The 57,671-nt window shown below is 38.8% G+C and carries 57 protein-coding genes (1 of these 57 running past the window's edge); 52 read left to right on the forward strand and 5 right to left on the reverse strand.

The genetic code is table 11. The features are described from left to right. Positions 1-28: 28 nt before the first annotated feature. A complete protein-coding gene (gene lexA, locus FD16_RS05915) occupies positions 29-655 on the reverse strand; it encodes a transcriptional repressor LexA (protein ID WP_010622276.1) in 627 nt (208 codons plus the stop codon). Positions 656-821: 166 nt separating this feature from the next. Here lexA and FD16_RS05920 point away from each other — a divergent pair, with 166 nt between their 5' ends. Further along, the gene (locus FD16_RS05920; RefSeq protein ID WP_010622275.1) at positions 822-1,073 is read left to right on the forward strand and encodes a DUF896 domain-containing protein; all 252 of its coding nucleotides are present in this window, start codon (positions 822-824) and stop codon (positions 1,071-1,073) included. A gap of 89 nt (positions 1,074-1,162) precedes the next feature. Further along, the gene (locus FD16_RS05925; protein ID WP_010622274.1) at positions 1,163-1,387 is read left to right on the forward strand and encodes a YneF family protein; all 225 of its coding nucleotides are present in this window, start codon (positions 1,163-1,165) and stop codon (positions 1,385-1,387) included. Positions 1,388-1,413: 26 nt separating this feature from the next. Here the strand turns inward: FD16_RS05925 and FD16_RS05930 are convergent, their stop codons facing one another. Next, complete coding sequence (locus tag FD16_RS05930) at positions 1,414-2,043, reverse strand: lysophospholipid acyltransferase family protein (protein ID WP_056938538.1); 630 nt, start codon at positions 2,041-2,043, stop codon at positions 1,414-1,416. Positions 2,044-2,145: 102 nt separating this feature from the next. On the opposite strand from FD16_RS05930, the gene FD16_RS05935 reads away from it, so the two are divergent. From FD16_RS05935 to ribF, 20 genes are all read left to right on the forward strand, one after another. After that, positions 2,146-2,913 carry a tRNA1(Val) (adenine(37)-N6)-methyltransferase gene (locus FD16_RS05935; RefSeq protein ID WP_010622272.1) on the forward strand — a complete coding sequence of 256 codons (768 nt, stop codon included), beginning with the start codon at positions 2,146-2,148 and terminating at the stop codon, positions 2,911-2,913. Continuing rightward, a complete protein-coding gene (locus FD16_RS05940; RefSeq protein ID WP_010622271.1) occupies positions 2,897-3,187 on the forward strand; it encodes a GIY-YIG nuclease family protein in 291 nt (96 codons plus the stop codon). The genes FD16_RS05935 and FD16_RS05940 overlap by 17 nt, the downstream gene beginning before the upstream one ends. Before the next feature lie 76 nt (positions 3,188-3,263). Continuing rightward, positions 3,264-4,256, forward strand: a complete 993-nt coding sequence (locus FD16_RS05945) for a D-2-hydroxyacid dehydrogenase (RefSeq protein WP_010622270.1) — start codon at positions 3,264-3,266, stop codon at positions 4,254-4,256. Between the two features lie 159 nt (positions 4,257-4,415). Further along, complete coding sequence (gene rpsB / locus FD16_RS05950; RefSeq protein WP_010622269.1) at positions 4,416-5,207, forward strand: 30S ribosomal protein S2; 792 nt, start codon at positions 4,416-4,418, stop codon at positions 5,205-5,207. A 116-nt stretch (positions 5,208-5,323) separates the two neighbouring features. Beyond that, the gene (gene tsf / locus FD16_RS05955) at positions 5,324-6,202 is read left to right on the forward strand and encodes a translation elongation factor Ts (protein ID WP_010622268.1); all 879 of its coding nucleotides are present in this window, start codon (positions 5,324-5,326) and stop codon (positions 6,200-6,202) included. Positions 6,203-6,288: 86 nt separating this feature from the next. Next, positions 6,289-7,026, forward strand: a complete 738-nt coding sequence (gene pyrH / locus FD16_RS05960) for a UMP kinase (protein WP_010622267.1) — start codon at positions 6,289-6,291, stop codon at positions 7,024-7,026. Next, positions 7,013-7,576: a ribosome recycling factor gene (gene frr, locus FD16_RS05965; protein ID WP_010622266.1), complete on the forward strand. Its 564-nt coding sequence runs from the start codon at positions 7,013-7,015 to the stop codon at positions 7,574-7,576. The genes pyrH and frr overlap by 14 nt, the downstream gene beginning before the upstream one ends. A 153-nt stretch (positions 7,577-7,729) precedes the next feature. Continuing rightward, on the forward strand, positions 7,730-8,503 hold the full coding sequence (locus FD16_RS05970; protein WP_010622265.1) for an isoprenyl transferase: 774 nt from the start codon (positions 7,730-7,732) through the stop codon (positions 8,501-8,503). Positions 8,504-8,532: 29 nt separating this feature from the next. Then, complete coding sequence (locus FD16_RS05975; protein ID WP_010622264.1) at positions 8,533-9,318, forward strand: phosphatidate cytidylyltransferase; 786 nt, start codon at positions 8,533-8,535, stop codon at positions 9,316-9,318. A 23-nt stretch (positions 9,319-9,341) separates the two neighbouring features. Next, positions 9,342-10,616, forward strand: coding sequence for an RIP metalloprotease RseP (gene rseP / locus FD16_RS05980; RefSeq protein ID WP_010622263.1), 1,275 nt, complete (start codon positions 9,342-9,344; stop codon positions 10,614-10,616). A 19-nt stretch (positions 10,617-10,635) separates the two neighbouring features. Then, positions 10,636-12,357, forward strand: a complete 1,722-nt coding sequence (locus FD16_RS05985; RefSeq protein ID WP_010622262.1) for a proline--tRNA ligase — start codon at positions 10,636-10,638, stop codon at positions 12,355-12,357. 89 nt (positions 12,358-12,446) lie between these two features. Next, positions 12,447-16,751, forward strand: a complete 4,305-nt coding sequence (locus tag FD16_RS05990; RefSeq protein WP_010622261.1) for a PolC-type DNA polymerase III — start codon at positions 12,447-12,449, stop codon at positions 16,749-16,751. A gap of 133 nt (positions 16,752-16,884) precedes the next feature. Further along, positions 16,885-17,358, forward strand: a complete 474-nt coding sequence (rimP, locus tag FD16_RS05995; protein ID WP_029508378.1) for a ribosome maturation factor RimP — start codon at positions 16,885-16,887, stop codon at positions 17,356-17,358. Positions 17,359-17,378: 20 nt separating this feature from the next. Beyond that, the gene (gene nusA / locus FD16_RS06000) at positions 17,379-18,506 is read left to right on the forward strand and encodes a transcription termination factor NusA (RefSeq protein ID WP_010622259.1); all 1,128 of its coding nucleotides are present in this window, start codon (positions 17,379-17,381) and stop codon (positions 18,504-18,506) included. Positions 18,507-18,525: 19 nt separating this feature from the next. Continuing rightward, positions 18,526-18,825 carry an RNase P modulator RnpM gene (gene rnpM / locus FD16_RS06005; protein ID WP_010622258.1) on the forward strand — a complete coding sequence of 100 codons (300 nt, stop codon included), beginning with the start codon at positions 18,526-18,528 and terminating at the stop codon, positions 18,823-18,825. Further along, the gene (locus FD16_RS06010) at positions 18,815-19,120 is read left to right on the forward strand and encodes a L7Ae/L30e/S12e/Gadd45 family ribosomal protein (protein ID WP_010622257.1); all 306 of its coding nucleotides are present in this window, start codon (positions 18,815-18,817) and stop codon (positions 19,118-19,120) included. Before rnpM ends, FD16_RS06010 begins: the two co-directional genes overlap by 11 nt. Positions 19,121-19,135: 15 nt before the next feature. Continuing rightward, positions 19,136-21,700: a translation initiation factor IF-2 gene (gene infB, locus FD16_RS06015; RefSeq protein WP_010622256.1), complete on the forward strand. Its 2,565-nt coding sequence runs from the start codon at positions 19,136-19,138 to the stop codon at positions 21,698-21,700. 18 nt (positions 21,701-21,718) lie between these two features. Further along, positions 21,719-22,075: a 30S ribosome-binding factor RbfA gene (gene rbfA, locus FD16_RS06020; protein ID WP_010622255.1), complete on the forward strand. Its 357-nt coding sequence runs from the start codon at positions 21,719-21,721 to the stop codon at positions 22,073-22,075. A gap of 97 nt (positions 22,076-22,172) precedes the next feature. Further along, the gene (truB, locus tag FD16_RS06025) at positions 22,173-23,078 is read left to right on the forward strand and encodes a tRNA pseudouridine(55) synthase TruB (RefSeq protein ID WP_010622254.1); all 906 of its coding nucleotides are present in this window, start codon (positions 22,173-22,175) and stop codon (positions 23,076-23,078) included. A gap of 28 nt (positions 23,079-23,106) precedes the next feature. Then, complete coding sequence (gene ribF / locus FD16_RS06030; protein WP_010622253.1) at positions 23,107-24,048, forward strand: riboflavin biosynthesis protein RibF; 942 nt, start codon at positions 23,107-23,109, stop codon at positions 24,046-24,048. A 110-nt stretch (positions 24,049-24,158) separates the two neighbouring features. Here ribF and FD16_RS06035 read toward each other — a convergent pair whose 3' ends face one another. After that, positions 24,159-24,530 carry a hypothetical protein gene (locus tag FD16_RS06035; protein ID WP_010622252.1) on the reverse strand — a complete coding sequence of 124 codons (372 nt, stop codon included), beginning with the start codon at positions 24,528-24,530 and terminating at the stop codon, positions 24,159-24,161. A 113-nt stretch (positions 24,531-24,643) separates the two neighbouring features. On the opposite strand from FD16_RS06035, the gene hrcA reads away from it, so the two are divergent. The 13 genes from hrcA to FD16_RS06095 all read left to right on the forward strand — a co-directional run bounded on the left by hrcA (position 24,644) and on the right by FD16_RS06095 (position 38,182). Next, positions 24,644-25,687 (forward strand): heat-inducible transcriptional repressor HrcA, encoded by a 1,044-nt coding sequence (gene hrcA / locus FD16_RS06040; RefSeq protein ID WP_010622251.1) that lies wholly within the window; start codon positions 24,644-24,646, stop codon positions 25,685-25,687. A 12-nt stretch (positions 25,688-25,699) separates the two neighbouring features. Then, positions 25,700-26,296 carry a nucleotide exchange factor GrpE gene (grpE, locus tag FD16_RS06045; protein ID WP_010622250.1) on the forward strand — a complete coding sequence of 199 codons (597 nt, stop codon included), beginning with the start codon at positions 25,700-25,702 and terminating at the stop codon, positions 26,294-26,296. Positions 26,297-26,325: 29 nt separating this feature from the next. Next, the gene (gene dnaK, locus FD16_RS06050; RefSeq protein WP_010622249.1) at positions 26,326-28,197 is read left to right on the forward strand and encodes a molecular chaperone DnaK; all 1,872 of its coding nucleotides are present in this window, start codon (positions 26,326-26,328) and stop codon (positions 28,195-28,197) included. A 148-nt stretch (positions 28,198-28,345) separates the two neighbouring features. Continuing rightward, the gene (dnaJ, locus tag FD16_RS06055; RefSeq protein WP_010622248.1) at positions 28,346-29,485 is read left to right on the forward strand and encodes a molecular chaperone DnaJ; all 1,140 of its coding nucleotides are present in this window, start codon (positions 28,346-28,348) and stop codon (positions 29,483-29,485) included. Between the two features lie 130 nt (positions 29,486-29,615). Then, a complete protein-coding gene (lepA, locus tag FD16_RS06060; protein ID WP_010622247.1) occupies positions 29,616-31,454 on the forward strand; it encodes a translation elongation factor 4 in 1,839 nt (612 codons plus the stop codon). A 214-nt stretch (positions 31,455-31,668) separates the two neighbouring features. Continuing rightward, positions 31,669-31,842, forward strand: a complete 174-nt coding sequence (locus FD16_RS12755; RefSeq protein WP_155804356.1) for a hypothetical protein — start codon at positions 31,669-31,671, stop codon at positions 31,840-31,842. Between the two features lie 377 nt (positions 31,843-32,219). Beyond that, positions 32,220-32,588 carry a hypothetical protein gene (locus tag FD16_RS06065; RefSeq protein ID WP_235778165.1) on the forward strand — a complete coding sequence of 123 codons (369 nt, stop codon included), beginning with the start codon at positions 32,220-32,222 and terminating at the stop codon, positions 32,586-32,588. A 112-nt stretch (positions 32,589-32,700) separates the two neighbouring features. Beyond that, entirely contained in the window at positions 32,701-33,660 is a 960-nt protein-coding gene (gene prmA / locus FD16_RS06070) for a 50S ribosomal protein L11 methyltransferase (protein WP_010622245.1), read from the forward strand. Positions 33,661-33,668: 8 nt separating this feature from the next. Then, positions 33,669-34,418: a 16S rRNA (uracil(1498)-N(3))-methyltransferase gene (locus FD16_RS06075; RefSeq protein ID WP_010622244.1), complete on the forward strand. Its 750-nt coding sequence runs from the start codon at positions 33,669-33,671 to the stop codon at positions 34,416-34,418. 1 nt (position 34,419) lies between these two features. Further along, on the forward strand, positions 34,420-34,758 hold the full coding sequence (locus FD16_RS06080; RefSeq protein WP_010622243.1) for a hypothetical protein: 339 nt from the start codon (positions 34,420-34,422) through the stop codon (positions 34,756-34,758). An 80-nt stretch (positions 34,759-34,838) separates the two neighbouring features. Next, positions 34,839-37,082: a RelA/SpoT family protein gene (locus FD16_RS06085; RefSeq protein ID WP_056938539.1), complete on the forward strand. Its 2,244-nt coding sequence runs from the start codon at positions 34,839-34,841 to the stop codon at positions 37,080-37,082. A 22-nt stretch (positions 37,083-37,104) separates the two neighbouring features. Continuing rightward, the gene (gene dtd, locus FD16_RS06090) at positions 37,105-37,542 is read left to right on the forward strand and encodes a D-aminoacyl-tRNA deacylase (RefSeq protein ID WP_010622241.1); all 438 of its coding nucleotides are present in this window, start codon (positions 37,105-37,107) and stop codon (positions 37,540-37,542) included. A gap of 13 nt (positions 37,543-37,555) precedes the next feature. Continuing rightward, the gene (locus FD16_RS06095) at positions 37,556-38,182 is read left to right on the forward strand and encodes an HAD-IA family hydrolase (RefSeq protein WP_010622240.1); all 627 of its coding nucleotides are present in this window, start codon (positions 37,556-37,558) and stop codon (positions 38,180-38,182) included. Between the two features lie 225 nt (positions 38,183-38,407). Here FD16_RS06095 and FD16_RS06100 read toward each other — a convergent pair whose 3' ends face one another. After that, entirely contained in the window at positions 38,408-39,256 is an 849-nt protein-coding gene (locus tag FD16_RS06100) for a fructosamine kinase family protein (RefSeq protein ID WP_010622239.1), read from the reverse strand. Positions 39,257-39,277: 21 nt separating this feature from the next. Next, entirely contained in the window at positions 39,278-40,135 is an 858-nt protein-coding gene (locus FD16_RS06105; RefSeq protein ID WP_010622238.1) for an N-acetylmuramoyl-L-alanine amidase family protein, read from the reverse strand. Between the two features lie 428 nt (positions 40,136-40,563). Between FD16_RS06105 and hisS the strand changes: the two genes are divergently transcribed. The 17 genes from hisS to FD16_RS06190 form a co-directional block, all read left to right on the forward strand. Beyond that, positions 40,564-41,856, forward strand: coding sequence for a histidine--tRNA ligase (gene hisS, locus FD16_RS06110; protein ID WP_010622237.1), 1,293 nt, complete (start codon positions 40,564-40,566; stop codon positions 41,854-41,856). A 2-nt stretch (positions 41,857-41,858) separates the two neighbouring features. Further along, positions 41,859-43,634, forward strand: coding sequence for an aspartate--tRNA ligase (gene aspS / locus FD16_RS06115; protein WP_010622236.1), 1,776 nt, complete (start codon positions 41,859-41,861; stop codon positions 43,632-43,634). Positions 43,635-43,770: 136 nt separating this feature from the next. Next, entirely contained in the window at positions 43,771-44,646 is an 876-nt protein-coding gene (locus FD16_RS06120) for a YitT family protein (RefSeq protein ID WP_010622235.1), read from the forward strand. A 15-nt stretch (positions 44,647-44,661) separates the two neighbouring features. Continuing rightward, on the forward strand, positions 44,662-45,549 hold the full coding sequence (locus tag FD16_RS06125) for a deoxyribonuclease IV (protein ID WP_010622234.1): 888 nt from the start codon (positions 44,662-44,664) through the stop codon (positions 45,547-45,549). A 180-nt stretch (positions 45,550-45,729) separates the two neighbouring features. Next, positions 45,730-45,915, forward strand: a complete 186-nt coding sequence (rpsU, locus tag FD16_RS06130; RefSeq protein ID WP_010622233.1) for a 30S ribosomal protein S21 — start codon at positions 45,730-45,732, stop codon at positions 45,913-45,915. Between the two features lie 91 nt (positions 45,916-46,006). After that, entirely contained in the window at positions 46,007-46,450 is a 444-nt protein-coding gene (locus FD16_RS06135) for a GatB/YqeY domain-containing protein (RefSeq protein ID WP_010622232.1), read from the forward strand. Positions 46,451-46,533: 83 nt separating this feature from the next. Then, positions 46,534-47,514, forward strand: coding sequence for a PhoH family protein (locus tag FD16_RS06140; protein ID WP_010622231.1), 981 nt, complete (start codon positions 46,534-46,536; stop codon positions 47,512-47,514). Positions 47,515-47,522: 8 nt separating this feature from the next. Next, on the forward strand, positions 47,523-48,002 hold the full coding sequence (ybeY, locus tag FD16_RS06145) for an rRNA maturation RNase YbeY (protein WP_010622230.1): 480 nt from the start codon (positions 47,523-47,525) through the stop codon (positions 48,000-48,002). After that, positions 47,986-48,366, forward strand: a complete 381-nt coding sequence (locus tag FD16_RS06150; protein WP_010622229.1) for a diacylglycerol kinase family protein — start codon at positions 47,986-47,988, stop codon at positions 48,364-48,366. Before ybeY ends, FD16_RS06150 begins: the two co-directional genes overlap by 17 nt. 15 nt (positions 48,367-48,381) lie before the next feature. After that, complete coding sequence (era, locus tag FD16_RS06155) at positions 48,382-49,287, forward strand: GTPase Era (protein ID WP_010622228.1); 906 nt, start codon at positions 48,382-48,384, stop codon at positions 49,285-49,287. 23 nt (positions 49,288-49,310) lie between these two features. After that, complete coding sequence (recO, locus tag FD16_RS06160; protein WP_010622227.1) at positions 49,311-50,096, forward strand: DNA repair protein RecO; 786 nt, start codon at positions 49,311-49,313, stop codon at positions 50,094-50,096. A gap of 260 nt (positions 50,097-50,356) precedes the next feature. Next, the gene (gene glyQ / locus FD16_RS06165) at positions 50,357-51,283 is read left to right on the forward strand and encodes a glycine--tRNA ligase subunit alpha (RefSeq protein WP_010622226.1); all 927 of its coding nucleotides are present in this window, start codon (positions 50,357-50,359) and stop codon (positions 51,281-51,283) included. 1 nt (position 51,284) lies between these two features. Next, positions 51,285-53,363, forward strand: a complete 2,079-nt coding sequence (gene glyS / locus FD16_RS06170) for a glycine--tRNA ligase subunit beta (RefSeq protein ID WP_010622225.1) — start codon at positions 51,285-51,287, stop codon at positions 53,361-53,363. A 161-nt stretch (positions 53,364-53,524) separates the two neighbouring features. Next, on the forward strand, positions 53,525-55,369 hold the full coding sequence (gene dnaG, locus FD16_RS06175) for a DNA primase (protein WP_029508374.1): 1,845 nt from the start codon (positions 53,525-53,527) through the stop codon (positions 55,367-55,369). Positions 55,370-55,389: 20 nt separating this feature from the next. Beyond that, entirely contained in the window at positions 55,390-56,535 is a 1,146-nt protein-coding gene (rpoD, locus tag FD16_RS06180) for an RNA polymerase sigma factor RpoD (RefSeq protein ID WP_010622223.1), read from the forward strand. A gap of 99 nt (positions 56,536-56,634) precedes the next feature. Then, a complete protein-coding gene (locus tag FD16_RS06185; protein ID WP_010622222.1) occupies positions 56,635-57,330 on the forward strand; it encodes a tRNA (adenine(22)-N(1))-methyltransferase in 696 nt (231 codons plus the stop codon). Continuing rightward, positions 57,327-57,671, forward strand: partial view of a Nif3-like dinuclear metal center hexameric protein gene (locus FD16_RS06190; protein ID WP_010622221.1) — the 5' end (the start) only. 465 nt of this gene lie beyond the right edge of the window; only the first 345 of its 810 coding nucleotides appear in the window; it begins with the start codon at positions 57,327-57,329; its stop codon lies beyond the right edge, outside the window. The genes FD16_RS06185 and FD16_RS06190 overlap by 4 nt, the downstream gene beginning before the upstream one ends.

The raw sequence follows: 57,671 nt of genomic DNA on the forward strand, positions 1-57,671 counted from the left end.
AAACCACCCGTTTTACGGGTGGTTATGATTAAAAAATGTCATCTCTGAATAGGCCGACAACACGTCCTAGAATTGTTACTTGGTTAAGAATTATTGGAGCCATGGTGTCGTTCTCTGGTTGCAATCGATAATGATCAGATTCTTTAAAGAATCGCTTGCAAGTCGCTTCGTTATCCTCGTTCATAGCAATTACGATCTCGCCATTGTTCGCATTTGTTTGTTTTCTCACGATCACTTTATCACCGGTTAAAATACCAGCATTTATCATACTTTCACCACGAATTGTGAGCATGAATAAATCATCATTGTCATTAATTGTTGGCGGAATTGGAAAGAAGTCAGTTGCTTCTTCAACAGCCAAGATTGGTTCTCCGGCAGTAACTACACCAAGCAACGGTATCTGCTCTTGATGTTTAACTACACCCAACGCGTCAAGGCCTTCGGGTGTTATTTCAAGTGCTCGTGGTTTTGTCGGATCTTTTTGCAACAATCCTTTTTTAATTAGTCTGTTAATATGTCCATGAACTGTGGATGTTGATGATAGATCAACCGCGGCACATATTTCACGAACTGTTGGCGGGTAACCCTGATCTGTTACTCGTTCGTGAATAAAACGAAGAACCGCCATTTGCTTACTTTCTCCAGTTTTTGACATGTAGACACCCCATTGAATAGCTTTAATATCATTACAGTACCATACATTTGTCGAGATTTCAAACGTGTGTTCGCATTTCACTAAAAACTTGATCAATATACTTGAAGAGTACATGTGGAATGATTATGATTATAAAAGCCAAATGTATAAGATTTGAGGTGATTAGATGACTGAATCTCCAGAAGAAAAAGAATTAGTAGCAAGAATAAATGAGCTAGCCCATAAGGCTAAAAGTGTTGGGCTTACTGAAGAAGAAACTATTGAGAGAAAAAAACTTCGCAGTCAGTTTTTGGCAAATTTTCGGGCGTCATTTAAGAGTGATATTGAGATGATGCAGGTATTTGATAAAAGCGGAAAAGAAGTAACTCCCAAAAAAGTTAAAGATATCCAAAGAAAACGTGGATTACGTGATGATTAAATAAATTAGTGCATTATGTGAATTTTATCTTTTCATTGTGCCACTTTTTGTGTAACATTATATATTGAATTAGCAAAGGGGGATATAAATTGGCAACCGGCGTTTGGATTTTAATTGTTGTTATTGCATTGTTGATCGGTGCGGTAGCTGGATTTTTCATTGCTCGTAAATACATGGAAAATTATCTTAAAAATAACCCACCTATTAACGAAGACATGTTACGTACAATGATGTTGCAAATGGGTCAAAAACCTTCTGCAAAGAAATTGCACCAAATGATGCAAGCAATGCAAGCACAATCTTCTAAGAAATAAAAAAAAGACCGGATCATCCGGTCTTTTTATTTTTCTTTTTTTTCTGGGATCTCGTAATGAAATTCTGGATTAATTTGCTTATCTAACTTGTCAAAAGCTGATTTCATTTCTGATTCAACTACTGCTTGATTTTCATCAGAAAGTTTCATCTTTCTGTCAATGTTAATTGGTTCTCCGAAAGCAACAGTTGTTTGCTGGCGTGAAAATAGAGCTTTGAAAGACAATGGGCCTTGGTATACTGTGGGAATGATCGGAACGTTTGCCATTTTTGCAATTACCACTGCGCCACCCTTAAGGTCATCAGAATAACGAGAACCGCTGGGAAAAATGATTGTTGATAAATCTGAATTTCTTAATAGTCGGACGGGCTTTTTGATCACTGAAGGACCAGGATTGTCTCGGTCAACGGGATACCCATTGACATGGTTTAAAATGAATCTAATAATGGGATTCTTAAACAACTCTTTTTTTGCCATGAAGCTGAATTTTTTTGGTGAGGCAGCGAGAGCATAATAAACCGGGTCAAACCACGTTCGGTGAGGGCCAACTAAAATATAGTTACCCTTTGGTAAATTTTCTCTGTTTAAATAGTGCGGTTTACCATTAATGATAAACAACAATGCGCGAATTATTACGCGTAAAAAAGAATAAAGCATACATTATACTCCTACAATAGTTTTGGTGCTGTTGTAATTCACACAGTTAAGTATGCAAAAAAAAATGTCAACTTGCAAGCAACATTATCAGAGGTGAATAAAATGGATGAAGATCAATTCAAATATATTAAGGATGATGAAAGGATTGACCAGCTTTATAGCCAAAATGTGCAAATTATCCAGAGTCCATCCGTCTTTTCCTTTTCCTTAGACGCAGTTTTACTGGCTGATTTTGTCCGGCCAAATTTTAAAAAGGCAAACTTATGCGTAGATCTATGCGCTGGCAACGGTGCGGTTGGGCTTTTTTTAAATGATAAGATTGCTGGTAAAATTTACGAGGTCGAAATTCAGCCTAAATTGGCAGATATGGCAAGTAGAAGTATTGATCTTAATCATTTGACGGACAGATACGAAGTGTTACAGATGGATATTGCTGATGTTTACTCGAAAATCAAAAAAGATTCGGTCGACGTAGTTGTTTGTAATCCTCCTTATTTTGGCGATTTGCCAACCAGTAAAAAGAATCCAAATTCCTATTTAGCAATTGCTAGACATGAAATCAAAACTAATTTTGGCATTGTTGCTAGTAGAATGAGCGGACTTTTAAAAATGAATGGACATGGTTATTTAGTTCATCGTCCAGACAGATTGAGTGAGATATTATCAACCTTGTCGTTACATCGATTGGAACCAAAAAGAATCAGATTTATCCATCCTAAAAAAGAGAGGGATGCCAATATGGTCCTAATAGAAGTCATTAAAGATGGCAAGCCTGGTGGTTTGAAAATTATTCCTCCTTTAGTCGTGTCTGGTGACAATGATGAGTACGGATTGGAAGTAAGTGAGTTGCTGTATGGAAAACACAAATAAAGCTTATTATTTTTACGTGATTTATTGTGCGGACGATACTTTTTATGGTGGTTTTTCGACAAATGTTCTAAAACGATTTGAAAAGCATCAACAACGCGAGGGTGCTAAGTACACAAAGGTTAAAAAAAGGCATCCGTTGCATTTAATTTATTCTGAGCGATTTAATACCAAGTCAGAGGCGTTAAGTGCTGAATATCATTTTAAGCACCAAACGAGACATGCTAAGGAGCTTTTTTTGGCAAGTAAAGGTATTCATTGGCAAATTTTCACTTAACAATGAGAACGTTTTAAATGCTTATTGAAGTGTGTTTTGATACAATAATAGTATCTAAGTGGAGGTGCTTGCCAAAATGAAAATTATTGGTTACGGAATTCGTCAAGATGAACGACAATTTGTTGAACAATGGTCCAGTCAAAATGGTATCGGTGTCAAAATGACGGCTGAGTTGTTGACGGCTGAAACGGTTGATCAAGCGTCCGGGTATGATGGTATTGTGGCGTTTCAACAGCTAGCATATTCTGATGAACTTTTGGAAAAAATGGATCAGTTGGGTATTCATAATTTGTCGCTAAGAAACGTTGGTGTGGACAATATTAACCTGGAAAAAGCCACATCATTAGGTATCAAAGTTACTAACGTTCCTGTATACTCACCAGAAGCTATTGCTGAGTTTACTGTGACTCAATTGATGCAGTTGCTTCGTCGGTCGAAGGAGTATGCTCGTAAATTTAGTAACCATGATTTTCGGTGGGCTCCGCAAATTTCAAAGGAACTAAACCAGCAGACAGTAGGCGTGATTGGAACTGGGCATATTGGTAGAAGTGCAATTAAGATTTTTCAAGGATTTGGAGCGAAAGTTATTGCATATGATGCCTTTCATAATAAAGAGATCGAATCTCAGGGCTTGTATGTTGATTCTCTGAGTGATATTTATAAACAGGCGACTGTCATTACGTTGCATATACCGCTTTTTCCGGAAACGGAACATATGCTCGATCGTGAAGCATTTAACCAAATGAACGATGGAGTCTTTATTATTAATGCCGCACGTGGACCATTAATTGATGAATCAGCGTTGATTGAGGCACTTGATAGTGGCAAAGTTGGAGGAGCCGCCCTAGATGTGATGGAAGATGAAACGAAGGTATTTAATCAAGATCTAGGTAAACAGGAAATAAATTATCCAGCGTTTAATAACTTGTTTGAAAGGGATAATGTGTTAATTTCACCGCACACTGCTTTTTATACTGATGTTGCAGTTAAGAACATGGTGAATATTAGTTTGAATAACAACAAGCAGTTATTTGAAACAGGAACTGCCGATAATTTGGTTGAAAAGTAATATTTAATATAAAAAGGCTTGCGTTGTCCAAGCCTTTTTTGTATACTAATTAGCGGTGGTTAAGCCAATTCACACCCAGTTGGATGATGGTGAATGTGCTCGGGAGAGTTTCACCATCAGTTGAAGGTTGGGGAGGAAAAACATTTTGGAGGTATTTTCATGTCAGTTATTAGCATGAAGCAGTTGTTAGAAGCAGGTGTTCACTTTGGACACCAAACACGTCGTTGGAATCCTAAGATGAAGCCATACATCTTTACAGAACGTAATGGTATTTACATCATTGATTTACAAAAGACTGTTAAAATGATCGATTCAGCATACAACTTTGTTAAGGATGCTGCTGCAGATGATGGTGTTATCTTGTTTGTTGGTACAAAGAAGCAAGCACAGGACGCTATTGAAGAAGAAGCTACTCGTGCAGGTCAGTACTACGTTAACCATCGTTGGTTAGGTGGTACTTTGACTAACTGGGACACAATTCAAACACGTATTAAGCATCTTAAGGATTTAAAGAAGATGTCAGAAGACGGCAGTTTTGATGTTCTTCCTAAGAAAGAAGTAGCATTATTAACTAAGCAACGTGAGAAGCTTGAAAAGTTCTTGGGTGGTATTGAAGATATGCCTCGCATCCCAGATGTGATTTTTATCGTTGATCCTCACAAGGAACAGATTGCTGTTAAGGAAGCACAAAAGCTTAACATTCCTATCGTGGCCATGGTTGATACCAACACTGACCCAGATGATATTGATGTTATCATTCCTTCAAACGATGATGCTATTCGTGCCGTTCGTTTGATTACTTCAAAGATGGCAGATGCTGTTATCGAAGGCAACCAAGGTTCTGATGATCAAGCTGCTCAACAAGCAACAGCTGAACCAGAACAGGAAGCTGAAAAAGAAGTATCTGGCAAGTCATTGGCAGACTTGAAGAAGACTGTTGAAGGCAAGTAATACAAATTTTAAATATTAATAATTATGACTTAGGCTGTTTCATTGTGATTAGGACCGTATTGGCCTGAGAGCAAGAAACGCCTTTTTTTGTCACTAAAAATAAGGAGATTATCAAAATGGCAGAAATTAAAGCAGCACAAGTAATGGACTTACGTAAGAAAACAGGCGTTGGAATGATGGATGCTAAAAAGGCATTAGTTGCAACGGATGGAGATATGGAGAAAGCTATCGATTTTCTTCGTGAAAAGGGGATGGCTAAGGCTGCAAAGAAGAGTGACCGTGTAGCTGCGGAAGGTTTAACTGATATCAAGGTTAGCGGTAATACTGCAGCAATCGTTGAAGTTAATTCTGAAACCGATTTTGTTTCTGGTGGAGATCAATTTAAAGATCTTATCACGAAAGTAACAACTAAAATTGCTGAAAATGCTCCTGCTGATGTTGAAGCAGCACTTGCATTGTCAACAGACAATGGTACATTAAATGACGATTTGATTCAAACGACTCAAGTAACAGGTGAAAAGGTTAGTCTTCGCCGTTTTACTGTTATTAAGAAGAATGATGATCAAACATTTGGTGCTTATTTGCACATGGGTGGTCGCATTGGTGCACTTGTGTTATTGGATGGTGCAGATGAAGAGACCGCTAAGGATGTTGCAATGCATGTGGCCGCAGTAAACCCAGAATTCGTTTCACGCAATGATATTCCACAAGATCGTTTGGACCATGAACGTGAAGTTTTGACTATCGAAGCACAAAATGAAGGTAAACCAGCCAACATCGTTGACAAAATGGTTGAAGGTCGTTTAAACAAATTCTTGTCAGAAATTAGTTTGGCAGACCAAGAATTTGTTAAGGATCCTGATATCACTGTTGCTAAGTACGTTGCTTCAAAGGGTGGCAAGCTGAAGTCATTTGTTCGTTATGAAGTTGGCGAAGGTATCGAAAAGAAGGCCGATAACTTTGTTGAAGAAGTAATGGGACAAATCAAGGATTAGTTTATTTGGGGCGTACGGTTAGTACGTCTTTTTTTCTGAAGTGTACGTGTTTTAGATGGAATAAAGTCCTGTAGGAGGAACAATCAATGAGTGACATGAAATATAAACGAGTAATCCTTAAATTGAGCGGCGAAGCATTAGCCGGTGACAAAGGATTTGGCATTAACCCGCCAGTTATCAAAACAGTTGCAGAGGAATTGAAACAAGTTCATGAAATGGGCGTACAAATTGCTATCGTTGTTGGTGGTGGAAATATGTGGCGTGGGGAAGCTGGAGCTCAAATGGGCATGGAGCGGGCTCAAGCAGACTACGTTGGAATGCTTGCTACTATCATGAATGCTCTTGCACTACAGGACAGTCTAGAATCAATTGATGTGCCCACTAGGGTTCAGACTTCAATTGAAATGCGACAAATTGCTGAACCGTATATTCGTCGGAAAGCAATTCGTCATCTTGAGAAAGATCGCATTGTTATTTTTGCTGGTGGTACTGGTAGCCCATACTTCTCAACTGATACAACTGCCGCACTTAGAGCTGCAGAAATCAATGCTGATGCTATTTTAATGGCCAAGAATGGTGTTGATGGCGTTTATTCTGCCGATCCAAATAAGGATGCAAATGCGGTTAAGTTTGAAACTTTGTCGCATTTTGATATCATTGAAAAGAACCTAAATGTTATGGATTCTACTGCAAGTTCCCTGTCAATGGATAACAACATCCCATTGGTTGTGTTTAACTTAAATAAATCCGGTAACATTATGCGTGTTGTTCGTGGTGAAAAAATTGGAACAACGGTTGGAGGAGATCAAGATGGCAACAAGTAAAGAAATATTATCTGAAGCTAAAAATAAAATGGAAAAGTCTGCAGATTCATTACAGCGTGAGCTAGGAAATATTCGTGCTGGCAGAGCTAATGCAAGTATTCTAAACCGTGTATCGGTTGATTATTACGGTGCTCAAACACCGATTAACCAAGTTGCATCAATTTCGATTCCAGAAGCTCGTATGTTGTTAATTACACCATACGACAAGACGCAATTGGAGAGTATCGAACAAGCAATCTTTGCTTCGGATTTAGGTTTAACTCCGGCGAATGACGGTAGTGCAATTCGACTATCAATTCCTCAATTAACTGAGGATCGTCGTAAAGAATTAGTTAAAGATGTTAAAGCACAAACTGAACAGGCCAAAGTTGCGGTTAGAAATATTCGCCGCGATGCAATGGATGCCTTGAAAAAAGGCAACAAGGCTGGTGATTTCAATGACGATGAATTTCATGATTTGGAAGATCAAGTTCAAAAATTAACTGATGGTGGTATTAAGAATCTAGAGCAAGTTGAAGCCGATAAGGATAAAGAATTACTACAAGGATAATTAATACTTCCCCCTAAAGTTGGGCGTGGTTCGCCCATCGATAGGGGGATTTTTTAATTAAATAATTGTTACGGGTATCATCAGGCCTAGTTTGTCTATGCTTTTTTTGATAGAATATGTTGTATTCGATTTAACACGATTGGAGAGACAGGTGTGTTTTCTAGACAAAAAAAGGCACAAAGTATAAGTGAAGAGACAAAGGTAATTGATCGCAACAATATACCTGCACATATTGCTATTATTATGGATGGTAATGGACGATGGGCACAAAAACGTCATCTACCAAGAATTGCCGGACATCGGGAAGGTATGCAAACTGTAAAAAAAGTGACAATTGCTGCTAGTGATTTAGGTGTAAAGGTTTTATCGTTGTATGCATTTTCAACGGAAAATTGGAAACGTCCTAAAGATGAAGTTAGTTATTTAATGCAACTTCCGATTAGATTCTTCAACACATTTGTGCCAGACTTGATTAAGCATAATGTTCGGGTGACTGTGATGGGTAATATCGATAAATTACCTAAAGATACTCAAAAAGCGGTACACGATGCGATAGATCAAACACAAGAATGTAATGGTATGGTATTAAATTTTGCCCTTAACTATGGTGGACGAGATGAAATTGTTGATGCAGTTAAAAATATTGCTACTCAGGTTAAATCTGGTGAAATTTCTGTTGAGCAAATTGATGAGTCTTTAGTTTCGGCTAATTTGATGACTAATATGCTTGATGAATATGAAGATCCAGATTTAATGATTCGGACAAGTGGTGAAGAAAGAATCAGTAATTTTATGCTGTGGCAGTTAGCTTACAGTGAATTTGTTTTTACAGACGTTCATTGGCCTGATTTTGATGCAAAAACGTTAGAAGATGCGATTATTGAATTTCAGGGGCGTCACCGTAGGTTTGGTGGATTAACAAAGTAGAAAAATATAGAAATGAGTGGATTATAGATATGAGACAACGTGTCACAACGGCTGTGATTGCATTAATTATCTTCATACCATTGATTGTTTATGGGAGACTACCGTTGACAATTGCTGCGGTAGTATTGGGAATTATTGCGCTTGACGAAGTTTTAATTATGAAAAAAATGTTGTTAGTTTCTTTTGAAGCAATCGTCAGTAACCTAGGGCTTATCCTACTGATAATCCCGGATAACTGGCTAAATTGGTTACCTGATGGTCTTAGTAGATTCTTTTTATTTTATGTAGTGGTAATGCTAATTTTGCTTCATACAGTCGTCAAAAAAAAGAGATTTACGTTTGATGATGCGGGTGTTTTAACACTAGCGATGCTTTATATCGGTACAGGATTTCATTATTTTGTGAGTGCTAGGGCAGTTGGGTTAACCACACTTCTTTTTGGAATGTTTGTAGTTTGGCTCACTGATAGTGGTGCCTACATGATTGGACGCAAAATTGGTAAGCATAAGTTAGCACCTAAAATAAGCCCTAACAAAACATGGGAGGGATCAGTTGGTGGAACCATTGCAGCAACTATCATTCTTGCAATTTATCTGTGGTTCTTCCCGGTTGGTTATAATTGGATTGTCATGATCATCTTGACCGTAATGTTATCAATTGTTGGACAATTTGGTGATCTAATTGAATCGTCGCTTAAACGTTATTATGGTGTAAAAGATTCTGGGAGAATTTTACCGGGACATGGTGGTATTCTAGACCGTTTTGACAGTATGCTGTTAGTAATGCCTTGCTTATTTTTACTAGGGATTATTTAAATAGCAATTAAGAAGGGATTACTTTGATAGTAACAATAATTACATTTATTATCGTTTTTGGTGTACTTGTGTTAGTTCATGAATTTGGCCATTATTATTTCGCGAAACGTTCGGGAATATTGGTCCGTGAATTCTCAATTGGCATGGGGCCTAAAGTTTGGTGGTATAAGAAAAACGGTACTACTTACACCATTAGAATTTTACCGCTAGGCGGATACGTCCGAATGGCCGGTGCTGCAGATGATGACGAAGATACACTAAAACCGGGAACTCCTGTTAGTTTGCAAGTTGGCGACAACGATGAAGTAACAATGATAAATGCGAGTTCAAAGACTACTTTGTTTAATGGTATTCCCATGCAAGTGGCCGATTCCGATTTAGTTGATGATCTTTATATTGAAGGATATATAAATGGTGATGAAAGTGAGTTAAAACGCTACTATGTCAACCATGATGCGACAATTGTTGAGCAGGATGGCACTGAGGTAAGGATTGCTCCCAGAGATGTCCAATTTCAATCTGCTAGCTTGCCCCACAGAATGATTACCAATTTTGCAGGGCCAATGAATAATTTTATCTTGGCAATTATCGTGTTTGTAGTCCTTGGTTTTATGATGCCTGGTATTCCAACGAATAGTAGCACACTTGGTACAGTTAGCAGTCATTCAGTTGCGGCCAAGGCAGGTTTGAAACCGGGAGATACTATTAAAAAAGTCAATAGTACCAAGATTTCAAATTGGAATGATCTGGCAAATCAGATATCAAATCATCCAAACAAAAGTCTTAAGCTGACTATTGAAAGAAACAACCATAGTAAAAATGTAGATGTAACTCCTAAAGCCGTCAAACAAGGGCAGACAACGGTTGGACAAATTGGTATAACGGAAAAGCTTAACACAAGCATTGGAGCTAGAATATCGTATGGCTGGACACAGTTTGCCACCATTGTGAGTTTGATTTTTGGTGTGCTTGGACACATGCTTACTCATGGTTTTAATATAAACGATTTTGGCGGTCCAGTTGCTATATATGCTGGAACTTCACAAGCAACTTCTCTTGGTATTGATGGCGTGTTGAACTTTCTCGCTGTTTTGTCTATTAACCTTGGAATTGTCAATTTATTGCCAATTCCAGCACTGGATGGCGGTAAACTACTACTAAACATTATTGAAGGAATTCGTCGAAAACCAATACCAGAAAAAGCTGAAGGAATAGTCACTATTATTGGTTTCGGACTATTGATGTTACTGATGATTTTAGTGACATGGAATGATATTCAGCGTTATTTCATTAAATAGGTTAGGGAGGAAATTTTTAATGAGACAGTCAAAAACACTTATTTCTACTTTGAAGGAGGCGCCAAGTGACGCCGAGGCACTAAGTCATCAAATGATGCTACGCGCCGGATACATTTATCAAGTAGCAGCAGGGGCGTATGCATATTTGCCACTGGCCTATCGAGTATTACGAAAAATTGAAGGTATTGTTCGTAAAGAAATGGAAAATATTGATGCTGCTGAAATGCTTGCACCAGCAATCCTACCTGCTGATTTATGGCGGCAGTCGGATCGGTATGAATCGTATGGAGATAACTTATTTAAGTTCAAGGACCGTCATGAACGTGATTTTATCCTTGGCCCCACACATGAAGAAACATTTACTGAAATTATTCGAGATAACGTTAAGTCATATAAAAAACTACCGTTAACACTGTATCAGATCCAAAATAAGTATCGTGATGAAGATCGTCCTCGATACGGATTATTGCGTGGCCGTGAGTTTGACATGATGGATGCATATTCATTTACTGTTGATAATGAAGGCCTAGATCAAGTTTATAACCAGATGGCTGGTGCATATAATAATATTTTTACTCAAATTGGATTGAAATATCGCACGATTATTGGGGATGCTGGCGCCATGGGTGGTAGTGGCTCACAGGAGTTTTCCGCAATTGCACCTGTTGGTGAAGATACAATTGTTTATGCGGACGAAAGTGACTATGCTGCTAACTTAGAAATGGCAACCAGTCAGTTTGTTAGTCAAAAATCACATGTTACACCAAAAGACTTAGAAAAAATTGAAACACCCGGTGTTAAAACGGTCGAAGAATTGGCCAAGTTTTTGGACATTCCGACTAGCCAAGTTGTGAAAACGTTATTCTATCTAGCTGATGGTAAGCCAGTAATGGTACTTGTCAGAGGAGATCATGAAGTAAACGAGGTCAAGGTAACTAACTATCTTCATGCTGACGAATTAGAAATGGCGACGCCTGAGCAGACTAGTGATATTTTACATGCATCATTTGGTTCTTTAGGTCCAGTAGGTGTGGATGAAAAGGTCACAATTTTAGCTGATCAGTATGTTCAAGATATGGTGAATGTACCAGTTGGGGCTGATGAAGACGGGCACCACTATATCAATGCTAATGTTGATCGCGATTTTCGGGTTGATAAGTTTGGCGACTTTAGGCTTGTTAAAGAAGGTGAAATGTCGCCGGACGGTAAAGGACCTCTTAAATTTACTCGTGGTATCGAAATTGGACATATTTTCAAACTAGGAACCAGATATTCAAAAGCCCTAAACGCACAAGTTTTAGATCAAAATGGTCGCCAGGTTGATGTTATTATGGGATGCTACGGTATTGGTATTTCACGGCTTCTTTCAGCTGTAGCAGAACAGTATGCGGATGAAAATGGATTGGTTTGGCCAAATGAAATTGCACCATACAATGTTCATATTGTACCTATTAACATGAAAAATGAGGATCAAAAAAATCTTTCATTATCAATTGAAAAGAAGCTACAAGATGCTGGTCTTGAAACGTTGTTAGATGATCGTAAGGAACGTGCCGGAGTTAAGTTTGCAGATTCAGATTTAATTGGTATTCCAATTCGAGTAACAGTTGGTAAGAAAGCTGCTGATGGAATTGTTGAAATTAAATTACGTAAAACAGGCGAAACGGTCGAAGTTCGTGAAGATGAATTAGTAAATACAATTCAGATCTTACTAAAGGCAGAAGATCAACAAAACGATTAAAAAAGGTGATACGATGTGTTATTAGGGATAAAATATTTAACTCTGATTATTCATTCGTATCATTTTTTATTAGTAGGAGGTAACCCTAGTTGAGTTTAGATCAACACGAACTATTCAAAAAATTGTTGGAACAAATTAAATTCACCGATCCACATAACCCAGCTTTTAAAAATGCTTCGATTGAGCAGGTAATTGTTCACAGACAGTCGAAAGCTTGGGAATTTCATTTTCATTTTGATTCGGTCTTACCTTACGAACTGTTTCAACAGCTCTCAAGTGCATTACAAGCTGGTTTTACTGATATTGCTAAAGTAACTTGGCAGATTAAAACTGATATGCGTGAACTGGATCAGCGATTGATAGCAGACTATTGGAGTTATGCTGTTTCAAATAGTGGTGTATCGTCGCCAATGCTAAATGAATTGTGTGGGAGAACGGTTCCCAATGTGACTGACGATCGAGTAATGTTCGTTGCAGAAAATGAAATCGTTCGTGATTTTTTGGTTAATCAAGCACTGGGACCGATTGAAGAAAGCTATCAAAGGGTTGGCTTTCCTAAATTTGGAATTCACACGATGATTGATGAAAGTGCGTCAGAGGCTCAAATTCAAGCCTTAAAGGCAGAACGTGCCAAAAAAGATGCAGAATTGGCTGCTAAGGCAGCCGCTCAGATCAAAGCTTCAAATCGTCAGCAAAGCAAAGGTACAGAAATCAGTGGGCCGGTTAAACTTGGTAAAACGATTAGCGATAATGAAGAAATCCGTAGATTGGCTGACATTACTGAAGAGGAAAGATCTGTTGTTATTGAAGGATACATTTTTAACAAAGAGGTTAGAACTCTTAGATCTCAACGCAAATTGTTAATCCTTGAAATAACTGATTACTCGTCATCGATGACGATAAAGAAATTTTCTCGTAACGAGGAAGATGAGGCTCAATTCGATGCCATCAATGAGGGCGATTGGATTAAGGTTCGTGGACCTGTTCAAGAAGATACATTCATGCGGGATTTAACAATCAATGCGTATGATATTAATGCGGTTCAGCATGCGTCAAGAAAGGATACTGCTGAAGGTGATAAACGTGTAGAACTTCACCTGCATACTTCAATGAGTCAAATGGATGCAACAAATTCAATTGATGAATTTGCAAAGCAGGCAGCTGATTGGGGACAAAAAGCGATCGCCATTACTGATCATTCAGGAGTTCAAGGATTTCCAGATGCGTTTCATGCTTCGGAAAAACATGGTATTAAAATGATCTACGGCCTAGAAGCAAATGTTGTGGATGATGGAGTGCCGATAGGGTATAATTCGGCGCATGTACCGCTAAAAGATACAATTTATGTTGTTTTTGACGTGGAAACAACGGGTCTTTCGGCAATCTATGATAAGGTTATTGAACTTTCTGCAGTTAAGATGAAAAACGGTGGAGTGCTAGAAGAGTTTGAAGAATTTATCGATCCTGGTTTTCACCTTTCGGAAACGACAACTAATCTGACAAGTATTACTGATGAAATGGTTCACGGTTCAAAATCAGAAGAAGAAGTTTTTCAAATGTTCCGTGATTTTTGTGGGGATTCAATTGTTGCTGGGCATAATGTTACGTTTGACGTTGGTTTTATGAATACCGGATATGCACGTCATGGAAAGGAACCAATAAAAAATCCGATTATTGATACATTGACATTGGCGCGTTTCCTTTACCCTGAATTAAAGAGCTATCGTTTAAATACGTTGGCAAAGAAATTTAATGTAGCCTTGGAACATCATCACCGTGCCATTTTTGATGCCGAATCAACTGGGCACTTGTTGCATCTATTTTTAAAAGATGCAGAAGATCGTTATGATATTGAATATCATGACCAGCTAAACGAACATATGAGTGATAATGGTGCTTACCGTCACGCACGTCCGTTTCATGTAACTATTTTGGTGAAAAATCAGGTTGGTTTAAAGAATTTATTTAAGCTAGTTTCACTTTCCAATGTGGAATTTTACTATCGTGTGCCAAGGATTCCGCGTAGCCGGTTAGAAAAATATCGTGAAGGCCTCATCCTAGGGACTGCTTGTTCATCTGGTGAAGTGTTTACATCTATGATGCAAAAAGGTCGTGATGAGGCTCTTGAAAAAGCCAAGTTCTACGATTTTATTGAATTGCAACCAAAAGCAGTATATGCGCCATTAATTGAAGACCAGTTGATTAAGGATGATACGAACCTTGAAGAAATTTTAATGAACATGGTGGAGATAGGCTCAGAACTTAACAAACCTGTTGTGGCAACTGGCGATGTTCATTACTTAAACAAGGAAGATAGCATTTATCGTAAAATTTTGATTCATTCTCAGGCAGGTAATCCCCTTAATCGACAAATGTTACCAGATGTTCATTTTAGAACTACAAATGAAATGTTAGATGCATTTGCCTTTATGGGTGAAGCTAAAGCACACGAGATTGTTGTTGAAAATTCAAATAAAATTGCTGACATGATTCAAGAAGTTCATCCGCTTAAAGATAAGCTGTACACGCCAAAAATGGAGGGTGCAGAAGAAGAAATTCAGGAAAGAACAATCAGTAAAGCTAAAGAATGGTACGGAGATCCGCTTCCTGAGTTAGTTCAAAAGCGTGTCGATCGAGAACTTAAAAGTATTGTTGGTAATGGATTCTCCGTTATTTATTTGATTGCGCAGCGGTTAGTTGCTAAATCAAATAAAGACGGATATTTGGTTGGATCTCGTGGATCTGTCGGCTCCAGTATCGTTGCAACGCTCACTGGAATCACCGAAGTTAATCCATTACCACCGCATTATCGTTGTCCAAATTGCAAATATACACATTTTTACACTAATGGTGAATACAGTTCAGGTTATGATTTGCCTGATAAGGACTGCCCAGAATGTGGCACCATGATGATTAAAGATGGTCATGACATTCCGTTTGAAACTTTCTTAGGCTTTACTGGTAATAAGGTTCCGGATATTGATTTGAACTTTTCTGGTGATTATCAACCAATTGCGCATAACTATACTAAGGTACTATTCGGTGAAAATAATGTATACCGTGCTGGGACAATTGGTACGGTTGCAGATAAAACAGCTTATGGCTATGTTAAGGCCTATGAACGTGATACTAGTCAACAATATAGGAATGCAGAAATTGATCGATTAGCAAAAGGAGCTACAGGAGTTAAGAGAACAACTGGACAACATCCTGCTGGTATTATTGTTGTGCCAGACTACATGGACATCTACGACTTTACTCCGGTTCAATACCCCGCAGACGATCAAACTGCGGCTTGGCAAACTACTCATTTTGATTTCCATTCTATTCATGATAATATTTTAAAAATTGATATTCTTGGGCATGATGATCCCACGATGATTCGAATGCTACAAGACCTTTCGGGTGTTGATCCGAAGACAATTCCAATGGATGATCCGGGGGTTATGAGCCTTTTTTCTAGCCCCGATATTTTGGGTGTTACCGAAGATCAAATTTTTTCAAAGACTGGTACATTGGGTGTGCCGGAGTTTGGAACTCGGTTTGTGAGGGGGATGCTTGAAGAAACCCATCCAAGTAATTATTCAGAGCTGCTACAGATTTCTGGACTTTCACACGGGACTGATGTTTGGCTAGGCAATGCTGAAGAATTAATTAAAAATGGTACTGCAACCATTACTAACGTTATTGGTTGTCGTGATAACATTATGACCGACTTGATCCATTATGGAATGGAGTCAGAAATCGCATTTCAGATTATGGAGCACGTACGGAAAGGCCGCGGAATTCCTGATGATTGGCAAAAGAAAATGAAAGAATCAAATGTGCCAGACTGGTATATTGATTCCTGCTTAAAAATTAAGTACATGTTTCCTAGGGCTCATGCTGCTGCATATGACATCATGGCTCTTAGAATTGCATACTTTAAAGTATATTTTCCTTTGGTTTACTATTGTTCATTTTTCTCTGTTCGAGCTGATGATTTTGATGTTGTGGCAATGGCGCATGGTAAAGATGCTGTCAAAGCCTCGATGAAGGAAATTAATGATAAGGGTAATGATGCTTCTACAAAAGAAAAAGGCCTGTTAACAATCCTTGAATTGGCTAATGAAATGCTGGAGCGAGGTTATGATTTTGAAATGGTCGACTTGAATCGATCCGATGCATCCAACTGGCTAATTGATGGCAATAAACTCATTGCGCCATTTAGAGCTGTTCCTGGGTTGGGACTAAACGTGGCCAAACAGATTGTTGCTGCTCGTGAGGAACGTGAATTTTTATCTAAGGAAGATTTAGCAACTCGCGGTAAAGTTTCAAAAACTTTGATTGAGTTTATGACAACAAACCACGTTTTGGATGATCTACCAGATGAAAACCAATTATCATTGTTCTGACAAGCAAATTTACTTAACAATATTGTTTGAGTTTGTGTGGGAAATATGTTATATTTACAAAGTAATTAAAACTCGTAAGGGAGTGAGCAGCGATGCTCGCTCTTTTTATTGCAAAAATATTGGAGGTGTTTTTTTGAGTAGTGTGATCGAAACCGTAACTGAGTTAGTCACTCCAATTTTAGATGAACGTCATTTTGAACTATACGATGTTGAATTTGTTAAAGAAGGTCAGAGTTGGTATTTGCGCGTCTATATTGACAAGCCAGCTGGAATTTCAATTGAAGATTGTGTCCAAGTAAGCGATATTTTAAGTGAAAAGCTTGATGAAATCGATCCTGATCCAATTCCACAGGCATATTTTCTTGAGGTGTCCTCGCCAGGAGCCGAACGTCCATTGAAAAAACAACAAGACTATGAACGTGCGATTGGCAAATATGTTAACGTGTCTCTGTATCAACAAATCGAGGGTGCCAAGGTATTTGAAGGCACACTGGAAAAATTGACAGAAACTGAATTAACATTAGACTATCTTGATAAAACGCGCCATAAGCAGATTATTATTCCTAGAAATAAGATTGCTAAAGCCAGATTGGCGATTAAGTTTTAACATTTGAAGGAGAAATAAGCATGAACAAAGAATTAATTGGAGCTTTAGACGCCCTCGAAAAAGAAAAAGGTATCAAAAAAGAAATTGTAGTTGAAGCACTTGAGGCAGCACTAGTTTCAGCTTACAAGCGTAATTATAGCCAAGCTCAAAACGTTGAAGTTGATTTTGACGATAAGAAGGGTAACATCAAGGTCTATGCAGTTAAGACCGTTGTTGAAGAAGTTACTGACGAGCGGATGGAAGTAAGTCTTGAAGAAGCAGTTAAAATCAATCGTGGATACGAATTAGGTGATGAAATTCGGTTTGAGGTAACACCACAAAACTTTGGCCGGATAGCTGCACAGACTGCTAAGCAGGTTATTATGCAACGTGTTCGTGAAGCTGAACGTAATGTTATTTTTGAAAAGTATAGTCAGTACGAAAATGAAATTGTAACTGGTGAGGTTGAACGACAAGACAGCCGGTTTATCTACGTTAACCTTGGCAATGTAGAGGCCGTAATGGGTAAGCAAGATCAGATGCCTAACGAAAACTATAAGATGCATGACCGTATTCAGGTTTTTGTCAGTCGTGTTGAAAACAGTACTAAAGGACCACAGGTTTTTGTTAGTCGGACTGCGCCAGAGTTATTGAAGCGCTTGTTTGAAAAGGAAGTTCCTGAGATTTATGATGGGGTTGTTGAAATTGTTTCGATAGCAAGAGAAGCGGGTGATCGGGCAAAGATCGCTGTTCGTTCTAATGATCCTAATATTGATCCTGTAGGTACGTGTGTGGGTCCTCGTGGACAACGTGTCCAAGTGATTGTTAATGAACTTGGTGGCGAAAACATGGATATTGTCGAATGGGTTGACGATCCTGCTCAGTACATTGCAAATGCATTGAACCCTGCAGAAGTGCTCGATGTCATTTTTGATGCGGACAATGATCGTGCTTGCACTGTTATTGTTCCAGATTATCAGTTGTCTCTTGCAATTGGTAAGAAAGGGCAAAATGCACGGTTAGCTGCCCGTTTGACTAACTTTAAGATTGATATAAAGCCTGAATCTGAAGCTGAAGAAGTTGACAGTAATACGACAACAGTAGAGACTGAGGACACTGAGAGTGACTCAATTAATACACAATCTTCTGATAGTGATACCGAAGAATAACTAAGTGGGGTGATAGACTATGAAAAAACGTAAAATTCCAATGCGTAAAGATATTGTCACCGGTGAAATGATGCCTAAAAAAGAGCTGATTCGTGTCGTTAAGAATAAGGAAGATGAAGTTTCTTTAGACCCTACTGGCAAAAAGCCGGGCAGAGGAGCATATGTTTCAGTTAATGTTGATGTTGCCAATCAGGCTAAAAAACAGAAGACATTTGATAAAGTTTTTAGTTTGAAAATTGATGATGATTTTTATGATGAATTAATTAGTTACGTTGATCATCAACAAGCAAGAAAAGAATTATTCAGTGATGACAAGTAATCAGCCAGTGTTGAACCTGCTGGGAATCGCTAGAAGAGCGGGATCATTAATTTCCGGTGAAGAAACGGTTCTTAAAGCGATCAGATCAAAGAAAACATTTTTGGTGTTTATCAGCGCTGATGCAGGCAATGCAACAAGTAAAAAATTTAAGGATAAGTGTCAATTTTATGAAATCAAATACGATATGACATTCGACAAGCAACAGTTAAACCAGGCCACTGGCCAGGCTAGGACAGTTTACGGTGTGACTCAAGAAGGTTTCGCCCGTAAGTTCAAGGAGCTGCTGCAGATGTAAAAGGAGCGTGAGCTAATGGGAAAAGAAAGAATTTATGAATTAGCGAAAGAATTAAACGTTGGCAGTAAGGAAGTACTTGCACTCGCCAAACAAAAAGGAATGAGCGTGAAAAACCACATGTCAACAGTTGACGATCAGCAAGCAAAAGATATCAGAACTGCACTGGGTAAAGGGCAAGCAAAACCAGCATCTAAGCCTGCACCACAGCACCAAACTAGTTCTGCAAAGACTGATGATCATCGTAGTTCAAATACTAGTTCATCCCAAAATAATAGTAGGACGACGTCACAACAAAATGGTCATAACAGTGCTCGCAATCAGAGCAATGGCAATCGTCCAAATAACAATGGCAGTCGTCAAAATGACAGACGACCAAATAATAATACGTCGCATTCTAATAGCAATAATCATCGTAATGGAACGACGGGTACTCAGAGAACAAACGATAATCGTGTAAATAACGGTAACAATGCTCAAAGAAACAATGGTAACCGTTCTAATAATAACGGGAATCAACGTTCAAATGATCATCGAGGTAATAACAGTAACCGTCCAAGCAATAATAACAGCCGTCCAAATAATAACAGTGGTAGTTCACGTAATAATAACCAAAGTAATAATCGTAACAACAATAACACTAGTGGAAATAATGCTCATCGTAATAGCGGTGGACGTTTCGGCGGTAGTTTAAAGAATAACAAATTTAACAACCGCAATAATAATAACCGCTACAATAAAAAGAATAACAAGAAGAACCGTAAGAATCAGCGAATTAAGGAAACGAACAATAAGCCAGTGGCTGCTCGTAAGGAATGGCCACTTCCAGATGTGTTGACTTATAGCGAAGGTATGAATGCTCAGGATCTGGGTAAGATTCTTCACCGTGAACCGGCCGAAATTGTTAAAAAGTTATTCATGCTTGGTGTTATGGTCAACCAAAACCAGTCTCTTGATAAGGATACAATCGAAATTTTAGCTGCAGATTATGGTATTGAAGCTAAAGAAAAGGTTGAAGTCGATGTTAGTGATATCGATAAATTCTTTGAAGAAGAACAACAAAACACTGAGAATTTAAAGGAACGACCAGCCGTTGTGACTGTTATGGGGCACGTTGATCATGGTAAGACAACATTACTTGATCAGTTACGTCATACACACGTTACTGAGGGTGAAGCCGGTGGAATCACGCAGGCAATTGGTGCTTATCAAGTTAAGTATAACGATAAAACAATTACGTTCTTAGATACTCCGGGACATGCGGCCTTTACTGAAATGCGTGCTCGTGGTGCCAATATTACTGACATTACGGTGTTGGTTGTTGCTGCTGATGATGGTGTAATGCCTCAAACTATCGAAGCTATTAACCATGCAAAAGCTGCTGGTACTCCAATTATTGTTGCTGTTAACAAGATTGATAAGCCGGGTGCAAACCCAGCTCATGTTACTGAACAGTTAACTGAATATGGACTAGTTCCAGAAGACTGGGGTGGTGAAACAATTTTTGTTGAGATTTCAGCTAAGTACGGTAAAAACTTAGATGAATTGCTCGATATGATTTTGCTTCAGGCCGAAGTGATGGAATTAAAGGCTAACCCAGATCAAAATGCTGCTGGATCAGTTGTTGAAGCACGTCTTGATAAGGGCCGTGGATCGGTGGCAACTTTACTGGTTCAACAAGGAACGCTGAAAGTTGGCGATCCAATTGTTGTTGGTAACACTTATGGACGTGTGAGAACAATGACAAATGAACGTGGCCGTCGAATTAAAGAAGCAACACCATCAACTCCGGTAGAAATTACCGGTTTGAGCGATGTTCCAGAGGCGGGGGATCGTTTCGTTGGATTTGATGATGAAAAGACTGCCCGCGCCGCAGGTGAGGAACGGGCAAAACGTGCATTGGTCGCAGAGCGTGCTAATACGAACCATGTTACGTTGGATAACCTCTTTGATTCACTTAAAGAAGGCGAAATGAAGTCAGTTCCAGTAATCATTAAGGCAGATGTTCAAGGCTCAGTTGAAGCACTTGCTCAAAGTTTGAAGAAGATTAAGGTTGATGGCGTTAAGGTGGATATTATTCATACTGCCGTGGGTGCTATTAATGAAAGTGATGTTACCTTAGCTGAAGCTTCAAACGCAATCATTATTGGATTTAATGTTCGACCTACTCCACAGGCTAAATCACAAGCCGAAAGCGGTAGTGTTGATATTCGTCTTCACCGTGTCATTTACAATGCCATCGATGAGGTTGAATCGGCCATGAAGGGTATGCTTGAGCCGGTTTATGAAGAACAGGTCACTGGTGAAGTCGAAGTACGTGACTTGTATCATGCTTCTAAGGTTGGTACGATTGCTGGCGGTATGGTTACTTCAGGATCGATTACTCGTGATGCTAACGTCCGTTTGATACGTGATGGCGTGGTAGTTTACGAAGGCAAGCTTGGAAGTTTGAAACGATTCAAGGATGATGTCAAAGAAGTTAAATCGGGTTATGAACTAGGCTTAACTATTGAGAATTACAACGATATTAAGGTTAACGATGTAATTGAGTCTTATGTCATGAAAGAAGTTCCAGTTAAGTAAGGTTAAAAGGAGGACAACATGCCAGATAAACGTTATCGTGTTGGCCGCTTGAGTCAAGAAATTCAACGTGAAGTTGACGATATTTTGTTAAAACGAGTACGTGATCCTCGTGTTCAGGGAATTACGATTACTGGCGTTGATGTGACAGGAGATCTTCAACAAGCAACGATCTTCTACAGTCTATTATCTTACAAAGCGTCGGATGGTCAGAAGGCTCAAACTGGCTTAGAAAAGGCAACTGGTTTGATTCGCAGTGAACTAGGTGCACGACTTAACATTTTTAAAACACCAGAGTTGATTTTTGAGCGTGATAGGTCCGTTCAGTATGGTTCTCGAATTGATGAATTAATTAACGAATTGCACCATCGCGATTAATTGAAAACGAGGTTGAGAAATCTATTTTCTCAGCCTCGTTTGTACATAGTGGTACAACAGCATTACGTTTCGAATATATTCATATGGAGGAAGTAGAATGAATGGAATAATCCCACTTTACAAGGAGCGCGGACTAACAAGCCATGACTGCGTTAATCAGCTACGTAAGATTTTGCACACAAAAAAAATCGGCCATTCTGGCACACTAGACCCCAATGTTGATGGTGTGTTACCAATTTGTGTCGGAAGAGCAACTAAGGTTGTGGAGTATTTAATGGAGTCTGGTAAGGAATATCGTGGTCAATTATTGATCGGTAAAATGACAACTACCGAGGATCTAGATGGGGAAGTAGTCAAAACAGCTCCAGTTGACCACGAATTACCTGTAGAAGAGATTGAACAGGTAATGGACAAGATGACTGGGATAATTACACAGATTCCACCAATGTATTCTGCGGTCAAAGTAAATGGTCGAAAATTATATGAATATGCACGTGCTGGAGAAAAAGTAGAAAGGCCGTCGCGTCAAATTGAAATCAGTAAATTTCAATTGACGGCAACATCTTATGATCAAAAGAATAAGACGCAAACAGTTAATTTTGTGGTTAACTGCAGTAAAGGAACGTATGTCAGAACATTAGCTGTAGACTTAGCAGATAGTTTGGGGTATCCGGGTGTTATGAGTGATTTGACAAGAACTCAAAGCGGGGGCTTTAAAATCGATCAAACAGTGAAAATGGATGAGATTGCATTAGCTTCTGAGCAGGGTGATTTGGATAAATTATTTTATCCGCTGGACTATGCATTAAAAAAATATACACACATTGAAATCAATGAAGAATTTTGGTCGGGCGTTAAAAATGGAGTTTGGCTAAAATTCGATGAAATTAGTGTTTCTGACAAAGTGATTGCTTTGGTATATAATCAACAGGTTCGTGCTTTATATCAAAGAAATGAAGAAAAGCAGTGCTACCAACCACTGAAAATGTTGGTATTAGATTAATTAGTGACTGTAATCGGAGGAATGAACCATGCAAGTGATAAATATACGTCAACCATTCGATCCAGCTAGGATACCAGACGGCAATGTTGTGCTAGCAATGGGCTTTTTTGATGGCCTTCATCGTGGTCACCAGGCCGTGATTGAACGTGCTAGAAATTTTGCCAAAGAATATGGTTTGCCACTAGCTGTATTAACGTATGACCACCATCCTTCGATTGTGTACCACGCTAGTGAGCAACGCATTACTTATTTATCGCCGGTACAGCGAAAGCTAGAATTATTAGATGAGCTTGGCGTGGATATTACCTATTTAGTCAGTTTTACATCGGCTTTATCTGCTTTAAAGCCCCAAGAGTTTGTTGATCAATACATGATCGGATTTCACGCTAAAATTGTGGTGGCTGGTTTTGATCATACTTATGGGCCAAAAGATATTGCGACAATGGCTAACTTGCCAAAGTTTGCAAAGGACAGATTTAAAGTTGTTGAAGTGAGTGAAAATTTAGACGATGACCTAAAAATAAGTTCAACGAGAATTAGACATGAATTGGATGAGGGGAATGTTAGCTTGGCAAATCGTTTGTTGGGTTATTCATATCAAACTTCCGGTACAGTTGTACATGGTGAGGCTCGTGGCCGTGAACTTGGTTTTCCTACTGCAAATATTGAGTGGCCGGTTGAGGAAAGGATGCCTGGCATTGGTGTATATGCCGTTCAGTTAAAAATTGGTGAAATCTGGTATGATGGCATGGCTTCAATTGGCTATAATGTCACATTTGGGGACGACAGGCCAAAGACTCTGGAAATAAATTTATTTGATTTCAAAAATATGATTTATGGAGAAAATGTTAAGGTCCGATGGGTTGCTAGGTTACGTGGTGAAGTTAAATATACGACGGCTGAAGCTCTAATTGATCAATTGAAAAATGATGAAATTGAAACTCGTAAAATTTTGAAGATAAACGTTTAATAAAAATAGTGTGGTAATGGCATTTTATTTCTAGGACATAAAGCTCCCAAACTAAGGTCCAATTTAGGATTTTAGTTTGCGAGCTTTATGTGGCTTGTAACAACCGTTTGTTAGTGCCTGCTGGCACGATGATTGGTATTTGTTTGTCCCTTGATAATTTTACGCTTGAACTGAACAGTGTTTTCAGCAACTAGTTTAAAATGCCTCATTTTAAAATTAAATGGTTGATTTGTCATTCTAGTTTTTGACCAAGATTGCATAGATGCAATCATTCCTTGGAGTTCATCAAGTTGGCGCTGATCATTTTCAGCTATGGCCTCTTTAAAAATATCGTCTTGCAAACGAGTAATTAAATTTTGGTGGTACTTCAATAATTCTGAGGTTAACGGTGCATGTCGGTATTGATTAAATAGTTTTTCAATCGTTAGCATTGCCTCTTTTGTGTTACGAGGTTGAATGTAGCGCTGTTTATGCTTTGCCATTATAAATCCTTTCAAAAATGTTGTCTTTTCTTGACTTTCAGACAACGGGTTGGTATATTATACATTGTGTTTAGCACTTAACACGTTCGAGTGCTAAAAAGGAAGTGATAATAATGTTAACACAACGTCAAGATGCGATCCTGCAAGCGATTGTACGCCAATACACTGTAACTGGTCAACCGGTCGGTTCGAAAATACTGGCGCAACACTTACCAATTAAAGTGAGTTCAGCCACAATTAGAAATGAGATGGCGGAATTAGAGGAACAAGGGTTACTGGTTAAAGAGCACTCTTCTTCTGGACGTGTTCCGTCTACCAAGGGTTATCGATACTATGTTGATAATTTACTAGATGAAAAGATGATGATTGACAGCAGTGATATGTCAATTATTCAAAACTCGTTTGGTACCAACTTAAATAAAATTGATGAAATTGTGTCAAGATCAGCGGATATTTTGTCTGATTTGACCTCGTACACTACTTTTACGCTAAAGCCAGAGCAAAAACAAGTGAGACTCAGTGGGTTTAGATTAGTTCCGCTGGGAAATCATCAAGTGATGGCAATCTTAGTCACGGATTCAGGCGATGTTGAGAATCAGACTTTTGTTATTCCTAAAAACATTAACACCGATGAGCTTGAATCGGTTATTAGATTAATTAATGATCAGTTAGCGGGTTTAACTCTTGAAGAGGTTCTTCAACGGCTGCAACGTGACATACCAATGCAGATTGTCAGGTACATTCACAGTCCTGATGGCGTTCTAAATATATTTGACAGTATTTTATCGCATGCGGCTTCTGAACGATTTTTTGTTGGTGGTAAAATGAATCTACTTGGATTTTCGCATAATCATGATCCGAATGACCTGCAAGAACTGTATGGATTGCTTGATAAGAACGAGAACTTATCACATTTCTTGGATCCTCAAGATGATAATATTCACGTGCAGATTGGTAGTGAAATATCAAATAAACTACTCGATGATTTCAGCCTTATCACTGCAACATACGATGTTGACCAATATGGTAAGGGAATTATTGCGGTTCTGGGCCCAACGCGAATGCCATATTCAAGAACAATCGGAATTGTCAGTGCGTTTAGGCAGGAGTTGGCGCGACAGTTGTTAGGTTATTATCATCGATATTATGATCAGTAGGAGGAATGTTACATGGCTGAAAAGCAGTCTAGCGATTCAAAGAAAAAAGTAGAAGACGAAGTTAAGAACACTGAGACGCCCACTGCTGATGAAACTGAAAATGAGCAGCAACAGGCAAAACAAGGTGTTAAAAAAGAAGATAATAAAACTAAAGAACAAAAACAAATTGAAGAATTAGTTGCTAAGAGCAGTGATTTTGAGGACAAGTATCTTCGTGCTGAAGCTGAAATTCAAAATATGACTAATCGGTTTAAGAAGGAACAGTCACAACTTCTTAAGTATGATGGTCAGTCGCTCGCTAAAGATATCTTACCTGTAATGGATAACCTGAAACGAGCACTGGATATTGAAGTTGATGACGAAAGTGGACAGCAACTTAAAAAGGGTATTCAGATGGTTCATGACCATCTTGAAGAGGCATTGACGAAAAATGGTGTCACTGAGATTAAATCTTTAGATCAAAAATTTGATCCGGCGATTCATCAGGCAGTGCAGAGCGTTCCTGCTAAGGAAGATCAGAAAGCTGATACGGTTGTGCAGGTGTTACAGGCTGGGTATCAGCTTAAGGACCGTGTTTTACGTCCAGCGATGGTCGTTGTGGCTCAGTAAACTAAATTAAAAGAAGAGGTATATTAAACATGGCAAGTAATAAAATTATTGGAATTGATTTAGGTACTACTAACTCAGCAGTTGCTGTTATGGAAGGTAATGCACCTAAGATCATTACTAACCCAGAAGGAAGTCGAACAACACCATCAGTTGTTTCATTCAAGGATGGTGAGACTCAGGTTGGGGAAGTTGCAAAACGTCAAGCAATCACCAACCCTAACACAATTGTTTCGATCAAAAGCCATATGGGTGATGCAAACTACACTGTTGAAGTTGAAGGCAAGAAGTATACTCCTCAAGAAATTTCAGCAATGATTCTTCAATACTTGAAGAAGTATGCTGAAGACTATTTAGGTGACGAAGTTAGTCAGGCAGTTATTACTGTTCCTGCATACTTTAATGATGCACAACGTCAAGCAACCAAAGATGCTGGTAAGATTGCTGGCTTAGATGTTAAGCGGATCATCAATGAACCAACAGCATCCTCATTGGCATATGGGTTAGACAAACAAGACAAAGATGAAAAGATTCTTGTGTATGACCTTGGTGGTGGTACTTTTGATGTTTCTATCCTTGAATTGGGCGATGGCGTTTTCCAAGTTCTTTCAACTAATGGTGATACACACCTTGGTGGTGATGATTTTGATCAAAAGATCATTGATTGGCTAGCTGATGGATTCAAACAAGAAAATGGTATCGATTTAACTCAAGATAAGATGGCTTTACAACGTTTGAAGGATGCTGCTGAAAAGGCCAAGAAGGATTTGTCTGGCGTTAGTGAAGCACAGATCAGCCTACCATTTATTTCTGCTGGTGCATCAGGACCACTGCATTTGGAAAAGACATTGACTCGAGTTCAATTTAATCAATTAACTGTTGACTTAGTTGAAAAGACTAAACAACCAGTTTTGAACGCTTTGAAGGATGCTGATTTATCATTTAGTGATATTGATGAAGTTATTTTAAATGGTGGTTCAACTCGGATTCCTGCTGTTCAGGATATGGTTCGCGATTTGACAGGCAAGGAACCAAACCATTCAATTAACCCCGACGAAGCCGTTGCTTTAGGTGCTGCGGTTCAAGGCGGTGTGTTAACCGGAGATGTTAAGGATGTTGTTTTACTTGATGTTACTCCATTGTCACTTGGTATTGAAACAATGGGTGGCGTGTTCACTAAGTTAATTGATCGTAATACCACGATTCCAACATCTAAGAGTCAAGTATTCTCAACAGCTGCAGATAATCAACCTGCCGTTGACATTCATGTTTTACAAGGTGAACGTCCAATGGCTGCCGATAACAAGACGTTGGGTAACTTCCAATTGACTGACATTCCTGCTGCACCTCGTGGCGTTCCACAAATCCAAGTTACATTTGATATCGACAAGAACGGTATTGTTAATGTATCTGCTAAAGATATGGGTACCAACAAGGAACAAAAGATTACTATCAAGAGTAATTCAGGATTAACTGATGATGAAATTGATCGTATGAAGAAGGAAGCCGAGGAAAACGAAGAGGCCGACAAGAAGAAGCGCGAAGAAGTTGACCTGAATAACGAAGTTGACCAACTATTGTTCCAAGTTGATAAAACTTTAAAGGATCTTAAAGGTAAGGTTTCCGATGAAGAGGTTAAGAAGGCTGAAGATGCGCGTGATGCATTGAAGAAGGCCAAGGATGACAACAACGTTGAGGAAATGAAGACCAAAAAAGATGGACTTAACGAAATTGTTCAAGATTTATCAGTTAAACTTTATCAACAAGCCCAACAAGCTCAAGGCGATGCTAGTGGCAATGCCGACGACCAAAAGGGCGATGACAAAGGCGACGGTAAGTCAGGTGATGACGGAAAGACAGTTGACGGCGATTTTGAAGAAGTTGACCCGGATGACAAAAAATAAAGTTGGTTAATTAACCAGCTTTTGCTAATAGTCAGTATTATTTAGATCATACTTAGTAAAAGCCAAAGAGCAAAAAAAGGTCTTTGGCTTTTACTTCGCGTGTATACTTGTGGTATAAATAATGCATTAATTGTTTTGGGGGACCATAATGGCAGAAAAAGATTATTATGATGTTCTTGGCGTTTCTAAGGATGCGTCACAGGACGAAATTAAAAAAGCATATCGAAAGCTCTCCAAAAAGTATCATCCGGATTTAAACAAGGAACCGGGTGCTGAGCAAAAGTTTAAGGACGTTAATGAGGCTTACGAAACTCTTGGTGACGACCAAAAGAGACAACAGTATGATCAGTATGGATCAGCTGGTCCTCAAGGCCAAGGCTTTGGTGGCTTTGGTGGTGGCGGCCAAGACTTTAGTGGTTTCGGTGGCGGTGGATTTGATGACATCTTTAGTCAGTTCTTTGGTGGCGGTGGAGGCAGACGTCGTGATCCGTCGGCACCGACCCCAGGACGCGATTTACAGTACACAATGACGTTGAAGTTCGAAGAAGCCATTTTTGGCAAAACAACATCAATTAAGTATCAGCGTGATGCACAGTGCGATACTTGTCATGGATCTGGTGCTAAGCCTGGTACTTCACCAGTCACATGTTCTAAGTGTGGTGGTCGTGGTGTCATTGATGTGATTCAAAATACACCGCTTGGCCGGATGAGAAGTCAAACTACCTGTGATGTTTGTGGTGGTACAGGTAAAGAAATTAAAGACAAGTGCACAACTTGTGGTGGTACTGGGCATGTTTCTCAGAATCACGAGCTAAAAGTTAATGTGCCTGCCGGAGTTGATGATGGTCAACAGATGCGTCTTCAAAATCAAGGTGAAGCCGGCGATAATGGTGGTCCTTACGGGGATCTATATATCATTTTCCACGTGACGCCAAGTCGAGAATTTCGGCGTGATGGAGCGGATATTTATTTTGATCAACCAATTTCATTTTCTCAAGCAGCGCTTGGTGATGAGATTCAGGTTAAGACGGTGCATGGTAACGTTAAATTGAAGGTACCGGCAGGAACGCAAACTGAAACCAATTTCCGTCTGCGTGGCAAAGGTGCACCCAAGCTAAACGGCAAAGGTAATGGCGATGAACACGTTACTGTTCATGTTGAAACGCCAAAAGGTATGAATAAACGTCAAAAAGAAGCGTTGGCCGCTTTCGCTGCAGCAAGTGGTGAAAAAGTTACCGGTGTTAAGAAAAATGTTTTTGATAAGCTCAAAGATGCTTTTGACGAATAATGCTTAATAAGAGTGTGAACGGCTTATAATCCGTTTCACTCTTTTTTTGAATGATCGGCTTAAGTTAATTGAGTTGTCTGCTTAGCCTTGTTATACTGGAGTAATGAACACGGAGAAAGCGAGTACGACAATGAATTTAGATGAAATGAAAGAACGACAAAAACACATTCGCAACTTCTCGATTGTTGCACACATTGACCACGGAAAATCGACGCTGGCGGATCGTATTTTGGAGTTAACTGATACTGTCTCAAAAAGAGAAATGCAAGATCAACTTTTGGATACGATGGATCTTGAACGAGAACGCGGAATTACTATCAAATTAAATGCGGTAGCTCTGAAATACCATGCAAAAGATGGAGAAACATATATTTTTCATTTAATTGATACTCCTGGGCACGTGGACTTTTCTTATGAGGTATCGAGATCGTTAGCAGCCTGTGAAGGCGCCGTATTGGTTGTTGATGCAGCACAAGGTGTTGAGGCACAGACGTTAGCCAATGTTTATTTAGCTTTGGATAACGACCTTGAAGTGCTACCTGTAATTAACAAAATTGATTTGCCATCTGCTGAGCCGGAAAAAGTGCGCCAGCAAATTGAGGATGAAATTGGCATTGATGCTTCCGAAGCTGTTCTAGCCAGTGCAAAGGCTGGCATTGGGATTGAAGAAATTTTGGAACAAATCGTGCATAATGTTCCAGCTCCAACAGGGGATTTAACTGCACCGTTAAAAGCTCTAATTTTTGATTCAGTTTATGACGATTATCGTGGGGTTGTTTTGAGTGTTCGAGTATTCGAGGGAACGGTTAAAGCTGGAGACCGAATCAGATTGATGAATAGTGGTACTGAATATGAAGTTACTGAGGTAGGCGTGAATTCACCAAAACCACTGGCAACTGATGTGCTGATGGTTGGGGATGTTGGATATATTACCGCTAGTATCAAAGATATTCAGGATACTCGTGTTGGTGATACTGTCACTGATGCAAGTAATCCAACTGCAGAAGCAATGTCAGGCTATAGAAAAATGACGCCAATGGTTTATTCTGGGTTGTATCCTACCGATAATGCTAAGTTTAATGATTTACGAGAGGCTCTAGAAAAACTGCAATTAAATGACGCCGCATTAACCTTTGATCCTGAGTCATCACAAGCATTAGGATTTGGTTTTCGTTGTGGCTTTCTTGGATTGCTTCATATGGATGTTGTGCAGGAACGACTCGAAAGAGAATTTAACCTTGATTTGATTACAACCGCTCCATCGGTTACCTACAATGTAGATTTATCTGATGGTACTAAACAAGAGGTTGAAAACCCTGCTGAAATGCCGGATGCTTCGAATATTAAGGCAATTAATGAGCCGTATGTTAATGCGCAAATCATGGTACCCAATGACTATGTTGGTGCCGTGATGGAGCTATGCCAGAAAAAAAGAGGTATTTTTGAAACGATGGAATATCTTGACGATATTCGGGTGAATGTCATTTATCATATTCCTTTGTCTGAAATTATTTACGATTTCTTTGACAAATTGAAGAGCAGTACTCGCGGTTATGCGTCATTGGATTATGAACTAGAGGATTATCGGCCGAGTGATTTAGTTAAGATTGATATCTTGCTCAATGGAGATAAAGTTGACGCACTAAGCTTTATTTCTCACCGTGATTTTGCTGCTCAACGTGGTCGAGAAATCACGGCTAAATTAAAAGAGATTATTCCACGACAAAACTTTGAAATTCCAATTCAAGCTGCAATTGGGGCTAAGATTATTGCTAGAACGAATATTCGTGCTTATCGCAAGGATGTTACCGCAAGAATTCATACTGGTGATCCCGACCGCCGTGCTAAGCTGCTTGATAAGCAAAAACGTGGTAAGAAGAGAATGAAATCTGTCGGTGTCGTGGATGTTCCACAGGAAGCATTCATGGCAGTTTTACAAACCGGCGAAGAAGAATCACATAAGAAATAGCATTATATCAACGTTTAATGGACTAGCTAATAAATAAGCTAGTCCATTTTTTATTAAATTATCAACATAAATTATAACCATCATTTTGTTACAGACCTACGATGTAAAGTATGTTAAGTTCCATTAAAATAGATATTAGTTGCTAAAATATTGCGTTTTGAGTTATGATAATTATAAGAAATATTGTTGTCTTTTGATATTAGGAGGGATTACTATGAAGAAACCGACAAAGAAGATGAGTGGTAGTCAACGCCGAGCAGAGAATAGAAACAATACAACAGATTCAGGTGAAACTAGAACTAAAAATATTCATAATCATGCCCCAGCACACCGCGCAAAGCAGCATTTGATACACAGTGAAGCTAAACGGAAGAGCGAAGTGCAATAAAATTAGTTATAAGAGGTTCAGTGTCTGACGACACTGGATTTTTTTGGTTTTAAAAGGATATACAAGTAAATCATAGTCAATGAGGCTGTTTATAACTATGTGAATAAATTATTAAACTTTTATTAATTAGGTTACTAAAACTTGAGCTAAAATTAAGTCGTCTGGAGTAAAAAAAACAGTGAAATATGGTAAAATGGTACTATTGATAGGTTAAAGAAGAGGACGAATGATTACATCCTAGTGAATTAATTTCATCCGTAGAATTAATTTTATTTGAATAAAAAGGGTTTACATACTGTTTGATTTACAGTATGATGTTAACTTAAAAGTTAAAACAGTTGGAGGTGATTACCGTGCTAAATAAGACAAAGCAGTTCATGCGCAAAAACAATTTAAGGTATAAGAAAGAATACATTAGGCCAATGATGATTACACAACATGTTTATGTTTTCACGTTTGGCAAAAATGAACTCAATAATCGGGTAATCATTCGTTACTCCCATACTTGGACTGGTCGATTGAAAATTAATGAGATCGATCTTCGACTGCATCGTCAACATCATCCAAGAACATTTAAGACCGAAGCTGATCTGGTTAAGTACCTAGAAAAACATCTTGAGTCTAATATTCTTAAGTATGCTGATGAGCCAGCAAACTATAAAGATCTTGAGCAGGCTGCAGAGGCTAAGGCAGAGCGTGAAAAGGCGGCTGCTGAAAAAGTTGTTCAAGAAAAACAGCATGAATAGTTTAAGGACGTGATAAAACAAAAATTTTATCACGTCTTTTTATAAGCAGTATGCTAGAATTGATTTATTCGTTTTTCTTAAGTAGTTGATAAATTTTGAGGAGGCTATGACGTTGCAATGGACTGAAGTAACGGTCAAAACTGAAAGTGAATCTGTTGAAGCAGTGAGTTTCATTCTTAACGATTTAGGAGCTAGTGGGGTTAAAATTGAGGATGCAAAGGATTTTGAAAGCTTAACACCCGGTAAATATGGTGAACATGGTGAAATTATCGATCCCAATGATATCCCACATATTACTTCTGGCGCTAATGTAACTGCATACTATCCTCAGAGCGTATTTGTGCCAGAAATTATTCCAACGATCAGACAAAAGGTTGCGGCATTATCCAATTTTGGCCTAAACCCCGGCAGTGGCGAAGTGATTGCTAACGCTGTGTCCGATGAAAATTGGGCTACCGCTTGGAAAAAATATTACCATCCGGTCCGTGTAACACGTCATTTAACGATTGTTCCACAGTGGGAAGAATATAAACCATCTGATGATGACGAACAAATAATATCATTAGATCCTGGTATGGCATTTGGTACCGGCACTCACCCAACGACTAAATTGATGCTGCAGGCATTAGAAATGGTAATTCGTGGTGGTGAGTCGATGATTGATGTTGGCACCGGATCTGGCGTTTTAAGTATTGCAGCTAAATTACTGGGCGCCAATAATGTTGATGCATACGATGTTGACGATGTTGCAGTTCGTTCCGCCTTATCAAACGTTAAATTAAATCCGAGTGTTGAGCCTATCAACATTGCTGCTAATGATTTGCTCAAGGGCATTCATAAACAAGTGGATATTGTCGTCGCCAATATTTTAGCTGAAATTATTATTCCACTTGTTCCTCAGGCATTTGATAATCTTAAACAGGGTGGTTATTTTCTTTGTTCCGGTATCATTGCTGATAAATTCGATCAAGTTGCTCAAGAAATTAAAAAGCACGGATTTGTAATAAATGAGACATTGAAGATTAAGGACTGGTATGGCATTATTGCATATAAACCATTGCCAGATGAATAGGTGATAATGTGCAACGGTATTTTATTAATCAACCTGCTAATATAAGTGACAATGTGTTGTTACCAGATAACGTGGCTCATCATTTGGTGAAGGTCATGCGCGCTCAAGTTGGCACACGAGCCGAATTCGTTACTAATGACCAACATGTATTTATTGGTGAAATTTTTTCAATAGATGGCAGTAAAACGTTCGTCAAAATGGTGGAGCCTTTAAAAACACAAAGCGAACTACCGGTGAACGTAATAATTGCATGTGGTGTGCCCAAGGGAGAAAAAGCTTCTTTGATTACACAGAAGGCAACTGAACTAGGGGTTAGCAAAATTATATTTTTTGACGCTCAGTGGTCAGTTTCACGATGGAAGTCGGAAAAACGCGATAAAAAGTTAGATAAATTGAGAAAAATTGCTAGTGGTGCTGCAGAACAATCACACAGAAATGTTATTCCTAAAATAGATTACTGTGACTCATTAGTTGATGTTGCAAGAATTGACGTTAGTAAAAAAATCGTTGCGTGGGAAGAGTCTGCTAAACATGGAGAACATTCTGCGCTATCGCAAGTTTTTCACGACTTATCTAATGGAGATACTTTGTTAGCGATTATTGGTCCCGAAGGTGGATTAAGCGAAGAGGAGATCGACTTGTTGAAAAAACAGCAAGTGGTCACTGCTGGACTTGGTCCCCGGATATTAAGAACGGAAACTGCACCGTTGTATCTTCTTGCAGCAATTTCATATTATTTTGAATTGGAGAACTATTAACATGGCTTACTTACAAAGAAGTTGGAAGAGATTTGATAAGAAACTATTTGGCTGGTCTGTACTAGTTGGAATTGTGCTAACTGCGATAGGTGCATACTTACCATTTGTTCATCGTGTTACATCGGTCGTCTTATTGATGATCATAGTTAATGGAGGCTATTCGATTTACACTGGTATTAGAATTGCCAAAAAAGATTTAAATTGGTGGGAACTATTTTTGTTTCCAATTTGTTATATCATTGGTGCGTACATATACTTACCGCACTACACATTTTATTTCACGCTTGTCTATCTTGGCATTGCCTATTTGAGTTATTCAATGTCAAAGCAAAAGCTGTAATATTGCTATTTAACTCTAATTGCATGTATAATTACCGAGTATAAATTTGGCAAAATTAATGGAAAGTAAGTTGGTAAACAATGCCTAAAGAAAAAAATCTAACTCATGAAGATGTGAAAAACATCTGTGCGTCTTACATGAACGCTGAACACGTTAAGCTGGTGGAAAGTGCATATCACTTTGCCGATACCGCTCATAATGATCAGCGTCGTCGATCAGGCGAACCATATATTATTCACCCGGTTCAGGTGGCTGGCATTTTGGCTAAACTCCATATGGATCCGGAGACTGTTGTTGCCGGCTATTTGCATGATATTGTCGAAGATACCGGTGTCGTACTTGAAGATGTTAGGGAGCTATTCGGTCCCGAAGTTGCCATGATAGTTGATGGTGATACTAAACTCAGTAAAATTAAATACAAGTCAAATAAGGAGCAAATGGCGGAAAACCACCGTAAGCTTCTATTAGCGATGTCAAAAGACATTCGCGTCATGATTGTTAAATTAGCGGATCGTCTTCATAATATGCGTACGTTACAGCATTTACGTCCTGATAAGCAACGACGAATTGCTAATGAGACACTTGAAATATATGCTCCCATTGCCGATCGACTTGGTATCAGCACAATTAAGTGGGAACTTGAAGATTTATCATTAAGATACTTAAATCCTCAACAGTATTACCGAATTGTGCACTTAATGAATTCACGACGTGATCAACGAATTGAATACATTAATCGGGCAATTGATGATATTAAGGATGCAATCAAGGATTTGGATCTTGGTAATGGTACTGAGATATATGGCAGACCTAAGCATATTTATTCCATTTACCGTAAAATGGTTACGAAGCATAAGCAGTTCAGTCAGATATATGACTTGCTTGCAATTAGGGTTGTTGTTGAATCTATCAAGGACTGTTATGCAGTATTAGGTGCCATCCACACAAGTTGGACACCGATGCCTGGGCGCTTTAAGGACTATATTGCAATGCCGAAAGTCAACGGCTACCAATCGTTGCATACAACTGTAGTTGGCCCTGAAGGTCGTCCGTTGGAAGTTCAAATTAGAACCCACGAAATGCATGAAGTTGCTGAATTAGGGGTTGCTGCTCACTGGGCCTACAAGGAAGGCCGAACAAATGGTGTTAAGCAGTCTGACTCAGGTAATAAACTGAATTTGTTTAAAGAAATTCTAGAACTGCAAAGTGAAAGCAGTGATGCTGACGAGTTTATGCAGGGTGTTCAAGGTGATATTTTTGCGGATCGAGTCTACGCATTTACACCAAAGGGTGATGTTTTAGAATTGCCAAAAGGTGCTGGGCCTCTTGATATGGCATATACCATCCATACAGAGGTTGGCAATAAGACAACTGGAGCAAAAGTAAATGGCAAGATTGTTCCACTGGATTATGAAATCAAAAACGGTGATATTGTTGATATTTTGACGTCCAGTTCGTCTGCAGGTCCTAGTCGTGATTGGCTTAATTTGGTTTCAACTAGACGTGCTCGCAACAAGATCAAACAGTTCTTCCGTCTCGCAGACCGTAAAGAAAACATTGTTGTCGGTCACGAAATGGTTGAAAAGAAGCTGCGTGATAGTGGGTTCAATGCTCATTTAATTATGACACCTGAGAAAGAATCAGAAGTTGCTGCAAAGCTTCATTATAGTAGTAGGGACGATATGTTTGCTGCTATTGGTTTCGGAGATTTACAGCCGGCTGGAGTTGCAAATCGGATGTCGAAGGACGTTCGCCAACAGATTGAAGACGATAAGCAGAGACAGACTGAACGCGAACTTTTAGAAGAGCATAAGACCCTTGCGAAGGATGAAGAAACACACCACGAAAAAAAGCAGCATTCATCATCTTCTCAAGGTGGTGTCATTATTGAAGGTGTCGACAACCTTCTTGTTCGGCTTAGCCACTGCTGTAGCCCAATTCCTGGGGATGAGATTCTCGGATACATTACCAAGGGACGCGGTGTTTCGGTTCACAGATCGGATTGTCCCAACATTAAGGCTGCGGAAGAACACGGTGAACGGATTATCAAGGTCGCGTGGGCCAATCCTGATGGCGATCGTAATAATTACAATGCTGATCTGGAAGTACAGGGATATAATAGGAATGGATTATTGAATGATGTCCTTAAATCGATTAATAATAGCACTCGATTCTTGAGCTCAGTTAATGGCAAAGTTGACCATGACAAGGTTGTCACGATTAATGCATCAATTGGAATTAGAAATCGTGAACATTTGGAACGAATTATGGATAATTTAAAGAAAATTCCAGACGTTTATGTAGTGAAAAGAACTATTCACTAATGTTTGGAAATGGGGATTACGTATGCGGGTTGTGTTACAAAAGGTTAATCATGCTCAAGTAACTATTAATCATGAAGTGGTAGGTAAAATTAATCAAGGGTTTATGCTGCTGGTTGGTTTTGCACCTGAAGATACGCAAGAGCAAGTTGATTATTTGGTTCACAAGATTATTAATGTGAGAATATTCGAAGATGGCGATGGTAAGATGAACTTGGGTCTCGGTGATGTGGATGGGGCAATACTATCCGTTTCACAGTTCACTCTCTATGCTGATACAAAACATGGTAATCGTCCGGGCTTTTCATTGGCGGCTAAGCCAGAAATAGCGGAGCCTTTATATAATCAGTTTAATGAAAAACTGCGTAGCGCTGGTGTCCATGTTGAAACTGGTCATTTTGGTGCTGAAATGCAAATTGAATTGGAAAATGATGGTCCAACAACAATTATTTACGAAAAATAGTGAGGTACGTTATATGTTTTCATCCTTTTTTTGGGATTTAGATGGTACTCTCTACAACACCTATCCTAAAATGGTCGAGTCTTTCAGTGAGACACTCGACCATTTTGGTGTGTCTGTAGATAAAAACAGAGTATACAAAATTATGAGACAGGGTAGTCTTGGAGATGCATTTGACACATTTGGTGCTGAAAATGGGCTTAATAGGCATGATCTTGAGGAGGTCTACTATCCCCTTGAAAAGAAGTTACAAAAACCAGAATTATTCCATGGCGTGAAAGATATTTTAAAATTGATAAAGCAGTCAAATGGTAATAATTTTCTACTGACACATCGAAACGGTCGTTCATTATATTTCATGAACAATGATAATATAATTGATTTATTTACCGATTTTGTAACGGCTGATCAACCATTTCCAAGGAAACCAGATCCGACGTCTTTAAATTATTTGATAGAGAAAAATCGTGTTAATCGAAATGATGCAGTTATGGTGGGAGACCGTAATTTAGATGTTGATGCCGGACACAATGCTAACATTGCGGGTATTTTGTTTGATCCAGATCATATAATTGACGTAAATTCTAATCCAGAATATCAAATCGAAAATATGGCCGAAATTCAAGCATTAATCAAAAAATAAACTACTTTCTATAAACTAAATTATGTAAACTAAAGATATTTAAAGTTGTTTTATGGATAAAAAATTGATACAAAAGGCGTTATTATCGATAATCAGACCAAATTATTAATTTGAGGTCTCAATTTATCAGATCTAAGCATCCGGTAAACGACTGAGCACAAGACCCCTAAGACTAAATTCATTTTAGTCTTAGGGGTCTTGTGCATTCGAGAGAAAAATTTTTAATCAATAGTTTGACAGAATTCTGTCAACGCTATCACCATATGATTCACCAAATAAGTTAAGATGCATGCATAAATAATAGAATTGATACCAAGGTAATCGATCTTCTAAACCACTTGGTATTGGGTATTGTTCTTCATACGATTGATAAAATTCTTGGGAAAAACCGCCAAAAATGGTAGTCATTGCTAAATCTAATTCACGATCACCATAAAAAGCGTCTGGATCAATTAAGACTGGCTGACCGTCGCCAGAAAACATATAGTTTCCTGACCACAGATCACCATGCAGCAAGCTTGGTTCAACAGGATGGTTATTATAGTAATTGATAAATTGCTGCCGCATTTGGTCGAAATGTGTTTGACGCCATGAATTCCAAACGTGATTATCTGCCGATGCTGAGGCAAGCATGTCCAGTCGCTGTTCTGTGTAGAATGTAACCCAGCTATTTTGCCACTGATTATTCTTGGTCAAGTTGCCAGATTGATGGTTAAAATCGAAGCCAAATTGTTGATTATGGTGCTGATGAAGGATTGCTACCATCTTTCCTAAATCGTGTTGACTGCCTTGACCAGTATCAATCCAATTTAAAAGAAGGTACGCGTCTCCATTAATTTCTCCTTGTGAGATTGGTTGAGGTGCGTTGACAACATCCCCGAGGGCGGTTAAACCAGCTCGTTCGTGGTCAAAGTAATCAGATGGGTGATTCGGCTGAACCTTTAAAAAATACCGGCTATCTGATGATTTAATCTGATATGCCAAATTGATATCTCCACCGCTGACTGGCCGAGCAGAACTGATATTATCAAGCGGTAGCTTTGATAACCAATCACTATTTAAATTACTGCGCATAAATAAGCTTCCTTTCATTTACTATGAACTAAAGTATTCACTTAATCCTTTCGTCACTAAACGAGCGACCTTTATTTGATATGCAGTACTCTTAATTTTTTTGTAATCGTGAGTATCGTTGATATATCCCATTTCACATAGAATGGCAGGACGGGTATTGTCTCTAATAACTAAGAAATTACCAAAATCAATTCCGCGGTTAGTCATTGGCAAGCTATTAAACTGTTTGTTGAGTGTTTTGGCAAGCTTTTTTGAGGCCCCTTTGTGGTAATAGTAGGTCGTTAGTCCAGAAGCTTCATTACGTTGTGGCGATGAATCAAAATGGAAACTAATGAATGCATCTGCATGCACTTTTTCGGCAAGCTTTGGTCTAGCCTTAAGCCCAACATACTTATTTGAATCTCTTGTCATAATGACATGAGCACCCTGTGTCCTCAAGTCAGCGGCAACTAGCTTTGCAACCTCCAGTGTATATGTTTTTTCCATGTATTTTGGATTTTTACTATTATCTTTGTACTCAGCACCTGAGTCCCAGCCACCATGGCCTGGATCAATTACAATTGTAGCTTCAGAAAGCTTGGTAGCTCTTTTTAAGTTGTCCCTACGGTTGACTAACCAGCTGGCAATCCAGCCAAATTTATGATCGTTTATTCTGACTTTATACCAATCATTTTTTTCGGCCAGAACGCTTAATCTTGTTTTTGAATTAAGTGTTTCAACAGATTTATATTTTAACCCTGGTCCCTGACGAACATTAACATTCTGGACGCTAACAACAACTGTCTTTTGACGAGTTAGCGCAAATGTTAGTCCTAACGTTAAAATAATAAAAATGCTCACTATTAAAATTTGCATGCGGGTTGGTCGGAAATGAGGCATTATTCAAACTCCTTAGAATGTATTCTTATTTGCCAATTTTAAGAATTTTGTGGATTAAAAGCAAGGCTTTTAGAATATACCTTGACTTTAATCATAAATTCGAGTAGTTTTGTTTGTGTAATTTAAATAGATTAAACCGATGATAAAGAATGCTAGGTAGATATTTCAAGCAGAGAGCGAAACGATGCTGAGAGTTTTGCGAAATTGAGTCTTAGTTGACACTTTTGAGGATGGAATTTTCCCGTCGATGATTCGACGTTATCAAAGAGTAATGAGTCACACTAAGGTGGTACCGTGCAAAAGCACCCTTGTAAATACAAGGGTGCTTTTTATATTTTTAGCACTGCATAGGAATTAATCAACATATTTAAATCAGAAGTAAATAATATTTTAACTGCTTAGTGCAGAAATTAAAAGGAGGATAATATATGCACTATCAACGTCCAAAAGGGACCGCCGATGTTTTACCGGGTGATTCAGATAAATGGCACTATGTTGAAGAAACGGCGCGTCTATTGTTCGAAGATTATCAGTATCATGAAATTAGAACGCCGTTATTTGAAAGCTTTGAAATTTTCTCGCGCTCTTCTGGAGATACATCAGATGTGGTGACGAAGGAAATGTATGATTTTCATGATAAGGGTGATCGCCACATTGCACTACGTCCAGAGGGAACTGCCGGTGTGGTACGGGCTTACGTAGAAAACAAACTGTATGGTCCTGAATATGCCAAACCATATAAGGCATTTTATATTGGGCCGATGTTTAGATATGAACGTCCTCAATCTGGGCGCCAACGGCAATTTCATCAGATTGGCGTGGAGGCCTTTGGCAGTGACAGTCCTGCATTAGATGTTGAAGTTATTTCGATGGCTTTAGCATTCTTCAAACAACTAGGTGTATCTGGACTGAGAGTTGCTGTTAACACATTAGGTGATAAAAAGAGTCGTGACGATTATCATCAGGCCTTGGTTGATTATTTAAAGCCTCATTTTGATGAATTAAGCAAGGATTCTCAAGAAAGACTTGAGAAAAATCCATTGCGTGTTTTAGATAGTAAAGAACCAGAAGACCAAAAATTTGTTGCGGATGCGCCGTCAATTTTGGATTACTTGACGGATGATGCTCGTAATCATTTTGAACAAGTCAAACAATTTATGGACGCTCTTGGAATTGATTACGTAATAGATCCAACAATGGTTCGCGGGCTGGATTACTATAATCATACAATTTTTGAAGTAATGGTTAATTCAAAGGTTCTTGGCCATGGCTACACCACGATTTGTGGTGGTGGTCGTTACAGCGGTTTAGTGAAGGAATTAGGCGGTCCAGATGATACTGGTATTGGTTTTGCAATTGGATTGGAACGTTTAATGCTTTTGCTGGAATCTGAAAAGGTTGCTATTCCAGAAAAAAATAAACTTGACGTTTACGTGGTTGGAATTGGTGATGAAACCAATGCTGAGACTTTGAAACTTGTTGAAGCAATTCGAGAAGCAGGCTTTTCAGCTAACAGAGACTACATGAACCGTAAGCCTAAAGCACAATTTAAGTCGGCCAATAAGGAAGCTGCATCATTTGTGATTACAATTGGTCAGGCTGAACTTGAATCAAAAACTGCACATTTTAAATCAATGGCCAGTGGTGAAGAGGTTTCACTACCATTGGATGACTTGTACAAAGATTTTTCAAAAATTTATGATAAATATACGGGAGAATAAAAATGAAGCGCACAAATTATGCTGGATTAGTTGATGAAAACCTTGCTAATCAAGAAGTTGTATTAAAGGGTTGGGTACAAAAACGTCGGGATTTAGGTGGCTTAATTTTTATTGACCTCCGCGATCGCGAAGGAATATTGCAATTAGTTTTTAGTCAAGAATTCGATGTTGATGCTTGGAAAGTTGCGGATGGTCTTCGTAACGAATACGTTATTGAAGCTCGAGGTACGGTTAAGTTACGTTCTGATAGTGAAATTAACCCCAAAATGAAAACTGGTAAAGTGGAAGTTGAAATTCATGAAGCTAACTTACTAGCAGCTGCTAAGAATCCTCCATTCTACATTGAAGACGGTGTTGATGTTTCCGAAGAATTAAAGCTTAAGTACCGTTATCTTGATTTACGTCGTCCTGAAATGCAAAAAGCATTAAAGATTCGCAACAAGATTACACATGCGACTCATGAGTTCTTTGATGATAATGATTTTTATGACATTGAAACCCCTGATTTAACGGCTTCAACTCCTGAAGGTGCTCGTGATTATTTGGTTCCATCTCGTGTTTATCCAGGGCATTTTTACGCTTTACCTCAATCACCTCAAATTTTTAAACAATTGTTGATGGGTGCCGGCTTTGATCGTTACTATCAAATTGCTCGTTGCTTCCGTGATGAAGATCTTCGTGGCGATCGTCAGCCTGAATTTACTCAAATTGATATGGAAACTAGTTTCTTGTCAGCTGAAGAAATTCAAGAAATCACTGAAGGATTGTTGAAAAAAGTGATGCATGATGCTGTTGGCGTTGATATTAAGACACCAATTCAGCGAATTGAGTGGCAAGAAGCCATGGACCGCTTTGGATCAGACAAGCCTGATATTCGCTTCGGTATGGAACTACAAGATATTTCTGACGTTGTTAGTGATATTGATTTTAAAGTCTTCCAAAATGCTTTGAAAAATGGCGGGTTTGTTAAGGCAATCTGTGTTCCTGGTGGAGCAGCTAAATATTCACGTAAAGATCTTGATGCTAAAACTGAATATATTGAACGATTTGGTGCCAAGGGAATGGCTTGGATCAAAGTTACGGAAGATGGATTCACAGGTCCCGTTGGCAAATTCCTCAAGGTTAAGCAGGACGAAATTAGTGAAGCGGTTGGAGCTAAGGCGGGCGATTTAATTCTGTTTGCTGCCGACAACTTTAAAGTTGTTTCCGATACACTAGGATATCTTCGTAAATCGATCGCTCACGAAATGGGCATGATTGATGAATCAGAGTTTGCATTTATCTGGGTTGTTAACTGGCCATTGTTCGAATACGATGAAGGAATCAAGCGTTGGACTGCCGCTCATCATCCATTTACGATGCCAAACGAAGAAGATTTGCACTATCTTAATGATGGTGAAGATCCTCATAAAGCACATGCTCAAAGTTATGACATTGTTTTGAATGGTTACGAGCTTGGTGGTGGTTCAATTCGTATTCATACTCGTGAAATTCAAGAAAAGATGCTTAAAGCATTGAACTTTACACCAGAACGTGCTGAAAAGGCCTTTGGTTTCTTGATGAATGCTTTGGACATGGGATTCCCACCACACGGTGGCTTAGCAATAGGTTTGGATCGTTTTGCAATGTTACTATCACATCGTGATAACATTCGTGATGTCATTGCCTTTCCAAAGAACTCTAAGGCAACAGAACCAATGACAGAAGCACCATCAACGGTTGCTGATAAGCAACTTCTTGAATTGGGCTTGTTTGTAAATCACAACGATGAAAAATAAATAATCTGTAACCCATTTTCATTGGATGAAGGTGGGTTACTTTTTTGACCGAAGATAATTGGATAATATAAGCCAAATATATTAGGATTTGTTATAATCGGTCTATATGAGCGGAGTCATTCAAGGAAGGGCTGACATGGAAGATATACAAAAGTTAATTGAACGGCATCAGTATGTTGGTCGTGCGGGAACTGCATTTATATATGCAATTTTAGTTTCAATAGCGGTTAATTTTTTCTGGACACCAGGGCATATTTATTCTTCAGGTGTAACAGGATTGGCTCAACTCGTTAATACCTTAACGATGCGGTATGCACCATTTGAGGTTACGACTGGCGTAATGTTGTTTGTTTTGAACATGCCTCTATTTGTCTTAGCGTGGTTTAAAATTGGTCATCGTTTTACTATTTTTACGTTTATTTCGGTTACTTTGGCCAGTATTATGATGCATTTGATTCAACCAGTAACTTTGACACACGATCCACTAATTTGTGCCATTTTTGGTGGGGCGATTAACGGGTTTGGAACTGGGTTGTCATTGAGATATGGAATATCAACTGGCGGGTTGGACATTATTGGCATTGTTTTGCGCAAGAAGACGGGCGCAAAGATGGGCCGCATTAATATTAGTTTTAACGTTTTGATTATTTTGGCTGCAGGTTTTGTGTTTGGCTGGCCGTATGCTCTTTATTCGGCAATTGGCTTGGTTGTTAATGCTAGAGTAATGGACATGGTTTATACGCGCCAACAATTATTACAAGTTATGATTGTGACGGATCGTCCCAAATCAGTTACAGATAGTATTCAAAATCATATTCGACGTGGTATTACGATTGTTCACGGTGCAGAAGGTGCTTATCATCATGATTCTAAGGCGATTTTATTTACTGTTATTTCTCAGTATGAAATGTATGAACTCAGAGCAGCGATGGAGGAATCAGATCCACACGCGTTTGTGTCAATTACGGAATCAATGCAAATTATGGGCCATTTTTACGAACCAAAACTTTGATTGGAGGATCTGTGTATGTTAATTGGATCACACGTCAGTATGAAGGCACCAAACATGTTACTGGGATCTGCTAAGGAGGCCGTAAGCTATGGAGCTTCAACATTTATGATTTATACGGGAGCACCACAAAATACCCGTCGCAAAGACTTAAGTGAAATGAAAATTGATGAAGGTACCGCGTTCATCAAGGAACATGGATTAACACAGATCGTTGTTCACGCACCATACATTGTTAATTTGGGTAACACAATTAAGCCACAGAACTTTGAATTTGGCGTCGAATTTTTACGTCAAGAAATCGTGCGTGCACAGGCCCTTGGCGCATCTCAAATCACACTTCATCCAGGTGCCCATGTGGGTGCTGGTCCCGATGCAGCAATTAAACAGATTATCAAGGGCCTGAATGAAGTGATTACACCAGATCAAATACCGCAAATTGCAATTGAAACAATGGCCGGTAAGGGAAGCGAAGTTGGTACTTCTTTTGAACAATTAGCGGAAATGATTGACGGCATTAGGTATAATGAAAAGGTGTCAGTAACTTTTGATACTTGTCATACTAGTGATGCAGGCTACCCGATTAGGGATGACTTTGACGGGGTGTTAAATGATTTTGATCATATCATTGGTCTTGACCGATTGAAGGTTATTCACTTGAATGATTCAAAAAATGAACAAGGTAGTCATAAGGATCGTCATGCAAATATCGGAATGGGAACAATCAGTTTTAAGACATTAAATTATGTTGCACATCATCCACAATTACTGAATGTACCTAAGATATTAGAAACTCCATATGTCCAAATTGACGAAAAACATAAAGTTGCACCCTATGGAGCAGAAATTTCAATGATTGAAGCTGGTAAATTTGACCCTGATTTTACAAATAAATTGAAAAATTAACTGTTAAATCGTTTTATTTTTGTGTATAATGCAAGAACACGTGCAAATGATGTGAAAATTATAACGTTGCTGTATTGACGATAAAAATGGAATTATGTATAATAGTTCTCAGCAGTATTACTATGTCTTAATTGAAGATAGTTTACCGTGTAATCTTTAGCTCGGAGGGAGGGAATTCATATGGCAAAAACAGTCGTTCGCAAGAATGAATCTCTTGATGACGCTCTTCGACGCTTTAAACGTACAGTTTCAAAAAACGGGACCTTACAAGAATACCGTAAGCGTGAATTTTACGAGAAGCCAAGTGTTAAACGTAAGTTGAAATCAGAAGCTGCTCGGAAACGTAAAAACAAGAAACGTTTTTAATATTTAACGTTGATGCTCCTGAATCGGATGACTATTCATTCGAGCAGGGGCATTTATTTTTAATTTAATAATATACTGGGGGATTATATCAATGAGTTTATTAGATAATTTAAATCAAGATATGAAAACTGCAATGAAAGCTAAAGATAAGCCAACATTAAGTGTTGTCCGCATGCTTAAATCTGCTGTAATGAATGAACAAATTAACCTCGGCCATGACTTAACCGAAGATGAAGAAATCGCTGTATTGTCACGAGAATTAAAACAACGTAAGGACTCTGTTGCTGAATTTGAAAAGGGTGACCGTGACGATTTAGCAACACAGACAAAAGCAGAAATTAAAGTTGTTGAAAAATACATGCCGGCGCAATTATCTGATGATGATGTCAAACAAATTGTTACTGATACGGTAAAAGATTTAGGTGCTGAAAGCATGGCCGACTTTGGTAAAGTAATGGGTGCTGTAATGCCTAAATTAAAGGGTCAAGCTGATGGTAAGCTGGTTAACCAAACTGTCAAAGATTTACTGAAGTAGCTTTCAAACCGCTATATTGGTGTATCGCAAAGGCGTATGGTAAAATCTAGCTGTATTTATTTTGTGGTAAAGGAGATTCTTAGTTGGACGAGAATACGACAGGTTCAATTGAAAAAACATTTCGAGTAAGTAATCCCGAAGTTGAGGTAGGCCTTTTAGGAACTCAAGACCAATTTGTTAAGCTTCTGGAAGAGGGAATGGGCGTGTCTATTAGTCCATTCGGTGAAGACTTAAAAATAAAAGGTGATAGTCTACAGGTTGATCAAACCGTTGATATTTTGATGAAATTGGCTGAATTAATCAAAAATGGTATTCGCCTAAATAGCACCGACATTGTTAGTGCTATGAAAATGGCTGATCGCGGAACACTTGACTATTTTACCGATCTGTACAAAGAAGTAATTATTAAAGACCGCCAGGGTAGATCTATTCGTGTCAAAAATTTTGGTCAGCGTCAGTATGTTAAGGCAATTTCAGAAAATGACTTGACGTTTGGAATTGGGCCGGCCGGAACTGGCAAGACATTTTTGGCGGTTTCAATGGCAGTTGCATCGCTTAAACGTGGGGATGTTGACAAAATTATTTTAACTCGTCCTGCCGTTGAAGCTGGTGAAAGTTTGGGATTTTTGCCGGGTGATTTAAAAGAGAAAGTCGATCCATATCTACGGCCGATCTATGATGCTTTGTATCAAATTATTGGTGCAGAACACACCCAACGTTTGATGGATCGTGGTGTGATCGAAGTTGCTCCGCTCGCGTACATGCGTGGTCGGACATTGGATAGTGCCTTTGTTATTTTGGATGAGGCTCAAAATACGACTAATGCCCAAATGAAGATGTTTCTCACACGTTTGGGCTTTGGCTCGAAAATGGTGGTCAATGGTGACATTTCACAAATTGATTTACCTCATGGAACACGTAGTGGGTTAGTAAATGCCCAAAAAATTTTACAGCATATTAAAAACATTGATTTTGTTACCTTCAGTGCTGATGATGTTGTCCGTCATCCGGTGGTTGCAAGCATTATTAATGCATACGAAAAAGAAGAAACTACGAAACGATAGGAAAAATAATGGATTTAGAAATTTATGATCAAACAACACAACATGTGGATGAAAAGCAACTCGATTTGGTTGAAAAGGTTCTGCAGTACGCGGGTGAATACTTAAAGTTACGCGATGATACAGAAATGTCAGTCACTTTTGTTAACAATGATAAAATTCAGGAATTGAATAAGGAATACAGAGACGTAGATCGTGCAACGGATGTTATTAGTTTTGCGATTGAAGATGCGGACGATGATTTTCCAATTGTCATGGATGAAGAAATGGCTGATGAAATTCCTGAAAATATCGGTGATATCTTTGTTTCAATTGATAAAGTTGCAGAACAGGCTAAATTTCTAGGGCATTCTAACGATCGCGAGTTGGGTTTTCTGGTCGTGCATGGATTTCTTCACCTAAATGGATATGATCATCAAAATCCGGAAGATGAGAAGGAAATGTTCACTCTCCAAAGAAAGATTTTGGACGATTATGGGCTTAAAAGATAAACAAACAGTTAAAAATACTCATTTAATTCAAGCGATGAAGCACGCAATGGCCGGTGTTTGGACAGTTGTGCGCAATGAACGTAATATGCGTTATCATCTCGTCGCAGCGCTTTTTGCGATCGGATTTGGTTGGTACTTTAGAATTAGTGAGCTGGAGTGGCTGATGATTGCACTAGCAATCTTTTTTGTGATTGCTAGTGAGTTTGCAAACACTATTGCTGAATCGTTAGTAGATTTAATTGTACAGCACCATTATGATCCGTTAGCAAAGCGCGTTAAGGATGTTGCAGCCGGTAGTGTGTTACTGGCTGCTTTATTTGCCGTTGTGGTAGCAGCTATTATTTTTCTTCCCAAATTTTTTTAGAATGAGTGGTATTTTATGGATAATCCAAATTATAAATCAGGTTTCGTTGCGTTAATTGGCCGACCAAACGTTGGTAAATCAACGTTGTTAAATCAGGTGATTGGTCAAAAAGTGGCGATCATGAGTAATGTTGCACAGACTACTAGAAATAAAATTCAAGGAATCTACACTTCAAATGATGCCCAAATTGTTTTCATTGATACACCTGGAATCCACAAACCCCAAACAAAATTAGGGGATTTTATGGAACGTTCGGCATTGTCTGCGCTTGACGAAGTTGATGCAATTTTATTTGTTGTGAACGCAACTGAAAACAAAGGTGCAGGGGACAATTTTATTATTGAACGTCTTAAAAAAGTTCATCAACCGATTTACTTGGTTATTAATAAAATTGATCAAGTTAAGCCGGAACGATTACTTGATATTAAGGCTCAGTACGAGCAGTCTCTTGATTACCAAAAGATCGTACCAATTTCTGCGTTGAATGGTAACAATGTTGATCAACTAATTGAGGAATTGGTTAATCATTTACCTAATGGTCCTCAATATTATCCTGCTGATCAGGTCAGTGACCATCCAGAACGATTCGTGGTTGGTGAGATGATTCGGGAAAAGGTTTTCCAACTAACGCGTCAAGAAGTGCCACATTCAGTAGCAATTGATGTTGAACAAATTAAACGACGAGATGATCGAACAATTGATATTTCAGCAACAATTATTGTTGAAAGACCTGGTCAAAAAGGAATTATTATTGGCAAAGGTGGCAGTATGCTGAAAAAAATTGGCACAATGGCTCGTGAAGATATTGAACGGCTAATGGGCGACAAAGTTTACCTGAAATTGTGGGTTAAAGTTGTTGAAGGTTGGCGTGATAAGGGATCGATGCTTAAATCATATGGTTATCGCAAAAATGATTATTAGATTAACGGTTTGAGGTGGTTAATATGGTAGGTTCTGCGGAAGAGTTTGAAGGTATCATTATGTACCGGCGTGATTATCGCGAACGTGACCAATTAATTAAAATATTGACCGACCGAGTTGGTAAAACCATGTTTTTTGTTAAAAATGTTCGTAAACGTGGTTCAAGAATCGCGGCTGACGTATTACCGTTTACAGATGGTAATTACGTTGGTGTTCTGAATCGTGAGGGGCTTAGTTTTATTAATACAGCTCTTGAAACTCATCATTTTTACCAGATTACTCAAGATATTGTTAAAAACGCGTACGCAACATATATTCTGGGATTAGTTGATAGTGCTTTTGCTGATCAGCAGCAGTTGGGTGGTTGGTTTCATCAAATTAAACAAGCATTAACGTTAATTGATGAGGGTTTCGATGAGCGAATAATTACTAATATTATTGAAATTCAATTACTCAACGTTTTCGGCATTGCACCTAACTGGCAGGGGTGTAGCGTTTGTGGTCGCAATGATCTTCCATTGGACTATTCAATTAAGTACGGTGGTCTACTATGTCAGGAACATTATCATCTTGATTCATACCGATTACATGTTGATCAGCGAACTATCTACTATTTGCGTAAATTTTCCCGTTTAAATTTAGATCAACTTACTTCTATTGAGGTTCATGAAGAGACTAAAAAACATCTGCGTCAGGTCATTGATGAAATTTATGATGATGGTGTTGGATTGCGGTTAAAAAGTAAGAAATTCATTGATCAGTTGGGTACTTGGGAAAACAAGCTGCCGCCGCTGACAAATGACGATTGACAAGGATAAGGTTGTCGATTATGATTAACTAGAATTAAATAGATGATGATGACGGAGTTTAATAGATTCAAGGAAAGCGAGTGCGGGGTAGTGAGAGCCGTGCATTATGAGTCTTTCGGCACTCTAGCAAGTCAGATCTGTAATTAAGCTGTTTTGCGTAAGCAAAAAAGCAGGGTGGAACCGCGAATTAATTATCGTCCCTGTAAAGATTGGTACAATACTAATCTTTACAGGGCTTTTATTTTGAGAGGAGAAAAACGATGACAGAAAAATTACCAGTTCAACAAATTATTTTAACGTTGCAGAAGTATTGGGCGAAGCAAGGATGCATGTTGATGCAGGCTTATGATACAGAAAAAGGTGCTGGAACGATGAGTCCGTACACATTTTTACGAGCAATTGGCCCAGAACCTTGGAATGCAGCGTATGTTGAACCATCACGTCGTCCCGCGGATGGTCGGTATGGTGATAATCCCAACCGTCTGTATCAACATCACCAGTTTCAAGTAATTATGAAGCCTTCACCTGATAATATTCAGGACTTGTACTTGGGAAGCTTACGCGAATTAGGAATCGATCCGCTAGAACATGATATTCGATTTGTTGAAGACAACTGGGAAAATCCTTCGATGGGTTGTGCCGGTGTTGGTTGGGAAGTTTGGCTTGATGGCATGGAAATTACTCAATTTACTTATTTCCAGGTTGTTGGTGGTCTTCAAATGGATCCAGTTGCTTCGGAAGTAACCTACGGACTGGAACGATTGTCGCAGTATATTCAAGATGTTAATAATGTTTTTGACCTGGAGTGGGCGCCAGGTGTTTTATATGGTGATATTTTCAAGGAACCAGAATATGAGCATTCAAAGTATAGCTTTGAAATGAGCAACCAAGAAATGCTACTAAAATTCTTTGAAGAGTATGAGGCAGAAGCTCAGCGTTTAATTAAAGCAGGATTGGTGCACCCAGCTTATGACTACGTTTTGAAATGCAGTCATACATTTAACTTGCTGGATGCGCGTGGTGCAGTATCTGTAACTGAGCGAGCCGGATATTTATCAAGGATTCGTAACCTAGCCCGGATGATTGCCCGTGCATTTGTGGCAGAACGTAAAAAACTCGGATTCCCACTGATTAAGGATGAAGCTAAACGTCAGGCATTATTAGCAGACGACAAGGAGGCAAAGTAAAATGAGCCATTCATTTTTATTAGAAATTGGCGTTGAAGAAATGCCAGCACACGTAGTAACGCCAAGTATTCAGCAATTAACGCAGCGTGTGACCAAGTACTTAAAGGAACAAAGCATTTCTTTTGATCAAATTAAACCATTTGCTACTCCACGGCGTCTGGCACTTTTACTGACTGGTGTGGCAGACAAGCAACCAGATATTGACACGGAAGTTAAGGGACCCGCCAAAAAAATTGCACAGGATGCCGATGGTAACTGGACTAAGGCCGCAATGGGCTTTACGAGAGGGCAAGGCTTAACTGTGGATGATATTACTTTCAAAGATATCAAGGGTACCGAGTATGTTTACGTAGAAAAACACATTGCTGGCAAAGAAGTTGCAGACGTTTTAACTGGACTAAAAGATATTATCATGGCTATGAACTTTCCAACTATGATGAAATGGTCAACTAATAAGTTTGAATTTGTTCGGCCAATTAAATGGTTAGTTGCACTATTGGATAGTCAAGTTGTGCCATTTTCGATTTTAAACGTTGAAACTGGAAATCAAACGAGTGGCCATCGATTCTTAGGTGGTGACATCACGCTTGATGAAGCAACAGATTATGAAGACGCCTTAACGAAAGAATTTGTGATTGCGGACCAAAAGAAACGTAAGCAATTAATTAAAGAACAAATCGATAGTATTGCTCAGCAAAATAACTGGGAAATTGCTATTGATGAAGATCTTTTGGAAGAGGTTAATAATTTAGTTGAGTGGCCAACTGCATTTAGTGGTCATTTTGATGAAAAGTACCTTGAATTACCAGATGAGGTTTTGATCACTTCAATGAAGGATCATCAGCGTTTCTTCTATGCTCGTGATGGTGAAGGAAAACTGCTGCCTAACTTTATTTCTGTTCGTAATGGAAACAAAGACTTTATTGATAATGTAATTCGTGGTAACGAACGAGTTTTGACTGCTCGTCTTGAGGACGCCCGATTCTTCTACCAAGAAGATCAACAAGTAACGATTGACCAATATGTTGATCGACTGAAGAATGTTAGCTTTCATGATAAGATCAGCTCAATGTACGATAAAATGCAACGCGTTTCTGTCCTTGGTCAAATGATTGGCACTAGCCTCCACCTCAGTGATGACGAACTGAATCAGTTAAAACGAGCAAGTCAAATTTACAAGTTTGATTTAACTTCCGGAATGGTAGGAGAGTTTGCTGAGCTTCAGGGAATTATGGGAGAAAAATATGCTCTATTACAGGGTGAACCTGCAAATGTTGCAACAGCAATTCGTGAACATTACATGCCAATCTCTGCGGACGGAGCATTACCAGCCACTACTATTGGATCTGTATTAGCAGTCGCGGACAAACTCGACAGCATCATTAGTTTCTTTGCTGTTGATATGATTCCAAGTGGATCAAATGATCCATATGCATTAAGACGCCAAGCATTTGGTATTGTCAGAATTATTGATGATAAACAATGGCATCTTTCATTACTTAATATTGCCAGTGAATTTGCTGTTCAATTAGCAAAAAACGATGTACGTCCATCATTTGATATTACACATAATTCAAGTGAGGTTAGTGACTTCATTAAGGGCCGATTACATCAACTATTTAACGGACGTAAAGTTCGTCATGATGTTATCGATGCCGTATTAGGTAGTTCACAAACTGATGTTGAAAATATTATTGAGGCCGTTGATGCAATTAATAAGCATCTTGCTGAGGATTCATTTAAGGATTCTGTGGAAGCCTTAACGAGAGTGATGAGAATCGCTAAGAAAGGTGAATTTGACAACCAGGAATTATCTGTTGATACGCAACTGTTTGAAAATCCTTCTGAAAAGAAACTCTATGACAGTGTCAGTGAGTTAGATGATAATTTTGAAAAACAGACTGTGTCACAGCAGTTAGATGGACTATTATCCTTAGAACCTGTTATCAGTGCCTACTTTGACGAGAACATGATTATGGCTGATAACGAGGCAGTTAAAACTAACCGTTTGCAGCAGCTCTCAATTTTGTCTAAATTAATCTTAAAAGTTGGTAATTTAGACGAATTAATTGTAAAATAGTTACTCTACTTGACAAAGGTGTTAACTCGAGGGTGTTTTGATTGACATCTTTTTGAGTTGTGTTAACATGTACTATGTATAAATGTGAGGATGAACAAGGTCGCATTCCATTCGGAAAGCGACTTTTCGTAGCTATGGGTGAATTGAACCGAGGTGTTTTGATGGCGACCAGGATTCCTGAGGAAGTAATTGACCAAGTGCGTAGTTCTGTTAATATTTCTGATGTAGTTGGCCAGTATGTGCAACTAAAGAAGTCAGGAAAGAACTTATTTGGGCTTTGTCCGTTTCACGAAGAGAAGACGGCATCGTTTTCTGTGAATGAAGATAAGCAAATTTTTCATTGTTTCAGTTGTGGGCGTGGCGGGAACGTTTTCAAATTTATTATGGAAATTGAGAACATATCGTTTCCACAAGCTGTGATAAAGGTTGCGCAAGATAATCAAATTGATTTACCACAATCGGTCGAATCTCGTGATTATAATGAAGCTCCGCAGGTTGACAGCTTAACGGCACAACTAATAGATGTTCATGAATTAGCATCTAAGCTATATCATCATATTTTGGTGAATACTGCTGCTGGGGAGCGTGCGTTAGATTATCTCACTAAGCGAGGATTATCAAAAGACATTATTGACCAATTTAGCATTGGCTATGCACCACCTCAACGACTGATGTATCAGTTTTTGCATGACAAAAATATGGATGATGATCTGCTAAGACAAACTGGCCTTTTTTTGGAATGGCAAGATGGTCATTTATATGACAGATTTGTAGACCGAGTAATGTTTCCAATTAAAAATGGTTCTGGGAAGGTAATTGCATTTTCTGGTAGGTTATTATCCACAGAAAATACTGATCAGCCAAAGTATTTGAACAGTCCAGAGACGAAGATCTTTAACAAACGTAAAGTATTATTCAACTTTGATATTGCTCGTAAGGCTGCTAGACGTGATGGTAAGTTGGTGCTGTTCGAAGGTTTTATGGACGTTATTGCAGCTTACAGAGCGGATGTTACCAACGGCATTGCTTCAATGGGTACTAGTTTGACGGAAGAACAAATTAGCACCATAGAAAGGGTTACTTCAAGCATTGATGTTTGTTATGACGGAGATTCTGCTGGGCAGAATGCAACCAATAGGGCAATTAGCGTTATTAGTGAGCAGGCACCCAAGCTAGAGATTGAAATTGTATCGATGCCAGCAGGTATTGATCCTGATGAGTATCTACAAAAATACGGTGCAGAAAAATTCAAGGATTGGCTTAGTAGTGCTAGACAAACACCAGTTTCGTTTGGATTAAAGTACTTACGCCACGATTTGAATTTGGACAACGAAGCGGATCAGATTAATTATTTGAATGATGCTATTAAATTGATAGCGACTGTTTCTAGTGAAATGGAGCAAGATATTTATGTTAACCAATTAGTTGCTGAATTCAATCTTGATAAGACAGCTATTACTGGGCAACTAAGAGAATTAACGAGGCAAAGAGTTACCAGTGAACAACGTCAACAAACAAGGCAAACGTATCGTGGCGTAAATTCCGCAACGGTCCAACAGGTTGAAAAAAAGCAATTAGATCGTACTGAAGTAGCTGAGAGAATGCTGTTAAGGCAGATGCTTCATGATCACGGCATTTGGGTTCATGTTCAATCAGTGGATCAGTTTGCTTTTGTTCATGAAGAGTACCAAACACTGTATCTAATCGCGGCTAGTTATTTTGAAACCCATAGCAATTACGATCCAGCTAAGTTTTCTGATTACGTTGAGGACAACCATTTACAACAAGTTTTGGTTGATATTGAGTTAATCCAAGCTAGTGATGTAGGGAATATGGATGCGGCTAATGATTATATCAAAATAATTATGAAGCAAACCCCAATTCAAGACCAGATATCAAATAAAGAGTCGCAATTACGTGAGGCATCACAATTAAAGAACCGTGACCTTGAGGCAAAATTAACGATTGAGTTAGTTGATCTAATGAAAAAACAGCAACAATTATAAAATGTGAGGAGACAATATAAATGGCAAAAAGTGTTAAAAAAGACAAAAATAAGGTTATTTCTGACAAGGAAGACTTTGACCAAAAAAAATATGATTCTGCCGTTGGAAAGCTTATTCGTGAGTACAAGAAGAAGAAAGCCATTAAATATGATGAATTGACTGATAAGATTGCTACTCCTTTCGGACTTGTTGCTGAAGGAATGGACGATCTAATTCAAAATGTTGAAGACTCTGGTATTAGCGTTGTCGATGAAAATGGCGAACCTGATCCTCGAGCATTGAAAGCACAAGAAGTATCGAAAAAGGAACTTGATGATACAACCGCACCTGCAGGGGTTAAAATTAATGATCCAGTTCGGATGTACTTGAAGGAAATTGGTCGTGTTAGCTTGTTAAGTGCTGATGAAGAAGTCGCCCTAGCGTTAAGAATTGAAAAGGGTGATGAGAGCGCTAAGCAAGAGTTAGCCGAAGCCAACTTGCGTCTGGTTGTTTCGATTGCTAAGCGATATGTTGGTCGCGGCATGCAATTTCTTGATTTAATTCAAGAAGGTAACATGGGATTAATGAAGGCCGTTGAAAAGTTTGATTACCGTAAGGGATTCAAGTTTTCGACTTATGCTACTTGGTGGATTCGTCAAGCAATTACTCGCGCGATTGCTGATCAAGCACGTACTATTCGTATTCCAGTCCACATGGTTGAGACAATCAATAAGTTGATTCGCATTCAGCGTCAATTACTTCAGGATCTTGGCCGTGAACCAACCCCCGAAGAAATTGGTGCCGAAATGGATATGCCAACTGAAAAAGTGCGTGAAATTTTGAAAATTGCTCAGGAACCAGTTTCACTTGAAACACCAATTGGTGAAGAGGATGATTCTCATCTGGGCGATTTCATTGAGGATCAAGATGCCACAAGCCCTGCAGATCATGCTGCATATGAATTGCTTAAGGAACAGTTGGAAAATGTTCTCGATACGCTGACTGATCGCGAAGAGAATGTTTTGAGACTTAGATTTGGTCTAGATGATGGTCGTACTCGTACGCTAGAGGAAGTCGGTAAAGTGTTCGGCGTTACTCGTGAACGAATTCGTCAAATTGAAGCCAAGGCGTTACGCAAATTGCGTCACCCATCACGTTCAAAACAATTGAAAGATTTCTTAGAATAATTATTAACAAACACATCGGGGAGAATTCTACCAGCACCAGTTGGTTAATAGAATCTTCCCTTTTTTTGAATCAAAAATTATAAATGGAGTAATAATGATATGGACGCAAGACATCTATCAAAACGATTAGCAACAGTCGCATCTTTTGTGCCTGTGGGTGCAAGGTTAGCAGATATTGGTTCTGATCACGCTTATTTGCCAGCTGCTTTGGCGATACAAAATAAAATTGTATATGCTGTGGCGGGAGAAGTAGCTAGAGGACCATTTGAAAATGCACTTCACGAAATTAAGAGCCAAAAATTGGATCATATCATTAATGTACGTCAGGCGGATGGATTGTCCGCAATAACTAGTAATGATTTTATTGACGCGGTTACGATTGCTGGTATGGGCGGAACACTGATTACAAAAATTTTAAGTGAAGGAATTAAAAATTTAAGTGGTGTTAAATCATTAATTTTACAACCAAATGTTGGTGAGTTTGGTTTAAGACAGTGGCTAATGAATCATCAGTTTAGGATTACAAATGAGTCGATACTGTCTGAGGATGGGCATACTTATGAAATTATTGTGGCTCAACCTTCGAATAAAGTAGTTAACTACAGTGAAAGCCAACTGTATTTTGGTCCTTGGTTGCTGCAACAAAAAAATGAGGTGTTTAAGGCGAAGTGGCGAGAAGAAGCAGAACACTTACGAGATTCGATTGAGCATATGAAAATTGCCAGTAATCCTCCACGAACTAAAATTACTCAGTTTGAACAACAAATTAGACAAATTCAGAGGGTGCTAGAATGATTGCAAAAGATTTGATGTATAGGTTTGAACAATTTGCGTCTCCACAAATTGCTGAAAAGTGGGATCATGTTGGGTTACAGTTGGGAAATTCATTTCAACCGGTGACAAGAGTGATGACAACACTGGATGTGCGGCCAGAAGTTGTTAAAGAAGCAATAGAGAAACACGTTGATTTTATTTTTGCACACCACCCAATGATGTTTCATGCAGCTGAAAATTTAGATTTGAGTGATCCACAAAATAATATGTACGCTGAATTAATTAAACATGATATTGTTGTCTATGGAGCGCACACCAATCTTGATAACGTTAATGGTGGGATGAATGACTGGCTGGCTCAT

Source organism: Paucilactobacillus suebicus DSM 5007 = KCTC 3549, assembly GCF_001434475.1.
GTDB lineage: Bacteria > Bacillota > Bacilli > Lactobacillales > Lactobacillaceae > Paucilactobacillus > Paucilactobacillus suebicus.

What these genes read in the sequence shown, in the direction of transcription:
- lexA (WP_010622276.1), bottom strand. Translation starts at nt 655, where the DNA reads ATGTCAAAAACTGGAGAAAGTAAGCAAATGGCGGTTCTTCGTTTTATT.
- FD16_RS05920 (WP_010622275.1), top strand. Translation starts at nt 822, where the DNA reads ATGACTGAATCTCCAGAAGAAAAAGAATTAGTAGCAAGAATAAATGAG.
- FD16_RS05930 (WP_056938538.1), bottom strand. Translation starts at nt 2,043, where the DNA reads ATGCTTTATTCTTTTTTACGCGTAATAATTCGCGCATTGTTGTTTATC.
- FD16_RS05935 (WP_010622272.1), top strand. Translation starts at nt 2,146, where the DNA reads ATGGATGAAGATCAATTCAAATATATTAAGGATGATGAAAGGATTGAC.
- FD16_RS05940 (WP_010622271.1), top strand. Translation starts at nt 2,897, where the DNA reads ATGGAAAACACAAATAAAGCTTATTATTTTTACGTGATTTATTGTGCG.
- FD16_RS05945 (WP_010622270.1), top strand. Translation starts at nt 3,264, where the DNA reads ATGAAAATTATTGGTTACGGAATTCGTCAAGATGAACGACAATTTGTT.
- rpsB (WP_010622269.1), top strand. Translation starts at nt 4,416, where the DNA reads ATGTCAGTTATTAGCATGAAGCAGTTGTTAGAAGCAGGTGTTCACTTT.
- tsf (WP_010622268.1), top strand. Translation starts at nt 5,324, where the DNA reads ATGGCAGAAATTAAAGCAGCACAAGTAATGGACTTACGTAAGAAAACA.
- pyrH (WP_010622267.1), top strand. Translation starts at nt 6,289, where the DNA reads ATGAGTGACATGAAATATAAACGAGTAATCCTTAAATTGAGCGGCGAA.
- frr (WP_010622266.1), top strand. Translation starts at nt 7,013, where the DNA reads ATGGCAACAAGTAAAGAAATATTATCTGAAGCTAAAAATAAAATGGAA.
- FD16_RS05975 (WP_010622264.1), top strand. Translation starts at nt 8,533, where the DNA reads ATGAGACAACGTGTCACAACGGCTGTGATTGCATTAATTATCTTCATA.
- FD16_RS05985 (WP_010622262.1), top strand. Translation starts at nt 10,636, where the DNA reads ATGAGACAGTCAAAAACACTTATTTCTACTTTGAAGGAGGCGCCAAGT.
- nusA (WP_010622259.1), top strand. Translation starts at nt 17,379, where the DNA reads ATGAACAAAGAATTAATTGGAGCTTTAGACGCCCTCGAAAAAGAAAAA.
- rnpM (WP_010622258.1), top strand. Translation starts at nt 18,526, where the DNA reads ATGAAAAAACGTAAAATTCCAATGCGTAAAGATATTGTCACCGGTGAA.
- FD16_RS06010 (WP_010622257.1), top strand. Translation starts at nt 18,815, where the DNA reads ATGACAAGTAATCAGCCAGTGTTGAACCTGCTGGGAATCGCTAGAAGA.
- infB (WP_010622256.1), top strand. Translation starts at nt 19,136, where the DNA reads ATGGGAAAAGAAAGAATTTATGAATTAGCGAAAGAATTAAACGTTGGC.
- rbfA (WP_010622255.1), top strand. Translation starts at nt 21,719, where the DNA reads ATGCCAGATAAACGTTATCGTGTTGGCCGCTTGAGTCAAGAAATTCAA.
- truB (WP_010622254.1), top strand. Translation starts at nt 22,173, where the DNA reads ATGAATGGAATAATCCCACTTTACAAGGAGCGCGGACTAACAAGCCAT.
- ribF (WP_010622253.1), top strand. Translation starts at nt 23,107, where the DNA reads ATGCAAGTGATAAATATACGTCAACCATTCGATCCAGCTAGGATACCA.
- FD16_RS06035 (WP_010622252.1), bottom strand. Translation starts at nt 24,530, where the DNA reads ATGGCAAAGCATAAACAGCGCTACATTCAACCTCGTAACACAAAAGAG.
- hrcA (WP_010622251.1), top strand. Translation starts at nt 24,644, where the DNA reads ATGTTAACACAACGTCAAGATGCGATCCTGCAAGCGATTGTACGCCAA.
- grpE (WP_010622250.1), top strand. Translation starts at nt 25,700, where the DNA reads ATGGCTGAAAAGCAGTCTAGCGATTCAAAGAAAAAAGTAGAAGACGAA.
- dnaK (WP_010622249.1), top strand. Translation starts at nt 26,326, where the DNA reads ATGGCAAGTAATAAAATTATTGGAATTGATTTAGGTACTACTAACTCA.
- dnaJ (WP_010622248.1), top strand. Translation starts at nt 28,346, where the DNA reads ATGGCAGAAAAAGATTATTATGATGTTCTTGGCGTTTCTAAGGATGCG.
- lepA (WP_010622247.1), top strand. Translation starts at nt 29,616, where the DNA reads ATGAATTTAGATGAAATGAAAGAACGACAAAAACACATTCGCAACTTC.
- FD16_RS12755 (WP_155804356.1), top strand. Translation starts at nt 31,669, where the DNA reads ATGAAGAAACCGACAAAGAAGATGAGTGGTAGTCAACGCCGAGCAGAG.
- FD16_RS06065 (WP_235778165.1), top strand. Translation starts at nt 32,220, where the DNA reads ATGCGCAAAAACAATTTAAGGTATAAGAAAGAATACATTAGGCCAATG.
- FD16_RS06080 (WP_010622243.1), top strand. Translation starts at nt 34,420, where the DNA reads ATGGCTTACTTACAAAGAAGTTGGAAGAGATTTGATAAGAAACTATTT.
- FD16_RS06085 (WP_056938539.1), top strand. Translation starts at nt 34,839, where the DNA reads ATGCCTAAAGAAAAAAATCTAACTCATGAAGATGTGAAAAACATCTGT.
- dtd (WP_010622241.1), top strand. Translation starts at nt 37,105, where the DNA reads ATGCGGGTTGTGTTACAAAAGGTTAATCATGCTCAAGTAACTATTAAT.
- FD16_RS06095 (WP_010622240.1), top strand. Translation starts at nt 37,556, where the DNA reads ATGTTTTCATCCTTTTTTTGGGATTTAGATGGTACTCTCTACAACACC.
- FD16_RS06100 (WP_010622239.1), bottom strand. Translation starts at nt 39,256, where the DNA reads ATGCGCAGTAATTTAAATAGTGATTGGTTATCAAAGCTACCGCTTGAT.
- FD16_RS06105 (WP_010622238.1), bottom strand. Translation starts at nt 40,135, where the DNA reads ATGCCTCATTTCCGACCAACCCGCATGCAAATTTTAATAGTGAGCATT.
- hisS (WP_010622237.1), top strand. Translation starts at nt 40,564, where the DNA reads ATGCACTATCAACGTCCAAAAGGGACCGCCGATGTTTTACCGGGTGAT.
- aspS (WP_010622236.1), top strand. Translation starts at nt 41,859, where the DNA reads ATGAAGCGCACAAATTATGCTGGATTAGTTGATGAAAACCTTGCTAAT.
- FD16_RS06120 (WP_010622235.1), top strand. Translation starts at nt 43,771, where the DNA reads ATGGAAGATATACAAAAGTTAATTGAACGGCATCAGTATGTTGGTCGT.
- FD16_RS06125 (WP_010622234.1), top strand. Translation starts at nt 44,662, where the DNA reads ATGTTAATTGGATCACACGTCAGTATGAAGGCACCAAACATGTTACTG.
- rpsU (WP_010622233.1), top strand. Translation starts at nt 45,730, where the DNA reads ATGGCAAAAACAGTCGTTCGCAAGAATGAATCTCTTGATGACGCTCTT.
- FD16_RS06135 (WP_010622232.1), top strand. Translation starts at nt 46,007, where the DNA reads ATGAGTTTATTAGATAATTTAAATCAAGATATGAAAACTGCAATGAAA.
- ybeY (WP_010622230.1), top strand. Translation starts at nt 47,523, where the DNA reads ATGGATTTAGAAATTTATGATCAAACAACACAACATGTGGATGAAAAG.
- FD16_RS06150 (WP_010622229.1), top strand. Translation starts at nt 47,986, where the DNA reads ATGGGCTTAAAAGATAAACAAACAGTTAAAAATACTCATTTAATTCAA.
- era (WP_010622228.1), top strand. Translation starts at nt 48,382, where the DNA reads ATGGATAATCCAAATTATAAATCAGGTTTCGTTGCGTTAATTGGCCGA.
- recO (WP_010622227.1), top strand. Translation starts at nt 49,311, where the DNA reads ATGGTAGGTTCTGCGGAAGAGTTTGAAGGTATCATTATGTACCGGCGT.
- glyQ (WP_010622226.1), top strand. Translation starts at nt 50,357, where the DNA reads ATGACAGAAAAATTACCAGTTCAACAAATTATTTTAACGTTGCAGAAG.
- glyS (WP_010622225.1), top strand. Translation starts at nt 51,285, where the DNA reads ATGAGCCATTCATTTTTATTAGAAATTGGCGTTGAAGAAATGCCAGCA.
- dnaG (WP_029508374.1), top strand. Translation starts at nt 53,525, where the DNA reads ATGGCGACCAGGATTCCTGAGGAAGTAATTGACCAAGTGCGTAGTTCT.
- rpoD (WP_010622223.1), top strand. Translation starts at nt 55,390, where the DNA reads ATGGCAAAAAGTGTTAAAAAAGACAAAAATAAGGTTATTTCTGACAAG.
- FD16_RS06185 (WP_010622222.1), top strand. Translation starts at nt 56,635, where the DNA reads ATGGACGCAAGACATCTATCAAAACGATTAGCAACAGTCGCATCTTTT.